The organism is Aeromicrobium sp. Root472D3, assembly GCF_001426485.1.
Taxonomy (GTDB): domain Bacteria; phylum Actinomycetota; class Actinomycetes; order Propionibacteriales; family Nocardioidaceae; genus Aeromicrobium.
Map to the genome: position 1 here is coordinate 2,715,525 of NZ_LMET01000001.1, position 55,722 is coordinate 2,771,246.

The window sequence follows — 55,722 nt, forward strand, 5'->3', positions numbered from 1 at the left end:
CCAGCACGCCCTCGAGCGCCAGGGTCAGCCCGCCGACCGCGGTCGAGGTGAGCGCCAGGACGACCCACCACCCGAGCCAGGCTCCCCCGACCCATGCCGTCGCGACGGTGGCGCCGATCGCGGCCGCCCCCGACGCCGTCCCGACCACGACGAGCACGCGGCGCGCCGACTCGGGCCGGGTGTCGGCGACGGGCCCTCGACGCCACGTCACGACGACCGCCAGCGCGAGGCCCAGCGCGACCGCGGCAGCGACCAGCACGCGCAGCGCCCACGACGCCCCCGGCACGTCCGCGGCGGGCACGACGTCGCGGGTCTCGACCGTCACGCCGAACGGACCCGCGATCGTCCGCACCGAGGAGGCGACCGCGCGGGTCATCTGCTCGCCCTGGGCCGACGCGACGTAGAGGGTCGCCCGGTCGCGGCGCAGGTCGATGTCGATCGCCGCGACCGCCGTGCCGCGCCGCACCTCCCCGCGCGCGGTCTCGGCCGAGGCGACCGCGTGGGCGTCGAGCGCGGTCCCCGTGCGCTGATCGGCCTGCTCGGCCATCGACTCGGCGATGATGATCGGACCGCTGATCGCGACCGGCACCTCGTGCGGCGTTCCCCCGGGCGGCAGCAGCACCACCAGCAGGCCCACGACGACCTGCACCACGACGACCGCGGCCGTCACGGCCGCCGGACGGCTGACGCGTCGCAGGCCGTCCATGCCGCAGACTGTACCCAGCATGAAGACCACGACCTCACTCGGCGAGCGCCTCCCCTGGCGGCTGCGCGTCGTGCTGCTGACGCTGCCGGTGACGGTGCTGGCCTTCGGCGCCGCTGCCGTCGCCCGCGATCCCGGACCCGCGGCTGCCCCCGACGCGCGGCCGGCGACCGAGACGTCCTGCCTGCCGTTCGAGAAGCTGCGCACCGCCCGGGACCTCGACCGCCTCGCCACCGGCATGCGGGGCGGTCAGGAGTTCCAGGGTGCCGACGTCGGCGCCGACACGCAGCTGCAGGACGGTCGGCGCCTGTGGGTCTTCGGCGACACCCTCCGCTCCGCCGACTTCGACGGCCAGCGATTCGTCCGCAACTCGATGCTGGTGTTCGACGACTCGTGCGCCAACGTCGTCCTGCCCGCCGACCACGGGGCCCTCGTGCCCGACCGCGACGACGGCGTCGGCTACTGGCCCATGTCGATCGCGACGATCGAGCGGACCGGGTACGACCTGGTCGGCGTCGGCCTGCAGCGCGTGCGGGGTGCCGCGGTGCCCGACGGGGCGCTGGCGTTCGAGAACCTCGGGCCCGCGATCGCGGTGTTCGCGGTCGTGCGCGGTCGCACGCCCCAGCTCGTCGAGGTCCAGGACATGGGCCCCGACAGCACCGATCCCCGTCGTCCCACGTGGGGCGCTGCGAGCGCGGTCCACGACGGCTGGGTCTACGTCTACGGCACGGCACGACCGGACGAGAAGCTCGTCTTCGGATTCTCGCTGCACGTCGCCCGCGTGCGCCCCGACGACCTGCTCGACGCGTCGAGGTGGCAGTACTGGGACGGCCGGCGGTGGCAGTCCGACGCAAACCGCGCGGCCGCCGTGATCGCCGCCGACGGCGGCGTCTCGCAGACCCTCAGCGTCTTCGAGCGTGACGGACGCTGGTACGCCGTGAGCAAGCGCGACGAGTTCCTCGGCACCGACCTGGTGATCTGGTCGTCGCCGGGGCCCACCGGGCCCTTCGTCGCCGGCGAGCCCGTCGCCCAGATCCCGTCCGACACCCGCGCGGGCACGCTGCGCTACATGCCGCTGGCCCACCCCGACCTGCTGCCCCGCAAGGACAGCGTCATCGTCTCGTACAGCCAGAACGACTCGGACCTGTCGAAGGTCGACGCCAATCCGTTCCTGTACCGCCCGCGCTTCCTGCGGGTGCCGCTGCCGGTCGACTGACGACGGGTCAGTGGCCCGCGTCGTGCCAGGTGCGGCCCACGCCGACCGACACGTCGAGCGCCACCGACAGATCGGCGGCCGAGGCCATCTGCTCGCGGACGAGCGCCTCGACCTGCTCGCGCTCGGCGTCGGTGACCTCGAGCACCAGCTCGTCGTGCACCTGCAGCAGCATGCGCGACGTCAGACCCGCCTCGTCGAGGGCGCGCTCGACGCCGAGCATCGCGACCTTGATGATGTCGGCGGCCGAGCCCTGGATCGGGGCGTTGAGCGCCATGCGCTCGGCCATCTCGCGGCGCTGGCGGTTGTCGCTCTGCAGATCGGGCAGGTAGCGACGCCGCCCCATGATGGTCTCGGTGTAGCCGGTCTGCCGGGCCTCGTCGACCAGTCCCCGCAGGTAGTCGCGCACGCCGCCGAACGTCTCGAAGTAGTCGTCCATCAAGCGCTGCGCCTCGCCCGTCGTGATGCTGAGCTGCTGGCTCAGCCCGTACGACGACAGCCCGTAGGCCAGCCCGTAGTTCATGGCCTTGATGCGGGCGCGCAGCCCGCCGTCGATGTCGGACGGATCGCGCTCGAAGACCTTGGCCGCCATGACGGTGTGGAAGTCGTGCCCCGAGCGGAACGCCTCGATGAGGTCGGCGTCCTCGGACAGGTGCGCCATGATGCGCATCTCGATCTGGCTGTAGTCGGCGGTCAGCAGGGTGTCGAACCCGTCGCGCACGCAGAACGCCTCGCGGATGCGGCGGCCCGACTCGGTGCGGATCGGGATGTTCTGCAGGTTCGGGTCGGCCGAGCTCAGCCGGCCGGTCGCCGCGATGGTCTGCGCGTACGTCGTGTGGATGCGGTCGTCGGCCTGCACGGTCTTCTGCAGCCCCTCGACGGTCTGCCGCAGCCGGGTGACGTCGCGGTGCGCCAGCAGCGAGGCCAGGAACGGGTGCTCGGTCTTGACGAACAGCTGCTGCAGGGCCTCGGCGTCGGTCGTCCAGCCCGTCTTGGTCTTCTTCGTCTTGGGCATCTCGAGCTGGTCGAACAGCACCTCCTGCAGCTGCTTCGGCGAGCCGAGGTTGACCTCGCGGCCGATCGCGTCGTACGCCCCCTGCGCCGCGGCGAGCATGCGCTCGGTGAACTCGGCGTGCAGGGACTCCAGGTGGGCCGTGTCGACGCCGATGCCGCGCGACTCCATGCGGGCCAGGACGTCGACCAGCGGCAGCTCGAGGTCGCGCAGCAGCGTCAGCGACGCCTGCTCCTCGAGCTCGGTCTCGAGCACGGCCCACAGGTCGAGCGTCGCCCGGGCACGCTGGGCGGCGGTCTCGGCCCCGGCCGAGTCGTCGTCGAACGCGAGCTGGCCGGAGTCGCCGCCGACGCCCAGCTCGCGCTTGAGGTAGCGCAGCGACAGGTCGGCCAGGTCGTACGACCGCTGGTCGGGCTTGACCAAGTAGGTGGCCAGCGCGGTGTCGGCCCGCACGCCCGCCAGCGCCCAGCCCTGCGCCTGCAGGGCGTGCATCTGGCCCTTGGCGTCGTGCAGCACCTTCGGCCGCGCCGCGTCGGCCAGCCAGGCGCCCAGTGCGGCGTCGTCGGCCGGCTCGAGCGTCGTGGAGTCGATCCACGCCGCGGCACCGTCGGACGTCGCGAGCGCCAGCGCGTCGGCCCGCGCGCCGACGGGGCGCAGCACGCCGGAGACGTCGAGGCCCACGGCGGCGGTCGGATCGGCCGCGTGCTCGTCGAGCCACGTCTGGACCTGGCCGCCGCCCAGCACGGAGACGTCGATCGCGACGGCGGCGTCGCCGGCGACGTGCTCGTCGCCGCCGCCGAGGTAGTCGAACAGGCGCGTGCGCAGCGCCGCGAACTCCAGCGCGTCGAAGACCGTGTGGATCGCGTCGCGGTCCCACTCGGTCGTGAAGGCGAGATCGGCCGGGCCCGCCGGCAGGTCGAGATCGCGGATCAGGGCGTTGATGCTGCGGTTGCGGATGACGTCGTCGAGGTGGGCGCGCATCGACTCGCCGGCCTTGCCGGGGATCTGGTCGACCTTGGCGACGATCTCGTCGAGCGAGCCGAACTGCCCGAGCCACTTGGCGGCGGTCTTGGGTCCGACCCCCGGCACGCCGGGCAGGTTGTCGCTGGTCTCGCCGACCATCGCCGCGATGTCGGGGTAGTTGGCCGGCGCGACACCGTACTTGTCGCGCACGGCGTCGGGCGTCATGCGGGCGAGGTCGGAGACACCCTTGCGCGGGTACAGCACCGTGGTGCGGTCGGTCACGAGCTGCAGGGCGTCGCGGTCGCCCGTGCAGATCAGCACCTCCATGCCCGCGGCCTCGGCCTGCGTCGCGAGCGTGCCGATGATGTCGTCGGCCTCGAAGCCGTCCTTCTCGAACGTCTGGATGTGCAGCGCGTCGAGCACCTGCTTGATCAGCGGGATCTGCCCCGTGAACTCCTGGGGCGACTTCGAGCGGTTGCCCTTGTAGTCGGGGTACTGCTCGAGACGGAAGGTCTGCCGCGAGACGTCGAAGGCCACGGCCACGTGCGTCGGGGTCTCGTCGCGCAGCACGTTGATCAGCATCGACGTGAAGCCGAAGACGGCATTGGTGTGCTGCCCGGTCGTCGTCGCGAAGTTGTCGACGGGCAGGGCGAAGAAGGCACGGTAGGCGACCGAATGGCCGTCGATCAGCAGGAGGCGGTCCACCCGCACGACTCTAGTCGTCGGTGCCGACAGCCGCCTCAGCCGCGGGGGCGGGTCGCGCGGGACTGGCCCTGGCGACGCCGCAGGGTGCGCCGGACCGCGATGAGCTTGCCGGTGTCGCGCGAGTTGGTGGCCTTGGTCGTCAGGCGCGACCGCAGCTTGCTCGACTGGATCGCGCGCAGCACGGCGATCTGGTTGAAGCCGATCTTGGTCAGGTAGCGGTGGGGCTCGCGCGAGTGGACGGGGATCGCCGCGACGACGATCTCGCAGTTGTGGTCCTCGCCGTGGCTCGCGGCGGCCGACAGCAGCGTCGAGGCGACCGACCGGCGCCGGAAGCGCGGCGAGACCTGGATCTCGGTCACCACGAGCACGCGCGTCAGGGTGATCGGCGTCAGCGTGGTGACGTCGCAGACCGTCGCGCCGATGATCTCGCCGTCGACGAGCGCCACGATGATGCGCTTGTCGGGGCGGCCCAGCGCCAGCTCGAGGGCGGACGCCGCCTCCGCGACGCCCGGCTCGCGCCACAGCGCCTGCTGGGTGAACGCCTCGGAGCCCTCGTCCTGGCTCGCACCGACGCACTCGGCCCAGAGCGCCACCAGGGCGCTCGCGTCCTCGCGGTCCGCGTCGCGCAGGACGATGTGGGGTCGAGCCGACATGCCGTTCTGCCTCTCGTCCTGGGCGCTCCCGTGACGGGGGCCGAGCTGGATGACACACTACGCGCTGAGCCGGGGCACCGCGTCCGGTTGAATGCTCAACCGGCAGGGAGACCATACATGTTCGTCGGGTTCGGGACCGTCACGAACGTCGCGACCGTCCTGGTCGGATCGGGCCTCGGGATGCTCGTGGGGCACCGGCTGGGCCCCCACGTGCGCACGACCGTCACCTCGGCCCTCGGACTGGTCACGCTGCTCATCGCGGCACAGTCGGCCCTCGCGGTCTCCGACCCCGTCCTGTCGGACGCCGTCGGCGACAGCGCCCCGACCCTGATCGTCCTCGGCGCCCTGGTCGTCGGCGGCATCGTCGGCGCCGCCCTGCGGCTGGAGGAGCGGCTCGAGGGTCTCGGCGGCTGGTTGCAGACCCGCCTGACGCGCGGCGGGACGGACGGCGAGGCCCGCGAGCGGTTCGTCGAGGGATTCGTCATCAGCTCGCTGGTCTTCTGCGTCGGGCCGTTGACGATCCTCGGCTCGCTCGACGAGGGCCTCGGCAACGGCGCCGACCAGCTGCTGCTGAAGTCGACGCTCGACGGCTTCGCGGCCCTGGCCTTCGCGGCCTCGTTCGGCATCGGCGTCATGGCGTCGGCGCTGTCGGTCGGGCTGATCCAGGGAACCCTGACGCTCGTCGGCGTCCTGCTCGGCTCGTTCCTGCCCGACGCCCACCTCGCGGCCCTGACCGCGACGGGCGGGCTGATCCTCGTCGGCGTCGCGATCCGGCTGCTCGACCTGCGCGCCTTCGCGGTGGCCGACCTGCTGCCGGCCCTCGTGGCGGCACCGATCCTGTGCCAGATCGTCATCGCGACCCGCTGATTCACGACCAGAACGACCGAAACCCAACTGTTACCTGATTCGGTTCGTTCGACCCACGAATGACTCCGACATGCGTCTATAGTCCGAAGTTCACTCAGCACCACCCCTTGAAAGCCGACAGGAGTACACGCGTGCGATTGCGACTCGCGGCCCTACTCGCAGCGGTGGCGGGAGTCCTCATGCTCCTCGCCCCCAGCCCTGCGCTCGCCCAGGCAACGCCCACCCCCACGGCCCCCGCCGGCTCCGCGCCGGCCGCGGACAACCCGATCGTCCCGGGTGCCAACATCACCGTCACGCTGCTCGACCTCAAGGGTGGCGAGGGCAAGCCCTCGCCCGTCCCCGGGGTCTCGCTCACGGTGCTGAAGGACAGTCGCTCGGGCGCCGAGGTGGGCACCCAGACCACCGACTCGAAGGGTCGCGTCAGCATCGGGATCGAGGGCAACGGCACGTACGTCGTCGAGCTCGACCCCAAGACGCTGCCCGAGGGCGTCGAGCTCAGCGGCTCGGGCGAGACGGTCAAGACCGTCCAGGTCAAGCTCGCCTCGTCCAACTTCGTGCAGTTCCAGATCGGCGCCGTCGTCGTCGAGGAGGCCTCGCTCGGCAGCAAGATCGTCGACGGCACCCGCTCGGGCATCATCGCTGGCCTGCTGATCGCGCTCGCCGCGCTCGGCCTGTCGCTGATCTTCGGCACGACCGGCCTGACGAACTTCGCGCACGGCGAGCTCATCACGTTCGGCGCCATCGCGACGTACGTCTTCAACCGCGGCTTCGGCCTGCCGGTGGTGGTCGCCGGCGTCCTGGCGGTGCTCGCCTCGGCCGCCTTCGGCTTCCTGCAGGACCGCGGCCTGTGGCGGCCGCTGCGCAACCGCGGCACGGGACTGATCGCCATGATGATCGTCTCGATCGGCCTCGCGCTGTTCATGCGCAGCATCTACCAGTACGGCTTCGGTGGCTCGACCCGCACGCTGTCGCAGTACGTCGTCCAGGGCCGTGACAGCTACGGCCCGATCGACCTGTCGCACAAGGAGATCGCGATCGTGCTGGTCTCGGTCGTGACGCTGCTGGTCACGTGCATCGCCCTGATGCGCACGCGCCTCGGCAAGGCCATGCGCGCGGTGTCCGACAACCCGGCCCTGTCGGCCTCGTCCGGCATGCGGGTCGACGGCGTCATCTCGGCCGTGTGGGTGCTCGGCACCGCGCTGACGGGCCTGGCGGGCGTCCTGCTCGCGGTCCAGCAGCAGGTCAACTTCCAGATGGGCTTCAACCTCCTCCTGCTCGTCTTCGCCGGCGTCACCCTCGGTGGCCTCGGGACGATCTGGGGAGCACTCATCGGCTCGCTGATCATCGGACTCATGGTCGAGCTCGGACCGGTGTTCGGCGTCCCCGCGTCGATCAAGGAGGTCGGCGCCCTCGTGGTGCTCATCCTGATCCTCCTCGTCAGGCCGCAAGGCATCCTCGGCAAAGCCCAGCGAATCGGATAGGGCGCGCATCATGGACTTCGGAACCATCATCGACGCCGCGTTCTCCGCGGCTCTCGGCCCCCAGGCCATCGTCTTCGCCCTCGCGGCGATCGGGCTCAACGTGCACTTCGGCTACACCGGACTGCTCAACTTCGGTCAGGCCGGCTTCATGTCGATCGCGGCCTTCGGCCTCGCCGTCACGGTCGTGACCTGGGACATGCCCTTCTGGCTCGGCATCGTCGTCGGCATGATCGCGGCGGTCGTGCTGGCCCTCGTGCTCGGCATCCCGACACTGCGCCTGCGCGCCGACTACCTCGCGATCGTCACGATCGCGACGTCGGAGATCCTGCGCCTGATCTTCGGCGCGGTCGAGTTCAAGGACACGTTCGGCGGCTCCAACGGGCTCAACGGCTTCGCCGGCACCTACCAGCGGCTCAACCCGTACGGCGACGGCGTCGACCTCGGCATCGTCTCGTTCAGCCGCAACGACCTCTGGTCGATCACGGTCGGGTGGACGCTCGTCGCGATCAGCTCGCTGCTCGTGTTCGCCCTGATGCGCAGCCCCTGGGGCCGCGTGCTCAAGTCGATCCGCGAGGACGAGGACGCCGTGCGGTCGCTCGGCAAGAACGTCTTCGCGTACAAGATGCAGGCGCTCGTGCTCGGTGGCGTGTTCGGTGGCATCGCCGGCATCTTCCACATCCTGAAGCAGGGCTCGGCGGTGCCGACCGACTTCAACACGACGTTCACGTTCTACGCCTACGCGGCGCTGCTGATCGGTGGTGCGGCGCGCGTCCTCGGACCCGTCGTCGGCTCGATGATCTTCTGGTTCCTCATCGCGGGGATCGGCTCGTTCTTCAGCCAGGCCACCAGCGGCGCCGACCCGCTGCTGCCCGAGTGGCTCATGACCAACACCCAGGCCAGCCTCATCCGGTTCATCCTTCTGGGACTGGGCCTCATGCTCCTGATGATCTTCCGCCCACAGGGGATCTTCGGAGACCGAAGGGAGATTGCAATCGATGGCCGTTGAACTCAGTGAGGCCCGCGCCGCTCTGGCGAACGTCTCGAACGAACCAGGTGCCGCCAAGCCCGACCCGATCGTCAAGGGCAGCAACATCACCCGCACGTTCGGCGGCCTGAAGGCCGTCGACGTCGAGCACATCGAGATCCAGCGCGGTGTCATCACCGCCCTGATCGGTCCCAACGGTGCCGGCAAGACGACCCTGTTCAACCTGCTGACGGGCTTCGACGAGCCCGACGAGGGCGACTGGGCCTTCAACGGCAAGTCGCTCGCGAAGGTGCCGGCCTACAAGGTCGCCCGTCGCGGCATGGTCCGCACGTTCCAGCTGACCAAGGTGCTCTCGAAGCTCACGGTCATCGAGAACATGCGGCTCGGCGCGACCGGCCAGCGGGGCGAGAAGTTCTTCTCCGCTGCGTTCAAGTCGCTGTGGAGCTCGCAGGAGGATGCCAACACCGTCCGTGCCGACGACCTCCTCGCCCGCTTCAAGCTCGACGCCAAGCGCGAGGACTTCGCCGGCTCCCTGTCGGGCGGTCAGCGCAAGCTGCTCGAGATGGCCCGCGCCCTCATGGTCGACCCCGAGCTGATCATGCTCGACGAGCCCATGGCCGGCGTGAACCCGGCGCTCAAGCAGTCGCTGCTCGGGCACGTGAAGTCGCTGCGCGACGAGGGCCGCACGGTCCTGTTCGTCGAGCACGACATGGACATGGTCCGCGACATCTCCGACTGGGTCATCGTGATGGCCCAGGGCCAGATCGTGGCCGAGGGGACGCCGCAGTCCGTCATGGCCGACCAGCGCGTGATCGACGCCTACCTCGGCGCCCACCACGACACCGACATCACCGAGATCGACGTCGCGGACCTCGAGGCCGAGGCGGACGCCGAGCTCGACGCCGAGGCGGAGGAGAACAAGTCATGACCGAGACACCCACCCCGACGTCGGAGCGCGACAAGCACGTCGCGCACGCCGACGGAGCCGTCCTGCGGGCCGACAACCTGATCGCGGGCTACCTGCCGGGCGTCAACATCCTGAACGGTGCCGACCTGTACTGCCAGCCCGGCGAGCTCGTCGGCATCATCGGCCCCAACGGCGCCGGCAAGTCGACGCTGCTGAAGGCGCTGTTCGGCCTGGTCAAGATCCACGAGGGCACCGTGACCCTCAAGGACGGCGACATCACCAACCAGCGCGCCGACCAGCTCGTCACCAAGGGCATCGGCTTCGTGCCGCAGACCGAGAACGTGTTCCCGAGCCTGACGATCGAGGAGAACCTCGAGATGGGCTGCTACCAGGAGCCCAAGAAGTTCCAGGAGCGGTTCGACTTCGTGACCGACCTGTTCCCGCGGCTCGGCGAGCGTCGCAAGCAGCGCGCGGGGCAGCTGTCGGGCGGTGAGCGCCAGATGGTCGCGATGGGCCGCGCGCTCATGATGGACCCCTCGGTGCTGCTGCTCGACGAGCCGTCCGCCGGCCTCTCCCCCGTCCTGCAGGACGAGGTCTTCGTCCAGACGCGCAACATCAACAAGGCCGGCGTCTCGGTCATCATGGTCGAGCAGAACGCCCGCCGCTGCCTGCAGATCTGCGACCGCGGCTACGTCCTCGACCACGGCACGACGGCGTACTCCGGCACCGGCAAGTCGCTGTCGAACGACCCCCGCGTCATCGAGCTCTACCTCGGCACCCTGGGCCAGGACAAGGACTGACGCCGACGAGTCACTGACGCCCGGTGGCGAGTCGCCGGGCTCCGGTGGCGAGTCACCGGCGCCCGGTGGCGAGTCACCGGCGCCCGATGGCGAGTCACTCACCACCACCGGGCGATCGGCGTCATCCCGAGCAGGGCGCCGACCTCGTCCTCGAACGAGGTGTCGGAGCCGAATACCTCCTCGCGCCGGGTGACGACGACGCGATACCCGACCGCGCGGATCAGCTCACGCCGGTCGGCGTCGTGGTCGAGGTCGGCCTCGGCCGTGTGGAACTCGCGCCCGTCGAACTCGACGCCGATCCTGCGGCGCCGGTAGGCCAGGTCGAGGAACCGCGTCACGCCCGACGCGTCGACCACCTCGAGCTGCGCCGTCGGCTGGGGGAACCCGGCGTCCAGGAGACGGAGCCGGGTCCACGACTCCCCCGGGCTCGCCGACCGCGGCTCGATGTGGCGGGCGAGCACGCGCGCCTGCCGGATGCCGCGATAGCCCTTGAGCCCGGCGAGGTACTGCCGGACGTCCATGGGTCGCACGAGACCCGCGGCCGCCATCGCGTCGGCCGAGGAGAGGGCGTACGGCCTCCACTGCGTGCGCAGCAGGTCGGACGTCGTGCGCACGGGCGTCGTCAGCCGCAGTCCGCCGAGATCGGTGACGTCGTCGTCGTCCAGCAGTGCCTGGCGGCAGTCGACACCCGTGAGCCGTGTCCGGCCCCGTCCGTGCGGCACGACCCAGCGCGGCGTGAAGCGGTGGCGGTCACCGGGACGATGGGCGTCGACGCCCCACAGCCAGGCGGCGGTCTCGTCGCACACGACCGCATGCTCCGGGACGACGAGGCGGGTGGCCTGCACGCGCAGCTCACGGGAGTCGTCGGCCCGGGCGTCGGCGTAGACGCCGCCGACGAGCCGCACGAGGTCGCCCGCGCCCAGACGAGCCCGGAACTCGGCCCGCGACAGGCCCAGCTCGACGTGGTCGCGGTGCAGGAAGGGCTGCCCGCCGTGGAACATCTCGACGTCCGACATGGCGACATCGCAGCGCGTGCGGCGCCGGGCCGTCCACCCGCTCGTCCACAGGTGGCTCGCCAGCGGGCGTGGGTGACTCGTCACCGGGCGTCGGTGACTCGTCGCCTGGCGTGGGTGACTCGTCGGCGGACGGGGACGCGGAAGGGCCCCGGTGCCGAAGCACCGGGGCCCTGGTGACCCTGCTGATCAGATCAGCGTGATCGATCGATCAGATGTTGCCGGCGATGTACTTGACCGGGCTGATCTTGTTCTTCGCGTCGTACTCGTAGATGCCGATCGAGGCGGCCGTCGGGCTGCCCGTCTCGCCGAGCTCGATCGGACCCGAGACACCGTCGTAGTCGATGTCGGTCTTCGGGTCGTCCTTGAGCAGCGCGGCGCACTCCTCGAACGTCGTGCACTTCTCGCCACCCTCGGTGACGCCCGGCAGCTCCTTGGCGATGGCCTCGCCCGAGTCGCTGTCGGCCACGATGGCGGCCAGCGCCGACGTGATCACGGCGTCGTAGGACTCGGCCGAGTAGGAGTAGTCCTTCAGGTCGGGGTTGACCGTGGCCAGACGATCCTTGAAGTCCGAGGTCGCCTCGGCACCGGGGATGGTGCCCTTGGTGCCCTCGAGCGTGCCGTCAGGCAGCGACGCCGCGTCACCCTCGCCGTAGTTGGCCGTGTTGCCGTCGACGAAGTACGTCGGGACGTCCTGCGGGCCGGCTCCGGCCTGGATCAGCTTCGGGATGATCGTGGTGGTCTCCTCGAACGCGACCAGCACGACGGCGTCGGCCTTGGCGTCCGCGATCTCGGTGATCTGGCTGTCGCCCGGACCGGTCTTCTCGCTGTAGAGGACGTTGGCGGCGACGGTCGAGCCGGCGGCCTCGAGGTTCTTCGAGATCTCCTTGGCCAGCGTCTCGCCGTACGCGTCCTGGCGAGCCAGGATCGCGACGTTCTGGCGTCCGTCCTCGATCAGCAGGTTGGCGAGAACGGCACCCTGGAGGATGTCGGACGGCGCCGTGCGGAAGTACAGGTCGGGCTTGGAGTAGTCACCCTCGTCGAACGACGTCGACGTGTTGGCGGGCGAGTACTCGATGACGCCGGCCGACATGATCTTGTCGATGACGGTCAGCGACACGCCGGACGAGGCGGCACCGACGATGACGTCGGACTTGGCCTTGAGCAGCTTGTCGGTCTCGGCCGGGGCGATGCCCGAGTCGGTGTCGCCGGAGTCGGCCTTGACGCCCACGACGTCCTTGCCGAGCACGCCGCCGGCGGCGTTGATGTCGTTGATGGCCAGGTCGACGCCCGCGAACTCCGGGGGGCCGAGGAAGGCGAGGCTGCCGGTCTGCGGAAGGAGCGAGCCGATCGTCAGGGTGCCGTCGCCCTTGGCGGCGGGAGCAGCGGCCGACGAGTCGTCCGAGCCACCATCACTGTCGCTGCCGCCACCGCAGGCTGCGAGCACGAGAGCGCTGGCAGCTGCCACAGCAGCGAGGCGAATCGTTGTGGTACTGCGTTTCATCAATCCTCCGGATGGGTAGAAAGCCCGTGGCCGCGCCAGGGAGCCTGTGATAACCCTGAACCTAGTTCTTCCCGGGGTCATTTGGGTCAAGGTTGTGTGAGCCGGCGGTTAAGTAGCCAATTTGTAACCCGCGCCGTGCCACGGCGGCCGGACGACGCTCAGTCGGACGGTCCCGCCAGCGACGGGCCGTGGTCGATGACGCCCTGGGCGACCTGGAGCATCGTCAGGCGCAGGTCCATCGCGGTGCGCTGGATCCAGCGGAACGCCTCCGGCTCGCTGATGTCGAGGGACGCCTGCAGCAGGCCCTTCGCGCGCTCGACGGTCTTGCGGGTCTCGAGCTGCTCGGCGAGGTCGCCGACCTCCCGCTCGAGCGCCGCGATCTCGGCGAAGCGGCTGCGTGCCATCTCGATCGCGGGGACGAGGTCGGACTTCGTGAACGGCTTGACGAGGTACGCCATGGCGCCGGACTGACGGGCGCGCTCGACCAGGTCGCGCTGGCTGAACGCCGTCAGCATGACGACCGGCGCGATGCGCTCCTGCGCGATGAGGGCCGCGGCGGCGATGCCGTCGAGCTTGGGCATCTTGACGTCCATCACGACCAGGTCGGGGCGCAGCTGCGTGACCAGGGCGACGGCCTGCTCGCCGTCACCGGCCTGGCCGACGACGTCGTAGCCCTCCTCGGCGAGCATCTCGGCCAGGTCGAGCCGGATCAGCGCCTCGTCCTCGGCGATCACGACACGCGGGGCGGGTGACGTCTGCGCGGCCGGTGCCGATGGCTCGTGGTGGTCGTTCACATGAGAAGGTTATACGGCCTCGAACGGGGCGAGCCGAGTTGGCGGAATGGTAGACGCGACGGTCTCAAAAACCGTTGTCCGAGAGGGCGTGCGGGTTCGAGTCCCGCACTCGGCACCCGTGGCGTCGGGGCCTGCGCGCCCTGCGCGCCGCGACACATGGGTCGCTTGCCTGGCGCCGGGCGCCGACGTCCCGCACACTCGTGGTGGGTGGGAGACCCAAGGGGTCACATGGCAGCCGGACGCAGGTCCCGTCGACGCACGCGCTACTTCGTCCTGCGGACCGACGGCAACCCCACCGAGGTGGCCCGCATCTCGCGGCACGGCTCGCCGTCGTTCTTCGACGCCGCCTCCGGCATGTGGGTGCACGACCCGCTCCTGGGGGCCGAGATCCGGCAGTCGGACGACTGGGAGCCGGTCGCGGAGGCCGATCTGCCCGCCGGCATCGTGGGCATCGCGTCCACGACGGCCGGGACCCGCCGTGGTCGTGCGCCGAAGGGGCGGCACGTCCAGGCGGGTCCGGGGTGAGCGGGGATCAGGCCTCGCGCTGCGGCTCGGTGTAGGCCGGCACGACGCCGTTGATCGCGTCGCCCATGTTGTGGATGCGCAGCGCGTTGGTCGAGCCGGGGATGCCCGGGGGGCTCCCGGCGACGATGACGACCTGCTGGCCCTCGGTGCAGCGCTCGATCTCGAGCAGCGCGCGGTCGACCTGGAGCACCATGTCGTCGGTGTGCTTGACCTCGGGCACCGTGAACGTCTCGATGCCCCAGCTCAGCGCCAGCTGGTTGCGCACGAGCGGGTCGGGCGTGAACGCGACGACCGGCACGCGTGAGCGGTAGCGCGTCATGCGCCGGGCGGAGTCGCCGCTGGTCGTGAAGGCGACGACGTAGCGTGCGTCGACCGACTCGGCGACCTCGGACGCGGCGCGGCAGATGATGCCGCTCTTGGTGCGCGCCTTCCACGTGAACGCGGCCATGCGCGGCAGGCCGTGGTCCTCGGTGGACTCCACGATGCGGGCCATCGTGTGGACCGTGTGGATCGGGTACTCCCCCACGCTGGTCTCGCCCGACAGCATGACGGCGTCGGCGCCGTCGAGCACGGCGTTCGCGACGTCGGAGGCCTCGGCGCGGGTGGGCCGCGGCGCCGAGATCATCGACTCCAGCATCTGCGTCGCGACGATGACGGGCTTGGCGTTGCGGCGGGCCTTCTCGACGATGAGCTTCTGGACGATCGGGACGTCCTCGAGGGGCAGCTCGACGCCGAGGTCGCCGCGCGCGACCATGACGCCGTCGAAGGCGTCCATGATGCCGTCGAGGTTCTCGACGGCCTGCGGCTTCTCGATCTTGGCGATGACGGGACGGACGATGCCCTCCTCGTCCATGATCTTGCGGACGTCGTCGTAGTCGTCGGCCGAGCGGACGAACGACAGGGCGATGAAGTCGACGCCGAGGTGCAGCGCGAAGCGCAGGTCGTCGATGTCCTTCTCGCTCATGGCGGGGACGCTGACCATGACGCCGGGCAGGTTGATGCCCTTGTTGTTGCTGATCGTGCCGGTCGTCTCGACCAGGCACGTCACGTCGGTCGAGGTGACCTCGGTCGCCCGGAAGCGCATGCGACCGTCGTCGATCAGGATCTCGTCACCGGGGCTGACGTCGCCCGGCAGACCCTTGTACGTCGTGGAGCAGCGGTGCTGGTTGCCCTGGATGTCGTCGATCGTGATGGTGAAGGTCGCACCGGCCTCGAGGTGGACGGGACCCTCGGCGAAGCGTCCGAGACGGATCTTGGGACCCTGCAGGTCGGCCAGCGTGGCGATGGCCTTGCCCGTCGTGTCGGCGGCCTCGCGGACCCACGCGTAGTTCTGCTCGTGGTCGGACTGGTCGCCGTGGCTCATGTTGAGGCGGGCGACGTCCATGCCGGCCTCGGCGAGCTTGAGGATCTTGTAGGCGCTTCCGACGGCGGGACCCAGGGTGCAGACGATCTTGGCTCTTCTCACGTCCCCCACAGTAGTCAGCGGGAGCGGTTACCCGCGAGTCATTTTTGTCGTTTCACACAACAAATTCAGGTGAACGTCTTCCACCGCGGTCCCGGGGTCGACCGCGTCCGCCCGCGGGACGTCTCCCGTGGGCGGACGCAGGTCTCCGGGGCCGCGATGAACCACGGCCGGAGGTGCCTCAGACGGTGAGCGGACGTGCCGTCGGCGCGATCGGCCGGGGCAGCGTGGTCGATCCCGTCAGGTAGGCGTCGACACCGGCCGCGGCGGAGCGGCCCTCGGCGATCGCCCACACGATGAGCGACTGACCACGACCCGCGTCTCCTGCGACGAACACGCCGTCGACGCTCGACATGTACGCCTTGTCGCGCTTGACGTTGCCGCGCTCGTCGAGCTCGACGCCCAGCTGCTCGACGAGGCCCTCGGTCTGCGGCCCCGTGAAGCCCATCGCGAACAGCACGAGCTGAGCCGGCAGGTCCTTCTCGGTGCCGGGCACCTCGGTCAGCTTGCCGTCGACGAACTCGACCTCGACCAGGCGGAGCGCCGAGACGTGACCGTCGTCGTCGCCCACGAACTCCTTGGTCGAGACCGAGTAGACGCGGTCGCCGGCCTCCTCGTGCGCCGACGACACGCGGTACGTCATGGGGTACGTGGGCCACGGCTGGTGGCCGGGACGCTCGGTGCCCGGGTTGGGCATGATCTCGAGCTGCGTGATCGAGCGCGCGCCCTGACGCACCGAGGTGCCGAGGCAGTCGGCACCCGTGTCACCGCCGCCGATGATGACGACGTCCTTGTCGGTGGCCAGGATCTGCCACTCGACCTCTTCGCCGAGCGCGGCGCGGTTGGCCTGCGGCAGGAACTCCATGGCCTGGTGGATGCCGGACAGCTCGCGTCCCGGCGCGGGCAGGTCGCGGCGCACCGTCGAGCCGACGGCGAGGACCACCGCGTCGTAGCGGTCGCGCAGCTGCGAGCCCGTCAGCGTGTCGCCGACCTGGACGCCCGTGCGGAACACCGTGCCCTCGCGCTCCATCTGGTCGATGCGACGCTCGACCTGGATCTTCTCCATCTTGAACTCGGGGATGCCGTAGCGCAGCAGGCCACCCGGCTTGTCGTCACGCTCGTACACCGCGACGGTGTGACCGGCACGCGTCAGCTGCTGGGCCGCCGCGAGACCGGCCGGTCCCGATCCGACGACCGCGACGGTCTTGCCGGTCAGCCACTCGGGCGGCTCGGGACGGACCCGACGGTCGTCCCACGCCTTGTCGATGATCGAGACCTCGACGTTCTTGATCGTCACGGCGTCGCGGTTGATGCCGACGACGCACGCCGTCTCGCAGGGGGCCGGGCACAGGCGACCCGTGAACTCCGGGAAGTTGTTGGTCGCGTGCAGGCGGTCGAGCGCCTCGTCCCAGTCGTCGCGCCAGACCAGGTCGTTCCACTCGGGGATCAGGTTGCCCAGCGGGCAGCCGTTGTGGCAGAACGGGATGCCGCAGTCCATGCAGCGTCCGGCCTGCTCGGTGATGATCGGCAGCAACGCGCGGCCGGGCCCACCGGGGTAGACCTCGTTCCAGTCGTTGACGCGCTCCTCGACGGGACGCCGCTCGGCGACCTGGCGGGGGGTGTTGATGAAACCTCTGGGATCAGCCACGAGCGGCCACCTCCATCATGCGAGCTGTGGTGTCTTCTTCGGACAGGCCTTCGGCCTCTGCGGCGTCACGCGCCTCGAGGACCAGCCGGTAGTTGACCGGCATGATCTCGGTGAACCGGGCGAGCGACTGCTCCCAGTGGGCGAGCAGCTGCTCGGCCACGACGGAGCCGGTCTCCTCGTGGTGCTGACGGACCAGCGAGCGGAGCTCGTCGGCCGTCTGCTCGGGGACGGGTCGCAGCTCGACCATGTCGAGGTTGACCAGCGACTCGTCCAGGTCGAGGACGTAGGCCGATCCGCCGCTCATGCCAGCGGCGACGTTGCGACCCGTGGGGCCGAGGATCACGACCCGGCCTCCCGTCATGTACTCGAGCGCGTGGTCGCCCACGCCCTCGACGACCGCGCTGGCGCCGGAGTTGCGGACGCAGAAGCGCTCGCCGACCCGTCCGCGCAGGAAGATCTGGCCCGTCGTCGCGCCGAAGCCGATGACGTTGCCGGCCACGATCTGCGCCTCGGCCGTGAACTGGGCGTCGCGCGGCGGCCGGACGACGATGCGCCCGCCCGACAGGCCCTTGCCGACGTAGTCGTTGCCGTCGCCCTCGAGGCGCAGCGTGATGCCCTTCGGCACGAAGGCGCCGAACGACTGACCGGCCGAGCCCAGGAACGTCAGGTCGATCGTGTTCTCGGGCAGGCCCTCGCCGCGGTAGCGCTTGGTCACCTCGTGGCCCAGCATCGTGCCGACCGTGCGGTTGACGTTGCGGATCTCGACCTGCGCGCGCACCGGGTCGCCGTTGCTCAGGGCGTCGGCGCTGAGCGCGATGAGCTCGTTGTCGAGGGCCCGGTCGAGGCTGTGGTCCTGCGTCGTCGTGTTGTGCAGCGAGGCGCCCTCGGGCAGCTCGGGGACGTGCAGGATCGGCGACAGGTCGAGCCCGTCGGCCTTCCAATGGTCGACGGCCTTGGCGGGGTCGATGACCTCGGCGTGGCCGACGGCCTCCTCGATCGAGCGGAAGCCCAGGCTCGCGAGGTACTCGCGCACCTCCTCGGCGATGTACGTGAAGAAGTTGACGACGTACTCGGCCTTGCCGGAGTACTTCTCGCGCAGCGTCTTGTTCTGGGTCGCGACGCCCACGGGGCACGTGTCGAGGTGGCACACGCGCATCATGATGCAGCCGCTGACGACCAGGGGCGCCGTCGCGAAGCCGAACTCCTCGGCACCGAGCAGCGCCGCGATGATGACGTCGCGCCCGGTCTTGAGCTGTCCGTCGGCCTGGACGACGATCCGGTCGCGCAGGCCGTTGAGCAGCAGCGTCTGCTGGGTCTCGGCCAGGCCCAGCTCCCACGGTCCGCCGGCGTGCTTGAGCGACGTCAGCGGCGAGGCACCGGTGCCGCCGTCGTGGCCCGAGATCAGGACGACGTCGGCCTTGGCCTTCGAGACACCGGCCGCGACCGTGCCGACGCCGACCTCCGACACGAGCTTGACGTGCACGCGCGCGGACGGGTTGGCGTTCTTGAGGTCGTGGATCAGCTGCTTGAGGTCCTCGATCGAGTAGATGTCGTGGTGCGGCGGCGGGCTGATGAGTCCCACGCCCGGCGTCGAGTGCCGGGTCTTGGCGACCCACGGGTACACCTTCGGGCCGGGCAGCTGCCCACCCTCGCCGGGCTTGGCGCCCTGCGCCATCTTGATCTGGATGTCGTCGGCGTTGGTGAGGTACTCCGACGTCACGCCGAAGCGTCCCGACGCGACCTGCTTGATCGCCGAGCGACGCTCGGGGTCGTACAGGCGCTCGGGGTCCTCGCCGCCCTCGCCGGTGTTCGACTTGCCGCCGAGGCGGTTCATCGCGATCGCGAGGGTCTCGTGGGCCTCCTGGCTGATCGAGCCGTACGACATCGCGCCGGTGCTGAAGCGCTTGACGATCTCGGAGACCGGCTCGACCTCGTCGATCGAGATGGCCGGGCGCAGACCCTCCTTGAGGCCGAACAGCCCGCGCAGCGTCATGAGGCGCTCGGACTGGTCGTCGATGCGCGACGTGTACTGCTTGAAGATCTCGTACGAGCCCGTGCGGGTCGAGTGCTGCAGGCGGAACACCGTCTCGGGGTCGAACAGGTGCTCGGGGCCCTCGCGGCGCCACTGGTATTCGCCGCCGACCTCGAGGTGACGGCGCGGGCCCGCGATGCCGCTCGACGGGTACGCGCGCAGGTGCCGCGAGCGGACCTCCTCGGCGAGCACGTCGAGACCGACGCCGCCCAGCTTGGACGACGTGCCGGTGAAGTAGGCGTCGACGACGTCGTGCGACAGGCCGACGGCCTCGAAGATCTGGGCCCCGGTGTACGACGCGACGGTCGAGACACCGATCTTGCTCATGACCTTCAGGACGCCCTTGCCGAGGCCGTACCGGACGTTGCGCAGCGCCTGCGCGGGCCGGACGCCCTCGACGAACACCTTCTCGCGGGCGAGGTCCTCGGCCGACTCGAGCACGAGGTACGGGTTGACCGCGGTGGCGCCGTAGCCGATCAGCAGGGCCACGTGGTGCACCTCGCGGACGTCACCGGCCTCGATGATGAGCCCGGCCTGGCTGCGCAGCTTCTCGCGCACCATGTGGTGGTGCACGGCGCCGGTCAGCAGCAGCGACGGGATCGGGGCGAGGTCGGAGTTGGAGTGACGGTCCGACAGCACGATGATGCGGGCACCGTCGGCGATCGCCCGCGACACCTCGGCGCAGATCTCGTCGAGCTTGGCGCGCAGCGCCTCTCCCCCGCCGTCGACCTCGTAGAGGCCGCGGACGACGTGCACCGAGAAGCCCGGCATGTCGCCGTCCTTGTTCATGTGCCGGATCTTGGCGAGCTCGTCGTTGTCGAGCACGGGGAACGGCAGCTGCAGCATGCGGCACGAGGCCGGGCTCGGGGCGAGCAGGTTGCGCTCGGGGCCGATCGTGCCGGCCAGCGACGTCACGACCTCCTCGCGGATCGCGTCGAGCGGCGGGTTGGTGACCTGCGCGAACAGCTGGGAGAAGTAGTCGAACAGCTGGCGCGGGCGCTCCGACAGCGCCGCGATGGGCGTGTCGGTGCCCATCGAGCCGATCGCCTCGGCACCCGAGCGTGCCATGGGGGCGATCAGGATGCGCAGCTCCTCCTCGGTGTAGCCGAAGACCTGCTGACGACGTGTGACCGACGCGTGCGTGTGGACGATGTGCTCGAGGTCGGGAAGGTCCTCGAACCGCACGAGGCCCGAGTAGAGCCACTCGTCGTAGGGCTGCTCGGACGCCAGCGCGTTCTTGATCTCGTGGTCCTCGACGATGCGGTGCTCGTCGAGGTCGAGCAGGAACATCTTGCCGGGCTCGACGCGACCCTTGCGGACGATCGTCTGCGGGTCGAGGTCGAGCACGCCGGACTCGGACGCGAGGACGACCAGTCCGTCGTCGGTGACCCAGTAGCGTCCGGGGCGCAGGCCGTTGCGGTCGAGGACCGCGCCGATCTGGGTGCCGTCGGTGAAGCACACCGCGGCGGGCCCGTCCCACGGCTCCATGACCGAGGAGTGGAACTCGTAGAACGCCCGGCGGGCGGGGTCCATGTCGGCGTTGTTCTCCCACGCCTCGGGGATCATCATCATGACGGCGTGCGGCAGCGAGCGTCCGCCCAGGTGCAGCAGCTCGAGGACCTCGTCGAACGAGGCGGTGTCGCTGCCGTGGGGGTCGCAGATCGGGAACAGCCGCTGCAGGTCGCCCGGGATCAGGTCGCTCTCGAGCAGCGACTCGCGGGCGCGCATCCAGTTGCGGTTGCCGCGCGCGGTGTTGATCTCGCCGTTGTGCGCGACGAAGCGGAACGGGTGGGCCAGGGGCCAGCTCGGGAACGTGTTGGTCGAGAAGCGGCTGTGGACGATCGCGAGCGCCGACTCCATGCGCTCGTCGCTCAGGTCGGGGAAGAAGCCCTCGAGCTGGTCGGTCGTCAGCATGCCCTTGTAGACCAGGGTGCGGCTCGACAGCGACGGGAAGTACACCTCGAGCTCGTGCTCGGCACGCTTGCGCAGGGCGAAGGCGACGCGGTCGAGCTCGATGCCGGTGCGCGAGCCGTCCGCGGCGGCGACGAACATCAGCGCGAACGACGGCATCGCGCCGCGCGACATCGACCCGAGGATCTCGGGGTTGACCGGCACGTCGCGCCAGCCGAGGACCGTCAGGCCCTCCTCGACGGCCATGGCCTCGACCGAGGCGCGCGCCTCGGTGGCCGCGTCGGCGTCGACCGGCAGGAACGCCATGCCGCACGCGTACGCGCCGGCGTCGGGCAGGTCGATCCCGGCGACTCCCCGCAGGAAGCGGTCGGGCGTCTGCATCAGGATGCCGGCGCCGTCGCCCGTGTCGGGCTCTCCGCCGACAGCGCCGCGGTGGTCGAGGTTGCGCAGCGCCGTGAGGCCCTTGACCACGATGTCGTTGGTGGGGACGCCCGTGAGCGTCGCCACGAACGCGACACCGCAGGCGTCGTGCTCGTTGGCCGGGTCGTACAGACCTTGGGCGGCGGGAACTGATGAGAACGGCTGAGCACGCATGCTGGAGCCCCTTCTGCGTCATCGGTGGTCACGAAATTCTCGCACCGGGGACGACGTTGGCCTCGGACAGCGGTCCAAGGCTACACGCCCCGCGCGGCTCGCGGGGCGGGGCCGGTCTCAGACGGTCTTGACGATGTACACGTCGCACGGCGCGTGCTGCGCGACGTCGCTGGCGACGCTGCCCAGGATGCGCCCGATGCCCTGCACGCGGCGGTTGCCCACGACGATCAGGTCGGCCCCGAGGCGCTTGGCCTCCTCGACGAGCGCCTCGGCAGGCTTGCCCTGGATGGGGCTGCTCTCGACGTGCGGCACGACCGTGCCGAGCGAGCCGGCGACCTCGGCGGCGATCGCCTCGGCGGCCTCGCCGGGCGTCAGGGAGCGGGTGTCGTCGAAGGGGCGCCCGGGCTCGGCCTGCGACCCGTGGCTGCGGGGGTCGACGGCCGTGAGGACGTGCAGCGCGGCGCCCGTACTGGAGGCCAGCTGGGCCGCGACGGTGGCGGCCTTGCGGGAGCTGTCGCTCCCGTCGACTCCGACGAGAATGATCTTGGGCATGTGGTTCTCCTGACGGTCGACCCTCAGCGTAGCGAGATCGACGGCCGGGCGGAGCGCGCCGCCGTGGTCAGACGGTCTTGACGATGTAGACGTCGCACGGAGCGTGCTGCGCGACGTCGCTGGCCACGCTGCCGAGCAGCCGGCCGATGCCCTGCACCCGGCGGTTGCCGACGACGATCAGGTCGGCGCCGATGTCGGTCGCCACCTGCACGAGGGCGTCGGCCGGCTTGCCGTGCGCCGGGCTCGCCTGCACGTTCGGCGCGGTGCCCTCGAGGGCGTCGGCGATCTCGGTCGCGATCGCCTCGGCCCGCGACTGGATGCGCACGTCGCCGACGTACTGCCCCTCGGCGGGCCGGTCGCGGTCCTCGGCGGCCATCATGACGTGCAGCGTCGCGCCGGTCGATGCGGCCAGCGAGGCGGCGGTCTCGGCGGCCCGGCGCGAGCTGTCGCTGCCGTCGACGCCGACCAGGATGATCTGGGGCATGGGTTCTCCGTTCCGTCGAGACACAGAGTAACTGCCGGTTACGTTTTCGTCACCGTCGTCTGCGTCACCGTGCGGACGCCCGTCAGCCGAGCGACGAGCCGACGGCCTCGCCCACCAAATACGTCAGACCCGCGGCGGCGCCGCCCAGCACGAGCTGTCGGACGCCGCCGAACCACCAGCTGCGGGACGTCACGCGCGTCACGACGGCGCCGCACGCGAACAGGCCGATCAACGACAGGACGATCGCGGGCGACGGGGTCTCGACGCCCACGAGGTACGAGAGCAGCGGGATCACCGCACCGAGGGCGAAGGCGAAGAACGACGACACCGCCGCGAGCATCGGCGAGGCGAGGTCGTCGGGGTCGACGTTGAACTCCTCGCGGGCGTGGACCCGGACGGCCTGCTCGGGATCGACGTGGATCTCGCGCGCCATCTCGCGGGCCGTCGACTCGTCGATGCCCTTGGCGACGAACATCGCCGCGAGCTCGGCCTCCTCGGCCGGCTCGTTCGTCAGGATCTCGTGACGCTCGACGTCGACCTGCCGGAGGGCGAACTCGCGCTGGCTGGCGACCGACGTGTACTCCCCCGCCGCCATCGAGAACGCGCCGGCGGCGAGGCCCGCGAGGCCCGCCAGCACGACCGGTCCGGTGTCGGAGGCCTGGCTGCCACCGACGACGCCCATCATCAGGGCGAAGTTCGACACCAGGCCGTCCATGGCACCGAAGACGGCGGGCCGCAGCCAGCCGCCCGTGACGTCGGGGTGCTCGTGGTCGATCCCGGCCGGGTCGGGCAGCGGTTCCTGGACGTCGGTCATACCGCGAAGGTACGACGGTCCGGCCGATCCGTCACGCGAGGTGAGGCTGGCCGAGGGCCCCACGGCCGTGGTGTCAGGGTGGGGTCGTGACGATCGACGAGCAGGCCCGCGGATTCGCCAGCGACAACTACGCGGGGGCGCACCCCGAGGTGCTGGCGGCGATCGCCGCCGCCAACGTCGGCCACCAGGTCGCCTACGGCGAGGACGCCTGGACCGCACGGCTCCTCGAGACGATGCGCGACCTGTTCGGCGGGCAGACCGAGGTCTTCCCGGTCTTCAACGGCACGGGCGCCAACGTCACGGCGCTGACGAGCGTCATGCCGCGGTGGGGCGCCGTCGTCGCCGCGTCGACCGCGCACATCAACACCGACGAGGGCGGGGCGCCCGAGCGCGTCAGCGGGCTGAAGCTGCTGACCGTCGAGACCCCGGACGGCAAGCTCACGCCCGGCCTCGTCGACCGGGAGGCGTGGGGCTGGGGCAACGAGCACCGTGCCCAGCCGCTGGCCGTCAGCATCACGCAGACGACCGAGCTCGGCACCCTCTACACGGTCGACGAGATCCGGGCCATCGCCGATCACGCGCACGCCCGCGGCATGACGCTGCACATGGACGGGGCGCGCATCGCGAACGCCGCGGCGGCGCTCGGCGTCCCGCTGCGCGACTTCACGGTCGACGCGGGTGTCGACATCCTGAGCTTCGGCGCGACCAAGAACGGTGCGCTGTACGGCGAGGCCGTCGTCGTCCTCGACCCGTCCGTCGCCGAGGGGCTGCCGTACCTGCGCAAGCTGTCGATGCAGCTCGCGTCGAAGATGCGGTTCGTCAGCGCCCAGCTCCTGGCCCTGCTCGACGACGACCTGTACCTGCGCTCGGCGGGGCACGCCAACGCGATGGCGGCCCGCCTGCGCGCCGCGCTCGAGTCGGCGGTCGCCGGCGGCGTCGACGGGCTGACGTTCAGCCAGCCGACGCAGGCCAACGCCGTGTTCGCGGTGCTCGACAACGCCGTCGCCGACCGCATCCGCGAGCGCGTGCGGTTCTACGACTGGGACCGCGCCGCCGGGGAGGTCCGGTGGATGACGGCGTTCGACACGACCGTGGACGACGTCGACGCCTTCGCGGCGATCATCGTCGAGGAGCTCACCCGCTGATCGGTGGGCGTCGGTCGCCGTCGGTGCGGACGGCGTCCCCGTCGGCGTCGGCGTCGGCGTCGGTCGGCTCGGCGTCGTCGACCGCGTCCACGTCGTCGCGGTGCCGCGTGGGGTCCACACCGTCGGCGTCGGACGTCACCGCGTCGGGGTCGTGGGGCACGCGGTTGCGGGTCGCCACGAAGTACGCGAGTGCCAGCAGGAACACGATGATCGAGGTCCACACGTTCAGCCGGAACGGTCCGATGTGGTTGACGGTGTCGATGCGCAGCGACTCGATCCATCCGCGGCCGGCGGTGTAGAACATCGCGTACAGCGCGAACGCGCGCCCACCCGTGAGGCGGACCTTGCGGTCGATCGCGATGATCAGCGCCGCGGCGGCGAGGTTCCAGACGAGCTCGTACAGGAACGTCGGGTGGAAGGTCTCGAACTGCGTGTAGCCGGGCGGGCGGTTCTCGGGCGAGATCTCCAGGCCCCACGGCAGATCGGTGGGCTTGCCGAACAGCTCCTGGTTGAAGTAGTTGCCGAGACGGCCGATCGCCTGGGCGACGAGCAGGCCCGGTGCGAGGGCGTCGGCGACCTTCGAGAACGACGCACCGTAGCGCCGGCACCCGATGTACGCGCCCAGCGCGCCGCCGAGCACGGCTCCCCAGATGCCGAGACCGCCCTTCCAGATGAACAGGACGTCGATGACCTGGCGCCCCTCGCCGAAGTACAGCTCGGGATCGGTCACGACGTGGTAGATCCGGGCCCCGACGATGCCGAACGGGATCGCCCAGATCGCGATGTCGCCGATCAGGCCGGCCCGGCCGCCTCGCGCCTGGTAGCGGCGCTCGCCGATCCAGATCGCGACGAGCGCGCCGATGATGATGCCGAGGGCGTAGGCCCGCAGCGGCAGCGGGCCCAGGTGCCACACGCCCTGCGACGGGCTCGGGATGTACTCGAGCATGGTCAGCTCCTCTCGACGCCTGCGCGCAGATCGGCTGCCAGCGCGCGGACGGCTTCGATCCCGGCATCCTCGTCGGGTGCGTCCAGCAGACAGCGTACGAGGGCCGACCCCACGATGACGGCGTCGGCGTACGCGGCGATCTCGTGCGCCTGCGTGCCGTTCGACACACCCAGGCCGACGCCGACGGGCTTGTCGCTGACCGACCGCACCCGCGCCACGAGGGCCTCGCCCAGCGAGCTGGTCTGCTCGCGGGCGCCGGTGACGCCCATGACGGCCGTCGCGTAGACGAAACCGCTGGCGGCCTCGACGGTCATCGACAGCCGCTCGTCGGTCGACGACGGGGCGACCAGGAAGATGCGGTCGAGCTCGTGCGACCGCGAGGCGTCGACCCACTCGCCGGCCTCGTCGGGGATCAGGTCGGGGGTGATGAGACCCGCGCCGCCCGCCGCCGCGAGATCGGCGGAGAACCGCTCGACGCCGTAGCGCTCGACGGGGTTCCAGTACGTCATGACGACGGTCGGCACGCCGGTCGCGGCGGTCGCCGCGACGACGTCGAAGACGTCGGACGTCCGCGCGCCGGCCGCGAGCGCCTGCTCGGCCGCGGCCTGGATGACCGGTCCGTCCATGACGGGATCGCTGTAGGGCAGACCGATCTCGACGAGGTCGACCCCACCCTCGACCATCGCCTGGATCGCCCGGATCGACAGCTCCTTGGTCGGGAACCCGGCCGGCAGGTAGCCGACCAGTGCGGCGCGATTCTCGGCGCGGGTGCGCTCGAACAGCTCGTCGATCGCGGACCCGCTCACTCCTCGACCCCCTGCTCGAGCACCACGGGCTCGTCGATGAGGCCGAAGTACTCCGCCGCCGTGTGGACGTCCTTGTCGCCGCGGCCCGACAGGTTGACCAGGATCGTCGAGTCGGGCCCGAGCTCCTCGGCCAGTCGCAGCGCACCGGCCAGCGCGTGGGCCGACTCGATGGCCGGGATGATGCCCTCGGTCTTGCACAGCAGGTCGAAGGCCGACATCGCCTCGGCATCGGTCGCCGGGACGTACGACGCACGCCCCGTGTCGGCCAGGAACGAGTGCTCCGGCCCCACGCCCGGGTAGTCGAGACCGGCCGAGATCGAGTGCGACTCGAGGGTCTGCCCGTCGTCGTCCTGCAGCAGGAACGACCGGGCACCGTGCAGCACGCCGACGTCGCCGCCCGTGATCGTCGCGGCATGGCGACCCGACTGCACGCCGTCGCCGCCGGCCTCGATGCCGACCAGCCGGACGTCCGCGTCGTCGATGAACGCCGTGAACAGGCCGATCGCGTTGGAGCCGCCGCCGACGCACGCGACGGCCGCGTCGGGCAGCCGGCCGTCGAGCGTCAGGCACTGCGCCCGCGCCTCGTCGCCGATGCCGCGCGTCAGGTCGCGGACCATCGACGGGAACGGGTGCGGCCCGGCCGCCGTGCCGAACAGGTACGACGTCGTGTCGACGCTCGCGACCCAGTCGCGCAGCGCCTCGTTGATCGCGTCCTTCAGGGTGCGGCTGCCGCTCGTGACCGACACGACCTCGGCGCCCAGCATCTTCATGCGGGCGACGTTGAGCGCCTGGCGCTCGGTGTCGACCTCGCCCATGTAGACGGTGCACTCGAGGTCGAGGTACGCGCACGCCGTCGCGGACGCGACGCCGTGCTGACCAGCGCCCGTCTCGGCGATCGCACGCGGCTTGCCGATGCGCTTGGCCAGCAGGGCCTGGCCGATGACGTTGCGGATCTTGTGGGCGCCGGTGTGGTTGAGGTCCTCCCGCTTGAGCAGGATGCGCGCGCCGGCGGCCTCCGAGAAACGGTGCGCCTCGTACAGGGGGCTCGGGACGTTGGCGTACTCGCGCAGCATGCGGTCGAGCTCGGCGGTGAAGGCCGGATCGGCCTTGGCCTCGGTCCAGGCGCGGTCGAGCTCGTCGAGGGGTGCGATCAGCGCCTCGGGCATGAACCGGCCGCCGAAGCGGCCGAAGTGTCCCGAGCCGTCGGGCTGCGAGTAGGCGGGTCGTGCGGGGGCGGGCTGTACGTCGGTCATGGCTTCTCTCATCGATCAGATCGGTGGCCCCGGAGGGCAGGAGTGCAGGCGAGGGCGCGCCACCGCGTGAGCGGTGGCGCCACTACCACCGATGCTGCAGAGCGGGGTGAGCACCGGCGGCGACCAGGTCGGCCACCGAGGCGCGGGGGTCGTCGCCGCGCACGAGCGTCTCGCCGACGAGGACGACGTGGGCGCCGGCCTTGGCGTAGTCGATGACGTCGCGGGGTCCGCGGACGCCGGAGGCCGCGACCTTGACGGCGGTGCCGGGGATCAGCGGCGACAGGCGCTCGAAGGTCGTGCGGTCGACCTCGAGGGTCTTGAGGTTGCGGGCGTTGACGCCGATCAGGTCGGCGCCCGCGTCGGCGGCCCGGGCGACCTCCTCGGCGTCGTTGACCTCGACCAACGGCGTCAGCCCGATCGACCGGGCCCGCTCGATGAGGCTCTCGAGCGCGATCTGCTCGAGGGCCGCGACGATCAGCAGCGCCATGTCGGCGCCCGCGGCCCGGGCCTCCCAGAGCTGGTACGAGGTCGTGATGAAGTCCTTGCGGAGCAGGGGCACGTCGACCGTGCCGCGCACGGCCCGCAGGTCGGCCAGGGTGCCGCCGAAGCGACGCTCCTCGGTCAGGACGCTGATCGCGGCGGCACCGCCGGCGGCGTAGTCGGCGGCCAGGGCCGCGGGATCCTTGATCGAGGCGAGTCGGCCCTCGCTGGGGCTCGACCGCTTGACCTCGGCGATGACCGAGACGCCGTCGGACCGGAAGGCGGGCATGGGGTCGAGCGCCGGGTGCTGGCGGGAGGCGCGCTCCTTGAGGTCGTCGAGGGACGTCGTGGCCATGCGGGCCTCGAGGTCCTCGGCCACGCCGACGAGGATGTCGTCGAGTACGGACATGGCTCCTCCTCTGCAGTGGTGACGCGCCTGTCGTCCTAGGGTATCCCGCGCACGGCGCCGTGTTTCCCGGGGTTACCCCATGGCGCCCTCACTATGCTCGGCGCATGTCAGGTCCCTCCGAGCAGACGGTGCTCAACCGCAAGGCCGTGTACAGCGTCCTGTGCGGGCTCCTCGCGTTCGCGCTGATCTACCTGTCCCCGTTCGTGGGGCTGCTGGTCGGGCTGCCGGCCGTGACCAGCGCGATCCACGCCCGCCGGGAGATCGCCGCCTCGAAGGGGTACGAGACCGGCGACACCGTCGCGTTCACGGGTCTGCTCGTCGGCGGGGGCGCGATCGTCACGGTCGTGCTGTCGTGGGCCATGCCGCTGGTGCGGTGATCCCCGCGCCCCTCACGGAGCGAGCCACGACCCCCAGGGCGTCACGCGCAGCACGCCGAAGACGACCAGCCCCGCGAGTACCGCGAGGCCTCCTCGCGTGCCGACCGCGACGAGCTGCGCGGCGTGGTCGCCCCGCACGCGGCGCACGACCCACACGCACCACAGCACGACGGCCGCCGCGACCATCACGACCGCGACGGCGTTGCTGCCGAGGGCACCCACCACGTCGCCGCGCGTCAGGTCGTTGACGGCGCGCAGGCCGCCGCACCCGGGGCACGGCAGGCCGGTCAGCCGCTGGAACGGGCAGAAGCCGTACGTGCCCGAGTCGTGCGGGTCGCGCAGGTGCAGCACGGCGGCCGCAGCCAGTCCGAGGCCCGCCGCCAGGGCGGGTGCCCGCAGCGCGCGGGCCGTCGACGTCGCGAGGACGTCGGGGTGGGTCACGAGACCGACACGGCCACGACCAGCACGATGACGGCGGCCCAGATCACGGTGCCGATGATGCCGGTCGCCAGACCGGCGATCGCCATGCCGCGACCCTCGATGGCACCGTGCGGGGCGGCGTCGATCTCCTTGCGCGCCATGACCGACAGGACGATGGCGGCGGGCCCGATCAGCACGCCGAGGTAGCAGAACATGATCGAGACGATGCCGAAGACCAGGCCCAGGACGGCCTTGGTGGAGTTCTGCGGACGCGGCGGGTAGCCGTAGCCCTGCTGGGGGTAGCCGTAGCCCTGCTGCTGCGGCGGCGGACCGAAACCGTGCTCGGGCGTCTGGCCGTACGCGGGCGGTGCCTGGCCGTAGGACGGCGGCGGAGGCGGAGCCTGACCGTAGGCGGGCGGCGGCGGTGCCTGGCCCCAGCCCTGCGTCGGTCCCGGGGCCGGCTCGGTCGGCCGCTCGCCGGAGGGCTCGGGGTCCTCACCCGGGTAGCGCGGGTACTGCGGCTGGTCGCTCACCCCGGTGCCGGCTCAGTGCTCGCTGGCGCGCTCGGCACCCATGCCGGCGGCCGACATGATGCGGGCGACGACGCCGGCTGCGAGCGCGATGACGGTGCCGATCGTGAACAGGACCCAGTTGGGATCGGGGATCAGCGCGATGCCACCGATCGTGATGCCGACGAGGCACATGATTACTCCGGTCCAGGCGGCGGGCGACGATCCGTGCATGGGTGAGACTCTCCTCGTGGTGGCTGGAACTGAGCCCAGACTACTGGGTGACGGCGGTGCCGGCTCACGCACCCGGCGCCGGCCGGGCCGGTGTCGCGCCCCGGTCAGACGGCCTCGGTCGCGATGACCTCGTCGGCCTCCGCCACGACCGTGACCAGCGTGCGACGGCTGGAGCGCGAACGACGGTCGATCAGGTCGAGGACGCCCTGGTACGTGTAGGCCTTCTTGATGCCGATGACGATCATGACCGTCGCGAACAGGATCGAGACGTCGAGCCAGATCGAGTACCGGCGGACGCAGGCACGGCAGTAGGCGCCCTCGAGGGTCAGTCGCTCCAGGTCGGTCAGCGCCGACCGTCCGACGAGCTGGGCCGGGCCCGTCAGTCCCGACTTGGTCAGGAACCGGTCACTCGCCGTCGGGTACTCGTCGCGCAGCGCCGAGACCACGTTCTCGGGCAGCGGGCGGTTGCCCACGATGCTCATCTCGCCGCGCAGCACGTGCACGAGCTGCGGGATCTCGGTGATGCCGCAGCGCTCCAGCAGACGGCCGATGCCGGTGTACAGCGGCGAGTCGGGCGCGATGTTCAGGAAGCGCACGTCGTTCTGGATCGGGACGGTCGATCGGTTGACGAGGGCCTCGGCGTTCTTGACCATCGTGCGGAACTTGACGATGCGCAGGACGTCGTCGTTCGAGACGCGACGCATGGAGCGGTAGAGCACGGGCCGGCCGCTGAGCACCAGGACGGCCAGTGCCGCGAGGGTCAGGACGGGGACCCAGATCACCGCGGCGAGGCCGGTGATCACGATGTCGAGAGCGCGCTTCTTGGTCATGGGAGGGAGTTCCTATCGTCAGCGGACAGGTGAAGCTCGAGCGACGGATCGGGAGTGGACGCTCGCGGTGGTCGAACCGTGGTGAGGAGGAGTCGTGCGCCGTGCATGACCAGCCACAGACGAGCATCGATGCCGCTGATGCGCGTCCGCGAGGACCGGCCAAGAATGTCGACCGCGGCGGCGAGGCCGCGGTAGGTGGTGTGCAGCCCCGGCACGCGTCGGCGCGCGGGGCCGTCCACGAGACGCCCCGGGTACACGACCGAGAACGTCGCGCGCGGCGACGTGCGGGCCACGACGGAGGCGAGTCGCTGCTCGACCAGGCACTTCCAGCCGCCGTAGTGACGGCGGTCGGGCCCCGGGGCCAACGCGATGACCGACGACACGAGCACGACGCCCACGGGTCGGCCGGACGTCGCGACGAGCAGGCGCTCGATCGCGTCGAGGTCGCGGCGGACGTGCGCGGACAGCTCGGCGTCGTCGTGAGCGTCGTCCGGGTGGACCGGGCCGAGCGCGCACACCACGAGGCGGACGGGCCCGTCGCCGGCCCCCAGCAGGTCGACGTCCTGGTCGACGCGCAGCACGGTCACGTCACCACCCGAGAGAGCGGCGTGGTCGTCGGCGTGCCGGGCCAGGACGTGCACGGAGTCGCCGTTGGCCAGCGCGCGCTCGACGACGGCGGCGCCCGCCCGCGTGCGGGGACCTGTCACGATCGTCGTCGCACCGCTCATCGGGCACCCTCCACGGTCAACCGCAGCACCCGCTCGAACCGGTCGGCACAGACCTGCATCGCGAACTCGCCCTCGGCGAGCTCGCGGGCGGCCTCGCCGACCTGGTCGCGACGGGCGGGGTCGCCGAGGAGCTCCGCGGCCCAGGCGCCGGCGGCCGGGATGTCGAGCTCGGACGGCGCGAACACGCCGCCGCCCGTGCGGTTGACGAGGTCGGCGGCGACGTTCTCGCACGGCATGAGCCCCAGCACGGGCCGACCCGCGCACAGGTACGACAGGGTCTTGGACGGCACCGAGAACGCGCCCGCCTGCTGGTCGAGCAGGACGACCAGGACGTCGCCGGTGGCGAGCACCTCGGACAGGCGCTCGTACGGCTGGAACGGCAGCAGCGTGATCGGCACGGCGCGGCGCTCGGCCTCGGCGCGCAGCAGGCCGACGGCGGGGCCCTCGTTGACGACGACCAGCCGCACGTCGCGTCCGGCGCGGCGCACCTCGGCGGCCAGCGACACCAGCAGCGCCGGGTCGTGCTTGAGGCCCAGCGTGCCCGAGTAGAGCAGGGTCAGGGTGTCGTCGAGCTCGTTCTCGACGGCCCAGTCGTTCTTGCGGTCGAGCGGGACGATCTCGTCCAGGGGTGCCCAGTTGGGGATCACGGTGACCTTGTCGGCGGTGCCCCAGCGCCGGTGCACCGGCACGAACGACTCGGCGATCACGACGACCGCCGCCGCGCGGTGCGAGCACCAGCGCTCGGCGACCTCGAACGCGCGGGCCACGAGGCCGAACGACCGCGAGAGCTTGCCGCCGGCGAACGACCGGATCGCGACGGAGTAGACGTCCTGGTGCCACAGCACCCAAGGCGTGCGGGTCAGCATCATGGCGGCGGCGAACACGACCAGCGTCGGCACCTGGACGTTCGACATGAGGGCGACGTCGGGCCGGACCGTGCGCACGTGGCGGACGAGCTCGACGCCGAGACGGAGCTCCTGGAACAGCCGCCGCACGAAGCTGGACTTGTCGAAGACGATGTCGTCGCCGACCGTCTGGAACGTCAGCGTCTCGCCGGGCCCGGCGGTCAGGCGTCCCTTGCCCGAGACGTACGCGCCGCAGGAGGAGTACACGACGTCCTCGCCGCGGCGGGAGAGCTCCCGGCTGAGCTGCACCTGGAAGGGGTGGCCGCTGAAGTCGTGCACGAGGATCTTCATGCCACGGTTCCCTTCTCCACGGTGTGGTGCGTCACACCTAGGAGAACGAGCGTCGTGCGGGTCTGTTACGCCCGCGCACGGCGTCTAGGCCGTCGGATCGTCCCCGCGGTCCATGGCCTTCCACATGTCGCCGTCGCTGGCGCCCCGCTCCGGACGGCGCGCGGACGGCGCGTCGTAGCGGCTGCTCATGGTGGGCCAGCGCCCGGCGAAGCGCACCATCGCGACGCCCAGCACGACCGCGACCGCGAAGGCGGCGATCGCCACCAGGTACCACGGGCCGTACGAGATGTCGCCGAGCGACGACGGGCCCGTGTACGCGGGCGACTTCTCGGCCGCCGACCGCACCGCGTCGTCGAGCGTCGAGCTGCCCGCCCGGGGCACCAGGGCGATCGCCCCGGCCGACACGACGACCGTCAGCGCGCCCACGACCCGGCGCATGCGGGGCCCCGCGGCCAGGATCGCCAGGCCCGCGGTGACGACGACGACCGCGAGCGCCGAGACGAGCGGCTGCGCGTCGGTGCCGCTGACCGCGACGTCCGCCGAGGCGAGCCCCTCGGCCCTGACCTGCGCCTCGGCCCACGTGCGTCCGGCGGCGTAGAACGCCAGGCCACCGACGGCGAGCGTCGCGAGCACGACGGGCGCGTACAGCCGGCGCGGACTCACAGCAGCCGGTCCGCGTCGAAGCACGTCGTGTCGCCGGTGTGGCACGCGCCGCCGGTCTGGTCGACCTTCACGAGCAGCGTGTCGCCGTCGCAGTCGAGGCGCACCTCGCGGACGTGCTGCACGTGGCCCGACGTCTCGCCCTTGACCCAGTACTCCTGGCGGCTGCGGCTCCAGTAGGTGCCGCGGCCCGTCGTGAGGGTGCGGTGCAGCGCCTCGTCGTCCATCCAGCCGACCATCAGGACGTCGTGCGTCGTCGCGTCCTGCACGACGGCCGGGACGAGGCCGTCCGCATCGCGCTTGAGCCGTGCGGCGACGGCGGGATCGAGGGAGGTCACGCCTCCCAGTGTCTCAGGCGTCGTCATGCCGGCCCGCCCGCCCGGGTCGTGAGCGAGGCCTGGGCGACCCAGCTGGCGTGCAGCCGCTCGTAGACGCCGCCCCCGTCGACCAGCTGCGCGTGGTCGCCGTCCTCGACGAGGCGGCCCGCGTCGAACACGAGGATGCGGTCGGCGTTCTCGGCCGTCGACAACCGGTGCGCGATCGTGACGCTCGAGCGCCCCAGCAGCAGCTTGTCGAGCGCGCGGGTGGCGCGCAGCTCGGTCTGCGGGTCGACCGCGCTGGTCGCCTCGTCGAGCACGATCAGGTCGGGATCGGCCAGCGCCGAGCGCACCAGCGCCACGAGCTGCCGCTCCCCCGCCGACAGCGACTCGCCGCGCTGGCCGACCTGGGAGTCGAGCCCCCGCGGCAGGCTCGCGAACCAGTCGTCGAGCTCGAGGTCGGACACCACCGCGAGCAGCTGCTCGTCGGTCGCGTCGTGCCGGCCGTACAGCAGGTTGTCGCGCAGCGTCGCGTCGAACAGGAAGCCCTCCTGCGGCACCATCAGCACGTGTCGCCGCAGGTCGGCGAACGAGACCGTCGCGATGTCGGCGGCTGCCTGCGGGTCGGTGCCGAGGCGGACGGCGCCCTCGGTCGGGTCCATCAGCCGCGTCAGCAGCTTGGCGAACGTCGTCTTGCCCGACCCCGTCTCGCCCACGACGGCGATGCGCTGGCGCGGTGCCAGCACGACGTCGACGTCGCTGAGCACCGGCGGGCCGCCCGGGTACGCGAACGTCACGCCGTCGAAGCGTGCGCCGAGCGACCCCTCCGGCAGCGAGACCCCCGCGGCACCCGGGTCGACGACGTCGGCGGGCGTGTCGAGCAGGTCGATGACCCGGCGCCACGACGCGATGGCGTTCTGGGCGTCGGTCAGCACCTGCGTGGCCGTCTGCACCGGGCCCACGAACAGCCCGACCAGGAAGGCGAAGGCGATGACGGTGCCCATCGACAGGTCGCCGGCGACCCCCAGCACGACGCCGAACGCCAGCACGGCACCGTTGGCCAGTCCCCCGGCGACGCCGGACGACGCGAACGTCACGGCGACGAGCTTCTGCGCCGACACGTTCGCGTCGAGGTTGCCCTTGATGCCCTCGTCGACCCGCTGCTGCGTGCGCCCCTCGATCGCGTAGGCACGCACGACCGACGCGCCGACGACGGGCTCGGCGATCACGGCGATCATCTCGCCGACGGTGCGGCGGACGATGTCGTACGCGTCGCTCAGGCGGCTCGCGAACCACTTGAGGCTGATCGCCAGCGGCAGGAAGCACACGATCACGACGATCGTCAGCTGCCACGAGTAGTAGGCCATGATGACCGTCGCGACGACGATCTGCCCCAGGCTCACCACGATCTGGATGCCCGTGAACTGCAGGAACTGCGAGACCTGGTCGATGTCGGACGTCACCCGCGAGACCAGCACGCCCCGACGCTCGGAGTTCTGCGTCAGCATCGACAGGTCGTGGACGTGACGGAACGCGTCGACCCGCATCTGGGCCAGCCCCGTCTCGCTGGCCTTGAACAGGCGGATGCGCATCCAGTACGCGACGCCGGCCGTCAGCAGGATCAGCACCGAGGCGATCACGAGGAACGTGCCGATGTCGCTCAGCCGCGTGTCGCCGCCGTCGCCGAGGCCCGCGTCGACGGTGCGCTGGATCAGGACCGGCACGACCGAGCCGCCGACCGTGCTGAGCACCGCCAGCAGGATCGTGAACCCGAGGCCCTCCTTGATCGCCGGCGACAGGGCGAGGCCGCGCCGGATGATCTGCGTGCCGGTCTGCCGGCTCGGCGTGATCTCGGGGAGGTCGTTCTCGACTGCCTGAGTCATGACATCTCCTCCCGTGCCTGGTCGTACGCGTTGACGAGGTTGCGGTAGTCGGCGGACGCCTCGACCAGCTCGTCGTGGGTCCCGCGGGCCGCGATGGCTCCCTCGTCGAGGAAGACGACCTCGTCGGCCAGCGCGATCGTGGCCTTGCGGTAGGCGACGACCAGGACCGTCGGGCCCTCCCCGTCGGCCGTGCTGGCCGCCAAGGCCTTGAGGATGCGCTGCTCGACCTCGGGGTCGACGGCGCTCGTGGCGTCGTCCATCACGAGCAGGCGCGGTCGCCGCACCAGCGCACGCGCCAGCGACAGGCGCTGCCGCTGCCCGCCCGACAGCGTCGTGCCGCGCTCGCCGAGCTCGGAGTCGAGCCCCCGCGGCAGCGACGCGACGAAGTCGGCGGCCTGCACCGTGCGCAACGCCTCCCAGACCTCGTCGTCGGAGTGGTCGCCGCCGAGCGTCACGTTGGCGCGGACGCTGTCGTCGAACAGGAACGTGCCCTGCGGGACGACCGCGATCGCCGAGGCCAGCTCGTCGTGCGTGAGATCGCGGATGTCGACGCCGTCCACGCCGATCGTGCCGCCCTGCGGGTCGACCAGACGCGTGAGCAGCGACGTCAGCGTGCTCTTGCCGCTGCCCGTCGCGCCGACGACGGCCACGACACGGCCCGGCTCGACGTCGAGGTCGATGTGCCGCAGGACGTCCTGGTCCGCGTCGTCGAAGCGGAACGTCACGTCGCGCACGGCCAGCGCCACCGCGCCGCGTCCGGGCAGCGTCTGCGGGCCGTAGGGCATCGAGCCGCGCTCGGCGAGCACCGACTCGACCCGCTCCCAGCTGACGACGCTGCGCGGCAGCTCGCCCAGCACCCAGCCGATCGCGCGCACGGGGAACGCGACGACCGTGAACAGGTACGCGACGGACACGACGTCGCCGGGATCAGCCGCGCCGCTCGCGACCCGCCCCACGCCCAGCACGACGACCGCGAGGATGCCGATGTTCGGGAGCGCCTCGAGCAGCGGGTCGAAGATGCTGCGGATGCGTCCGACCGCGATGTTGGCGTCGCGCAGCTCGTGCGAGACGTCGCGGAAGCGATCGGTCTCGTCGGTCTCGCGGCCCAGCGACTTGATGACGAGGGCGCCGTCGAACGACTCGTGCGCCACTGCGCTGACCGATCCGCGCAGCGACTGGGCGTGCGCGACCTTGGGCGACAGCCAGCGCTGGTAGAACACGTTGATCACGAACAGCGCCGGGAACACGACGAGCCCGACGAGCGTCAGCACGAGGTCGGCGCGCACCATCTCGACGATCGCCGCGACCAGCATCGCGATGACGCCGATCGCCATCGGCAGCGGCATGAAGACCGCCCAGGCGCCCTCGACGTCGGCGTTGGCGTTCGACAGCAGCTGCCCCGTGGGGTGCTTGTGGTGCCACGACATCGGCAGGGTCAGGTACTGGCGCGTCACGCGGCGCCGGTACTCCGCGACGAGGCGGTAGTAGACGATGCCACCGATCAGTCGTCGCGCGACGATGCCCAGGGCCCGCAGGATCGCGACGGCCATGAACAGGGCGATCGCGGTGACCAGGGCGCCCTCGGTGACGTCGCCGGCCTCGAACGACGGCCGGATGACGTGGTCGGTGGCCCAGCCCAGCACGCGGGCGTCCGCGACGGTCATGAAGCCGAACAGCACGCTGCCGACGACCGACACCCAGAACAGGAAACGCTGCTCCTTGATGCCTCGTCCGAGCAGGCTGAAGCCCCGCCTCGTGATGCGGTCGGTGCGGGCGTCGCCCAGGTCAGCGGACACGATGTCCAGAAGCTCGCAAGGTCTCTTTCACCTGTCCGATGGTCATGTCGCCGAAGTGGAAGACACTCGCGGCGAGCACTGCGTCGGCGCCGGCATCGACGGCCTGAGCGAAGTGCTCGAGCCGTCCGGCGCCACCGCTCGCGATGAGCGGCACCTGTGTAACGTCACGGACCGCCCGAATCATTTCCAGGTCGAATCCGTCGCGGGTGCCGTCGGCGTCCATCGAGTTGAGCAGGATCTCGCCGGCACCCAGCTCGGTGGCCCGTCGGGCCCACTCGACGGCGTCGATCCCGGCCGACTGGCGCCCCCCGTGCGTCGTGACCTCGAAGCCGCTGGGCTGGTCGGCCGCGCGTCGGGCATCGACGCTCAGCACCAGCACCTGGCTGCCGAAGCGGTGGGCGATCTCGGCGATGACGTCGGGGCGGGTGATGGCGGCGGTGTTGATGCCGACCTTGTCGGCGCCCGCGCGCAGCAGCCGGTCGACGTCCTCGGGCGTGCGCACCCCTCCCCCGACCGTCAGGGGGATGAAGACCTGGTCGGCGGTGCGCCCGACGACGTCGAACGTCGTGCCGCGACTGTCGGACGAGGCCGTGATGTCGAGGAACGTCAGCTCGTCGGCACCCTCGGCGTCGTAGACCGTGGCCATCTCGACGGGGTCGCCCGCATCGCGCAGGTCGACGAAGTTGACGCCCTTGACGACGCGACCGTTGTCGACGTCCAGGCACGGGATGACACGGACGGCGAGGCTCACCGGACGAGCCTACCGGCCTGCCCCCGCGGTGCCCGCCCCTGCTCTAGTAGTCGCGGTGCCGGCGCTCGCGGACCTCGCGAGCCTCCCGCTCGCGGACGAGCTTCTCCTCGATCTGCTCGATCTGCTGATCGCGGCGGAGCCACGTCGAGAAGTACCCGATGCCGATCCCGAGCGACGGGAAGACCGGCCAGAAGAAGGACGGGCCACCGCCCGCGACGCTCGTCGCGCCCCAGATCGCGACGCACAGGGTCGTGACGAAGATCCATCCGTTGCGCGCGTCGCGCAGGTCGCGCCGGTACTGCTGCACGGCGTCCCGGGCGAGGTCGGACGTGCCGACGGGTGAGGGGGCGGTGCGGCGGACCGCCCGACCCGACGTGGGCACGAGGTCGCGCATCGGCGGCACCAGGTCGCCCACGGTGCGCGCCTGCAGCACGGCATCGCGACGGGTGTCGAACTCGTCGCGGGTCAGCCGGCCGTCGACGAACGCGTCTCGCACGACGTCGACAGCACGGTCACGGTCCGCGTCGGACGCCCGGAGGTGCGCGACGGTCGGGTCGCGCGGATCGGCGGAGAACGAGCCCCACACGTCCGCGCCAGGCACGGTCAGGCCTCGGCGACGGCCGACAGCGCCTCGGGCAGCGTGAAGGCGCCCGCGTACAGGGCCTTCCCGACGATCGCGCCCTCGACGCCGACCGACGTCAGGGTCGCGATGTCGCGCAGGTCCTGCAGGCTCGAGACCCCGCCGGACGCGACGACGGGCTTGTCGGTCTGCTCGCACACGCGCCGCAGCAGGTCGAGGTTCGGGCCCGTGAGGGTGCCGTCCTTCGTGACGTCGGTGACGACGTACCGCGCGCAGCCGTCGCGCTCCAGGCGGGCCAGGACGTCGAACAGGTCGCCGCCCTCCTCGGTCCAGCCGCGCGCCGCGAGCGTCGTGCCGCGCACGTCCAGCCCGACGGCGATCTGGTCGCCGTGCTGGCCGACGACCTTGGCGCACCACTCGGGGTTCTCGAGCGCCGCCGTGCCGAGGTTGACGCGCGTGCACCCGGTGGCCAGCGCGGCCTCGAGGGAGGCGTCGTCGCGGATGCCGCCCGACAGCTCGACCTTGACGTCGAGCCGTCCGACGACCTCGGCGAGGAGCTCGCGGTTCGAGCCCTTGCCGAAGGCCGCGTCGAGGTCGACGAGGTGGATCCACTCGGCACCGTCGGTCTGCCACTGCAGGGCCGCGTCGAGGGGGGAACCGTAGGACGTCTCGCTGCCGAGGGCGCCTTGGACGAGGCGCACGGCCTGTCCGTCGGCGACGTCGACGGCGGGGAGGAGTTCGAGGGTCACGCCGCGATGCTATCGGCCGTCGGCACCCGCCACGGCGACCGGTGGGAGACAAGGTGTCGATTCGGTGAAGCGAGCCGTGGGCGGCGACTCGGCGGGATACCGTTCGGTGCCATCTCACGACCCTCCCGAGGAGAGCTCCCATGCGCACCAGCGCCCGCGTCGCCGCGACGCTCCTGACCACCACCGTCGTCATCGGCGGGACCGCCACGTCGGCCTTCGCCCAGGCCGCGACGGTCAAGGACCGGTCCGCCGACGTCATCTCGTACGCCGACCTGAACGACGAGCAGGGCACCGTGCTCGGCAAGGCCGACAGCGTCGCCTCGGGCGCCGACATCCGCAGCCTCAAGGTCGACCACGGCAAGAAGAAGGTCACCGTGACCCTCAAGTTCGCCGACCTCAAGAGCACGACCGCGATCTCGGTCGGCTTCCGGCCCAACAGCAAGAGCCGACCCGACCGCGTCCTGGTCAACACGGGTCGCAAGTCCGGCGAGGTCTACAGCATCAACGGCAAGGTCCGCTGCGCCGCCCCGCTCAAGACCAAGCTCGGCAAGGGCGGCTACGTCAAGGCCACGATCAAGCGCTCGTGCCTCGGCACCCCCAAGAAGCTCAAGGTCACGGCGTTCGCCGTCCGCTACACCGACGGCGGCGTGGCCCTCGTCGACTCGCTGTCCAAGGGCGACCCGCGCGGCACGACCTACACGAAGTCGCTGAAGGCCTCGTGATGCGCGCCGTCACGCGTCTCGTCGCGTCCACCGCGGTCGCGGCCGGACTCGTCCTGTCGGCCGGCGCCACGGCGCACGCCGACGTCACCAACGTCAAGGACAAGGCCAGCGACGTCGGGTTCGTCCCGGACGTCAGCGGTGACGCCTACGACGTCCTCGGCTACCAGGCCAGCATCGACTCCGGCGTCGACCTGCGCGGCATGCGCGTCAACCACGGCGACAAGACCGTCACGCTGCGTCTGAAGTTCGCCCAGCTCGGTCCCGACACGAACATCTCGATGCAGTTCCGCAGCAACGGACGGCGCGAGGTCACGCACTACCTGTTCAGCGTGTCGAAGCGGCGCGCCATCGTGCTCGACCCCGAGGCGTCCGACACCTGCTCGGTCCCCCTCAAGACCCGCACGGGCCGCAAGGGGGTCCTGAGCGCCACGATCAAGCGTTCGTGCCTCGGCAACCCCGAGCGCATCAAGGTCTCGGGCGGAGCCTTCGCGGGCGATCTGGCCTCCGAGCACGGATCGGTCCACGCCGACCCGATCTCGAACACCAAGGTCCAGGGGCCGTCCTGGACGAAGTGGCTGAAGTCGGGCTGACCACCGCCCCCACCTCGAGGAGGTGGATTCGCAACCTCATTCGACCTCGGACGGTTGCGGATCCACCTCCCCGTGCGTCGTACGACTAGAGGGTCGCGAGCCAGTTCTGCAGCAGCAGCATGCCGGCGTCGCCCGACTTCTCGGGGTGGAACTGCGTCGCCCACAGCGGACCGTCCTCGACCGCCGCGACGAACCGGTCGCCGCCGTACTCGGTCCAGGTCACCCGGGCCTCCGGCATGGCCGGCGGACGCGACAGCACCCAGTCGCGCAGACCGTACGAGTGCACGAAGTAGAACCGCTCGTCCGCGATGCCCGCGAACATCCGCGACCCGTCGCCGGGTGCGACGGTGTTCCAGCCCATGTGCGGCACGATCGGCGCCTGGAGCCGCTCGATCACGCCGGGCCACTCCGAGCAGCCCTCGGTGCGCACGCCGTGCTCGATGCCCTCGGCGAACAGGATCTGCATGCCGACGCAGATGCCCAGCACCGGGCGTCCCGCGATGAGGCGACGCTCGATGATGCGCACGCCGTCGACCTCGCGCAGCCCGCGCATGCACGCCTCGAACGCACCGACCCCGGGCACCAGCAGGCCGTCGGCCTCGGCCGCGACCGCCGGATCACTGGTCAGGACGGCCTCGGCACCCGCCCGCTCGACCGCGCGCACGGCCGATCGGAGGTTGCCCGAGCCGTAGTCGAGCACCGCGACGCTGGGCAGCGTCACAGAGCGCCCTTGGTGCTCGGGATGCCCGTCTCGCGGGGATCGAGCGCGATCGCCTGCCGGAGCGCGCGCGCCACGGCCTTGAACTGCGCCTCGGCGATGTGGTGCGGGTCGCGACCGTCGATCAGGCGCACGTGCATCGTCATCGCGGCGTGGTGCGCGATCGACTCGAGCACGTGGGCCGTCAGCGAGCCGGAGTACTGGCCGCCGATGATCGCGGTGATCTGCCGGTCGGGCTCGCCCGAGTGCACGAAGTACGGACGACCGGAGACGTCGACGACGGCCTGGGCGATCGACTCGTCGAGCGGGACGATCGCGTCGCCGTACCGGGTGATGCCGACCTTGTCGCCGAGGGCCTCGCGCAGCGCCTGGCCCAGGCAGATCGCGGTGTCCTCGACCGTGTGGTGCGCGTCGATGTGCAGGTCGCCCTCGGTGCGCACCGTCAGGTCGATCAGCGAGTGCCGCGAGAACGCCGTCAGCATGTGGTCGTAGAAGCCGACGCCGGTGGAGATGTCGTGGGCGCCCGAGCCGTCGAGGTCGACCTCGACGACGACGTGCGACTCGGAGGTGCGGCGCTCGATGCGGGACGTGCGGCTCATCGGGTGGCCTCCTGGAGGGCGGATCGGAACGCGAGCATCTCGTCGGGCGTGCCGATCGAGACGCGCAGCCATCCTAGGGGGCCGACCTCGCGGATCAGGACGCCCCGGTCGAGGACGCCCTGCCACACCGCGTGCCGGTCGTCGAAGCGCCCGAACAGCACGAAGTTGGCGTCGGACTCGGCGACCTCGAAGCCCTGCTCGCGCAGCCACGCGGACGTCTCGTCGCGGGTCGCGCGCAGGGCGTCGACCTGCGCCAGCAGCTCGGGCTCGTGGCGCAGGGCGGCCGTCGCGGCGGCCTGGCTGACCGCCGACAGGTGGTACGGCAGGCGGACGATGCGCAGGGCGTCGACGATCGCGGCATCGGCGGCGACGTAGCCGAGCCGCCCGCCGGCCAGCGCGAACGCCTTGCTCATGGTGCGGGTGACCAGCAGCCGCGGGAACTCGTCGAGCAGCTCGAGGGCGCTGGGGGTGCCGTCGCGACGGAACTCGGCGTACGCCTCGTCGACCACCACGACGCCGGGCGCGGCCTCGAGGATCGCACGGGTGTGCGCCGGGTCGAGGGCCGTGCCGGTGGGGTTGTTGGGCGACGTCAGGATCACGACGTCGGGGCGCTCGCTCGCGATCAGCGCCAGCGCGGCGTCGAGGTCGAGGCCGAAGTCGTCGCGTCGACGGCCCGCCACCCAGCGCGTGTGCGTGTTGCGGGCGTACTCGGGGTACATCGAGTACGTCGGCGCGAACGACACCGCGGTGCGTCCCGGACCGCCGAAGGCCTGCAGCACCTGCTGCATGATCTCGTTCGAGCCGTTCGCCGCCCACACCCTGCCGGCCGTCAGCCCGTGGCCGAGGTAGCCCGCCAACGACGTGCGCAGCTCGAGGGCCTCGCGGTCCGGGTAGCGGTTGAGGGTCAGCGCGGCCCGGTGCACCGAGTCGGCGATGTCGCGCGCCGTCTCCTCGCTGGGGCCGTACGGGTTCTCGTTGGTGTTGAGCTGCACCGGGACGTCGAGCTGCGGGGCTCCGTAGGGCTCCTCGTCGCGCAGCTCGTCGCGGATCGGCACCCAGTCGGGCACGGGCATCAGCGTGACGTCCTGACCGACACCGCGGCACCGTGCGACGGGAGGTTCTCGGCCTCGGCGAGGGTCACGACGTGGTCGCCGACCTCGCGCAGGGCCTGCTCGGAGTACGTCACGACGTGCATGTTCTTGCAGAACGCCCGCACCGACAGACCGGACGAGTGGCACGCGCAGCCGGCCGTGGGCAGCACGTGGTTGGAGCCGGCCGCGTAGTCGCCGAGGGACACCGGGGTGAACGACCCGACGAAGATCGCGCCGGCGTTGACGATGCGCGCCGCGACCGCCGAGGAGTCGGCCGTCTGCACCTCGAGGTGCTCGGCGGCGTAGCCGTTCGCCACGTCGACGGCCTGGTCCACGTCGCGCACCAGCACCGTCGCGGACTGGGGGCCGTCGAGCGCCGTGCGCACCCGATCGGCGTGCCGGGTCGTGCCGAGCTGGGTCGCGAGCTCGGCGTCGACGGCGTCGGCCAGCGACTCGCTGTCGGTGATCAGCACGCTGGCGGCCATGGGGTCGTGCTCGGCCTGGCTGATCAGGTCGGCCGCCACGAACGCCGGGTCGGCCGTGGCGTCGGCGATCACGGCGATCTCGGTCGGACCGGCCTCGGAGTCGATGCTGACGGTCCCCTGCAGGTGACGCTTGGCCGCCGCGACGTAGATGTTGCCCGGGCCCGTGATCAGGTTCACCGGGCGGCAGTCGACCGTGCCGTCCTCGGAGGCCGCGCCGTACGCGAACATCGCGAGGGCCTGGGCGCCGCCGGCGGCGTACACCTCGTCGATGCCCAGCAGCGCGCACGCCGCGAGGATCGACGGGTGCGGCAGGCCGCCGAACTCGGCCTGCGGCGGGCTCGCGAGCGCGATGCCGGGCACCCCCGCGACCTGGGCCGGCACGGCGTTCATCACGACGGTGCTGAGCAGCGGTGCGAGGCCGCCGGGAACGTACAGGCCGACGCGCTGCATCGGCACGATCCGCCGCTCGACCGTCGCGCCGGGGGCGACGTCGGACGTCAGGCTGTGCTCGAGCTCGGCCTGCGACGTCTGGCGCAGACGGCGGACGGACTCCTCGAGCGCCGCCCTGATGGCGGGGTCGAGGGTGGCCAGGGCGTCGGCGAGCGCCGCCGCCGGGACCCGCAGCTGCGCGGGGCGCACGCCGTCGAACTTCTCCCCCGCGTCGAGCACCGCGACCGACCCGCGCGCCCGCACGTCGTCGCAGATCGGACGGACGGCGGCCAGGGCGTGCTCGACGTCGACCGCGGCACGCGGCACGGCAGCGGTGTAGACCACGGCGGCCTCGTCGGGCGCGGGGGCGAGCGAACGAAGATCGAGACGTCTCATCACACCGGCAAGTCTACGGACGCACTACGGTGGTGCCGTGGCAGCCAACCCCAAGCCCACCGACTCGACCCCCGCGTTCGTCGCACTGCACCGCGCCGGCGTGCCGTTCACGTCGCACTCGTACGTGCACGACCCGCGGGCCGACTCGTTCGGCATGGAGGCCGCCGCAGCGCTCGACGCCGATCCGGGGCGCGTCTTCAAGACGCTCATGGCGGTCGTCGACGGCGAGCTGTGCGTCGGGGTCGTCCCCGTCATGGGATCGCTCGACCTCAAGTCGCTCGCGGACGCCCTGGGCGGCAAGCGCGCCCAGATGGCCGATGCCGGGCAGGCCCAGCGGGCCACCGGCTACGTCATCGGCGGCATCTCGCCGATCGGTCAGAAGAAGGCGCACCGCACGGTCGTCGACCGCAGCGCGGCGCAGTGGCCGACGATCTTCGTGTCGGGCGGACGCCGGGGGCTCGAGGCCGAGATCGCGCCCGACGACCTGGTGCGCGTCACCCGTGCTGTCGTGGCTCGAATCGCTCGCTGACCTCGGCTCCTGCCCCGCGACCGCCCGGGCGCGCGTCGCGACGGCCGTCCGACCACGTCGCGCCGATGACGCCCACGAGGCCGAAGATCGGCCACACCAGGAACGGTGCGACGTTGTCGACCGCCAACCGGGCCGGCACGCGGTCGCCGTCGGCCACCCCGGCGACCGTGGAGGGATCGGGCGGGCCGAGCTCGACCCCGACGCGCCACGCGACGACCGCGGCGACGGCGCTGAGCACCGCGACGAGCGGCACCGCGAGCCACCCCAGGTCGGGCAGCAGGCGGGCGGTGACCCATCCGGACACCACCGACGCGATGACACCGACCAGGACGAACACAACGACTACCGAGAACTGGCCGCGGGCCGCGGCCTCGGTCAGCACGAGGCCTCCGTCGCGTCCCTCCCACTCGGCCGGCTGCGCGAGCCACAGCCACACCAGCCCGCCGACCAGACCCGTCAGCAGCGTGCCCAGCAGGACGATCGCGAGGCGGCGGACGGGGACCGTGGAGCGGGTGTCGGACGTCGTGGGGGTGGCGCTCAGGTCAGGCAATGGGGTCCCAGCAGCTCTTTGAGATCGGCGATGAGTGAGGACGACTGTGCCACACGCAGGCTGTCGTCGAGGCGCATGACCTTGGTGGTGCCGTTGCCGATGAGGCGCAGGTGCACCTCGGACATGCCCGGGTGCGCCGACAGCACCTGCTTGAAGGTGCCGATCGTGTCGCTCGTGCAGCGGGCGACCGGCAGGCTGACGACCATGGGGCGGTCGGGTCCGCCCGATCCCATCGCGGGCATCGTGACCTCGAGCGCGTTGAGCTCGACACCGTCGTCCTTGCGCCGCACGCGCCCCTTGACCACGACGATCGTGTCGGGGACCAGCACCGGCATGGCCAGCTGGTAGGCCCCCGGGAACACCATGACCTCGATGCCGCCCTCGAGGTCCTCGATCGTCACCGAGGCCCAGCTGTCGCCCTTCTTGCTCATGCGTCGCTGGACGCCCGTGATGAGACCGCAGATGCGCACCGTGCTGCCGTCGGGCAGGTCGGTGTTGGTCAGCAGCTCGCCGACCGTGCAGTCGCTGCTGGCCCGCAGCACGTGCTCGAGGCCCTGCAGCGGGTGGTCGGACACGTAGAGGCCCAGCATGTCGCGCTCGAAGGCCAGCAGCTGGGTCTTCTCCCACTCGGGCATGTGCTCGGGCACCTCGACGCGCCCGCCCGTGAAGACGTCGTCGCCGAGGCCGCCGAACAGCGAGTCCTGGCCGATCGCGGCCTGGCGCTTGAGGTCGATGTAGAGGTCGACCCCCTCCTCGGCGACGGTCGTCAGTGCCCGGCGGCGGTGACCCATCGAGTCGAAGGCGCCGGCCTTGATCAGCGAGTCGAGGACGCGCTTGTTGCACACCAGCGTCGGGACCTTGTCGAGGAAGTCGTTGAAGTCGGCGTACGGTCCCCCGGCCCGGCCCTCGACGATGCCCGCGACGACGTTCTCGCCGATGTTGCGGATGGCCCCGAGGCCGAAGCGGATGTCGGCGCCGACCGACGCGAAGTTCGAGACCGACTCGTTGACGTCGGGCGGCAGCACCTTGATGCCCATGCGCCGGCACTCGTTGAGGTAGATCGCGGACTTGTCCTTGTCGACGCGCGTGCTGGTGAGCAGCGCCGCCATGTACTCGGCCGGGTAGTTGGCCTTGAGGTACGCCGTCCAGTACGAGATGACGCCGTACGCCGCCGAGTGCGCCTTGTTGAATGCGTAGTCCGAGAACGGCAGCAGGATGTCCCACAGCGTCGTGATGGCCTTCTGCGAGTAGCCGCGGTCGAGCATGCCCTGCTGGAAGCCCGCGTACTGCTTGTCGAGCTCGGACTTCTTCTTCTTGCCCATCGCGCGCCGCAGGTTGTCGGCCTGTCCGAGGGAGAAGCCCGCCAGCACCTGGGCGATCTCCATGACCTGCTCCTGGTACACGATCAGGCCGTACGTCTCGCCCAGGACGGTCTCGAGCGGCTTCTCGAGCTCGGGGTGGATCGGGTCGATCGGCTCGCGGCCGTTCTTGCGGCGCGCGTACTTGTTGTGCGAGTCGGCGCCCATCGGGCCCGGACGGTACAGCGCGCCGACGGCCGAGATGTCCTCGAACTTGTCGGGCTTCATGCTGCGCAGCAGGGCGCGCATGGGGCCGCCGTCGAGCTGGAACACGCCGAGGGTGTCGCCGCGCGCCAGCAGGTCGTAGGTCGCCTGGTCCTCGAAATCGAGGTCCTCCAGCACGAGGTCGATGTCGCGGTTGCGCTTGATGTTGACCAGCGCGTCGTCGAGGACCGTCAGGTTGCGCAGGCCCAGGAAGTCCATCTTGACCAGCCCGAGCGCCTCGCACATCGGGTAGTCGAACTGCGTGATGATCGCGCCGTCCTGCTCGCGCTTCATGATCGGCACGATGTCGATCAGCGGATCGCTCGACATGATGACGCCGGCGGCGTGCACGCCCCACTGGCGGATCTGCCCCTCGAGGCCCAGCGCGGTCTGGTAGATCTTGCGGACGTCGGCGTCGTCGTCGTGCAGCTTGCGGAAGTCGCCGCCGTCGCCGTACCGCTTGTCGTCCTTGTCGAACAGGCCCTTGAGCGTGACGCCCTTGCCCATGATGTCGGCGGGCAGCGCCTTGGTGATGCGCTCGCCGTGCGAGAACGGGTAGTCCATGACGCGGGCGGCGTCCTTGATCGCGGCCTTGGACTTGAGCCGTCCGAACGTCGCGATCATCGCGACGCGCTCCTCGCCGTACTTGTTGCTGACGTAGCGGATGACCTCGCTGCGACGACGCTCGTCGAAGTCGATGTCGAAGTCGGGCATCGACGGGCGCTCGGGGTTGAGGAAGCGCTCGAAGATCAGGCCGTGCGTCAGGGGGCACAGGTCGGTGATGCGCAGCGCGTAGGCCGCGATCGAGCCGGCACCCGAGCCGCGGCCGGGGCCGACGCGGATGCCGTTGTCCTTGGCCCAGTTGATGAAGTCGGCGACCACGAGGTAGTAGCCGCAGTAGCCCTTGGTGCGGACGACGTCGAGCTCCATCTCGGTGCGGGCGCGCACCTCGTCGGTGATGCCGGCGGGATAGCGGCTCTCGATGCCCTTCCAGACCTCCTTGGTGAACCAGGAGTCCTCGGTCTCGCCCTCGGGGACGTCGAAGCGCGCCATGTAGCCACCGTTGGACTCGGTGAACTCGACGTTGCAGCGCTCGGCAATCAGCAGCGTGTTGTCGCACGCCTCCTTGAGGTCGAAGCGGTCCTCCCACAGGTCGCGCATCTCGGCGGCCGACTTGATGTAGAAGTCGTTGGAGTCGAACTTGAACCGGTTGGGATCGGTCAGGGTGCTGCCCGACTGGACGCACAGCAGCGCCGAGTGGGCCTCGGCGTCCTCGGGGCTGGTGTAGTGCGAGTCGTTGGTGGCGATCGCCGGCAGCCCGAGATCGGCCTTGAGGCGCAGCAGCCCGTCGCGCACGACCCGCTCGATCTCGAGGCCGTGGTCCATCAGCTCGAGGAAGAAGTTCTCCTTGCCGAAGATGTCCTGGAACTCGGCGGCCGAGGCACGGGCCTTCTCGTAGTTGCCGATGCGCAGCCACGTCTGGATCTCGCCGGACGGGCAGCCCGTCGTCGCGATGAGCCCCTTGCCGTAGCGCTGCAGCAGGTCGCGGTCGGCGCGCGGCTTGCGGTACTGGCCCTCGAGGCTCGCGTACGAGCCGATGCGGAACAGGTTGTGCATGCCCTCGGTCGTCTCGGAGAGCAGCGTCATGTGCGTGTACGCACCGCGCCCCGCGACGTCGGCGTCCTTGGCGCCCTTGTTCCACTGCACGGCCTTCTTCTCCGTGCGCGGGATGTTGGGCGTCAGGTAGGCCTCCATGCCGATGATCGGCTTGACACCGTGGGCCTTGGCCTTGCTGTAGAAGTCGTAGGCGCCGTGCAGGTTGCCGTGGTCGGTCATCGCGATGGCCGGCATCTCGAGCTCGGCGGTGCGCTCGAACAGTCCGTCGAGCAGGGCCGCCCCGTCGAGCATCGAGTACTCCGTGTGCACGTGCAGGTGCACGAATGACGAGTCGCTCGACATCGAGAGATGGCCTCCGGGGCTGAGATCTGACCAGACGGACGTGCGGTCTGGGACGGGTCGGGGGAAGGTCTCCAGAGTAGTCGAGGGCCCTGACGAGAATCCGCACCCCGCCGCTTCCGTCCCGCCCTCCGAACGAAAAGTTGTCGGCACCCATACTGGGGTCATGACTGGGCACCCCGACCGCGAGAAGCAGACGTACGCGAGCGTCGACGACTACCTGGCCGCCGCGACGTACGACGTCGAGCCGCGGCTGGCCGAGATGCGCCGCGTCATCACCGAGACGCTGCCGGACGCCGAGGAGACGATCGGCCACAACATGCCGACGTACCGGCAGCACGGGCTCGTCGTGGTGCAGTTCGCCGGGCAGGCCGAGCACACGTCGCTCAACTTCTTCCCGACCGCCGGGGCGTTCGCCCGCTTCGAGGCCGAGCTCGAGCCGTACTCGACCTCGAAGTCGGCGATCAGGTTCTCGCTCGACGAGCCGCTGCCGCTCGAGCTGATCGCCGACGTGACGGCCTTCCGCCTCGCCGAGGCCGCCGAGTTCGCGGCACGCAAGCGCTCGGGCGGCTGATCGGCGCCGTCAGCGGCTGCTGGCGATGCGGTACTGGCGCACCGACAGGGGCACGAAGACCACGAGGATGATCGCGACCCAGATGACGGTGTAGACGGCGGGGTGCTGCATGGCCCACGCGTCGGACTGCGGCGGCCGGCCGCCCGTGTTGCCGAACAGCTCGCGCGAGGCCTGGGTGACGGTCGAGACCGGGTTCCACTCGGCGAACGTCCGGACCACGCCCGGCAGCGTGTCGAGCGGCACGAAGGCGTTGGACACGAACGTCAGCGGGAAGATCACGATGAACGAGGCGTTGTTGATGACCTCGACGCTCGGGACCAGCAGGCCGACCCACGCCATGATCCAGCTGATCGCGTAGGCGAACAGCAGCAGGAGCAGGAAGCCCGCGAGCGCGTCGACGACGCCCTCGCGCATGCGCCAGCCGACCAGCAGGCCCGTCAGCGCCATGATGATCAGCGACAGGACGTTGTAGACGATGTCGGACGTCGTGCGACCCACCAGGACCGCCGAGCGCGACATCGGCAGCGACCGGAACCGGTCGATGATGCCCTTCTGCATGTCCTCGGCCAGCCCCGCGCCGGTGAACGTCGCGCCGAACACGACGGTCTGGGCGAAGATGCCGCCGATCAGGAACTCGCGGTAGTTGACGCCGTCGCCGGGGTCGATCGCGCCGCCGAACACGTACGCGAACAGCAGCACGAACATGATCGGCGAGATCAGCACGAACACGAGGATCTCGGGGACGCGGACGATCTTGATGAGGTTGCGCTTGGCCACGACCCATCCGTCGGTCGCGTGGCGGGTCAGGGTCGTCATGCCGGCACCTCCGTGCCCTCGTCGGTGGATGTGTCGTCGGGCGCGGTCTCGGCCGCCCGCCCGGTGAGGCTCAGGAACACGTCGTCGAGCGTCGGGCGTCGCAGGCCGACGTCGAGGACGTCGATGCGCTGGGCGTCGAGCTCGTCGAGCACGGCGCGCAGCTGGGGCACTCCCCCGTCCACGGCCGCCGTCAGCTCGCGCTCGTTGTCGCCGGTCTGCACCTCGCCGATCGCGACGCGGGCCAGGATGCGGGAGGCGGCGTCGCGCTGCCTCCCGTCGGTCAGCACGATCTCGATGCGCTCGCCGCCGGTCTGCGACTTGAGCTCGTCGGCCGTGCCGCGCGCGATCGCGCGCCCGTGGTCGATCACGACGATGTCGTCGGCCAGCAGATCGGCCTCCTCGAGGTACTGCGTCGTCAGCAGCAGCGTCGAGCCCGATGCGACGAGGTCGCGGATGACGCCCCACATCTGCTGGCGGCTGCGGACGTCGAGGCCCGTCGTGGGCTCGTCGAGGATCAGCACGGGCGGCTCGGCGACCAGCGCGCCGGCCAGGTCGAGGCGGCGGCGCATGCCGCCGGAGTACGTCTTGGACGGACGGTCACCCGCGTCGTCGAGACCGAAGCGCTCGAGCAGGTCGCGGGCGCGCTGGGACGCCGCGGCCTTGGGCATACCGTAGAGGCGGCCGACCATCTGCAGGTTCTCGAACCCCGTCAGGTGCTCGTCGACGGCCGCGTACTGGCCCGACAGGCCGATGCGCGCCCGGACGCCGTCGGGATCCTTGGCGACGTCGATGCCGGCGACCTCGGCGGTGCCGGACGTCGCCTTGAGCAGCGTCGCGAGGATGCGCACCGCGGTGGTCTTGCCGGCACCGTTGGGGCCCAGCAGGCCCATCACCGTGCCCTCGGGCACGGTCAGGTCGAGGCCCGACAGCGCCTCGACGTCCTTGTACGTCTTCACCAGTCCGGTCGCCCGGATCATGTCGGTCATCTCTCGAAGCCTCTCCGTATTCCTATCAGGAACATCAGGGGACATCATGCCGCATCACGCGGACAGAAACCCAGCCTTTCGACCGGACGAACCCGTTCCCGCCCTTCGTTCGCCAGGGAGCGAAGCTGGGGGTACCTCCCGCGAGCGCAGCGAGTGGGGGCCCGTGAGGGCGAAGCCCGAGGCGAAGCACCCGATCGGGCTTGCGTGAGCCGCCTCGCTTCGCTCACGGTCGGCCGCAGGCGGCCTCCCTGGCGACCGAGTGGTTCCGTTCGCCAAGGAGCGCAGCGCGCCGTGACCACCCCCTCGTTCGCCAGGGAGCGCAGCGACCGTGAGGGCGGAGCCCGAGGCGAACCACAGCGTGAGGGCTTGCGTCGGCCGCCTCGCTTCGCTCACGGTCGGCCGCAGGCGGCCTTCCTGGCGACCGAGTGGTTCCGTTCGCCAGGGAGCGCAGCGACCGTGAGGGCGAAGCCCGAGGCGAACCACAGCGTGAGGGCTTGCGTGAGCCGCCTCGCTTCGCTCACGGTCGGCCGCAGGCGGCCTCCCTGGCGACCGGTCGCCAGGGAGGGGGGCCGTGGGCCCTCGAGGGCGGGTCAGACCTGGCGGTAGCTGCTCAAGAAGTTGCCCAGACGCTGGATCGCCTCGGCGAGGTCGCGCGCCCACGGCAGCGTCACGATGCGCAGGTGGTCGGGATCGGGCCAGTTGAAGCCCGTCCCCTGCGTCAGCAGGATCTTCTCCTGCAGCAGCAGGTCGAGCACGAGCTGCTGGTCGTCCTTGATGGGGTACACCTCGGGGTCGAGCCGCGGGAAGGTGTACAGCGCGCCGCGCGGCGCGACGACGCTGACGCCGGGGATCTTGCGCAGCTCGGCGACCGCCGTGTCGCGCTGCTCGAGCAGCCGTCCGCCCGGCAGGATCAGCTCCTTGATCGACTGGTACCCGCCGAGTGCGACCTGGATCGCGTTCTGCGCCGGCACGTTGGGGCACAGCCGCATCGACGCGAGCAGAGTGATGCCCTCGAGGTAGTCCTGCGCGCGCTGCAGAGGCCCCGTCACGACGAGCCAGCCGGCCCGGTAGCCGCACACCCGGTACGCCTTCGACAGGCCGTTGAACGTCAGCGTCAGGACGTCGGGGGCCACGCTCGCCATCGGGATGTGCACGGCGTCGTCGTACAGGATCTTGTCGTAGATCTCGTCGGCCATCAGCACGAGGTCGTGCCGGCGCGCGAGATCGGCAATGCCCGCCAGCGTCTCGCGCGAGTAGACCGCGCCGGTCGGGTTGTTGGGGTTGATGACGACGATGACCTTGGTGCGGTCGGTGATCTTCGACTCGAGGTCGGCCAGGTCGGGGTTCCAGTCGTTGTCCTCGTCGCAGCGGTAGTGCACCGGCACACCGCCCGCGAGGTTCGTCACGGCCGTCCACAGCGGGTAGTCGGGGACGGGGATCAGCACCTCGTCGCCGTTGTCGAGCAGCGCCTGCAGGGCGATCGAGATCAGCTCGGAGACACCGTTGCCGATCCAGACGTCGTCGACGTCGATCTCGGGGAAGCCGTCCTGCAGCTGGTAGTTGTGCACCACGGCGCGGCGCGCCGACTGGATGCCGCGCGAGTCGGAGTAGCCCGCCGAGTCGGGCAGCGCCGCGATGACGTCCTGCAGGATCTCGGCCGGGGCGTCGAAGCCGAACGGCTGGGGGTTGCCGATGTTGAGCTTGAGGATGCGGTGTCCCTCGGCCTCGAGGGCTGCAGCTCGCGCGCTGACGGGTCCGCGGATGTCGTACAGGACATCCCTGAGCTTCTCGGACTGGCGCACGACGGAGGACATGCGCCCATCATTCCACCCGGCGGCCCGCTGCCCCGCGAGTGGTGCATCCCCGTCCCCTGGGGGCACCTCCCGCGAGCGCAGCGAGTGGGGGCCCGGTGCGGTGTGGTCGGACACGCCGTCCCGAAAAGTCCACTCCGCACCTCTCGCGGACGAGGTGGGCGCGGGGGTGGGTCAGCGCGGGAGCGGGTTGTCGTCGATCGTGCGGACGATCTCGAGCGCGTGCACCAGGTCGTCCGGGTACTGCGACTCGAACTCGACGTACTCGCCCGTGCGCGGGTGGACGAAGCCCAGCTTGTGCGCGTGCAGCCACTGCCGGTCGAGGTCGACGCGCTTGGCCAGCGTCGGGTCGGCGCCGTACATCAGGTCGCCGACGCACGGGTGGTGGATCGCGCTCATGTGGACGCGGATCTGGTGGGTGCGCCCCGTCTCGAGCTTGATCGTCAGCAGGCTCGCGAAGCGGTGCGCCTCGAGCGTGTCGTAGTGCGTGATGCTGTCGCGGCCGCCGTCCTTGACCGTGAACTTGAAGTCGTGCTTGGGGTGACGGGCGATCGGGGCGTCGATCGTGCCGGTGTGCGGATCGGGGTGGCCCTGCACGAGCGCGTGGTAGGTCTTGTCGACCGAGCGGTCGCGGAACGCCTGCTTGAGCACGGTGTAGGCGTGCTCGGACTTGGCGACCGCCATGAGCCCGCTCGTGCCGACGTCGAGACGGTGGACGATGCCCTGGCGCTCGGGCGCCCCCGACGTCGAGATGCGGATGCCGACGCCCGCGAGGTGGTCGAGCACGGTCGGCCCCGACCAGCCGACGCTGGGGTGCGCCGCGACGCCGACGGGCTTGTCGACGACCACGATGTCGTCGTCCTGGAACACCAGGCGCATGCCCTCGACCTCGGTCGCCACGACGACCGCGCGGCGCGGCGCCGGGATCGAGGCCTCGAGCACCGAGCCGGCCGACACGCGGTCGGACTTGGCGGGCGCCTGGCCGTCGAGCGACACGTGGCCCTCGGCGACGAGCTCGCTGGCACGGGTGCGCGACAGGCCCAGCAGGCGTGCGAGGGCGCTGTCGACCCGCTCGCCCTCGAGCCCCTCCGGCACCTGGATGACCCGGTGCTCGAGATCGACCTGCTCGAGGTCGGTGTGCGTGCCGTTGTCGGCGGTCATGACTTCTCCTCGCGGGTGCCGTCGATGCGCACGCCCCGCCACGCGCGCCAGACGATGATGATGGCCGCGAACGTCAGCGCGATGTCGGCGACGTTGCCCACGAAGACCCCGTAGTCGATGAAGTCGACGACGTGGCCCTTGAGCGGCGACGGCTCGCGGAAGATGCGGTCCATGAGGTTGCCGAGCGCCCCCGAGAGCAGCAGCCCCAGGCCGACGGCCCAGCCGCGGTCGCGCAGCCGGGGCGCGACGCGGACGACGCCGATGCACACCGCGATCGCGATGATGCTGAGCACCAGCGTGAACCCGGCTCCCGTGCTGAGCGCGGCGCCGGGGTTGCGCAGGAACGTCAGCGACAGGACGCCCGGGATGATCTCGATCGACTCACGGCCCTGCAGCCTCTCGACGGCCACGACCTTGGTGACCTGGTCGAGGACGAGCGACACGACGGCGACGACGGCGAACAGCCGTACGTACGTCCTCGTGGTCGCGCCGTGGTCGTCGCCAGGGCTCAGCGACGCTCCTCGCGCTGCTTGCATGTCATCCGAAGAGGAGTCACTCATGCGCGGCACCCCATTCGCTCGACATATCGCATCCATAGTCCCACGAGGTAGTCATACGCAATCCGGTCGGTCCGCCAGACAGCCCGACCATCGGGCCCATGCGGATCAACTGCCCGTTGCTACACCCCGAAGGCCGATCCGCAGAGTAGGCAGTGCAGCCGAGCCGGATGGTCCGCGGGGATCTTGACTGGTTCGAAACTGTGGCAGGGCGAAGCGACGATCATCATGTCGTTCGGCTCGACCAGGGGCTCGGACTCGTCCGGCAGAATATCGTTGCCACGCTCGTATGTCATGCCCTTGACGCCCCGGAACATGGACTCAAGCCCGTCCTCGACGATGCCCATGACGTGAGGCATCGCCATCTGCTGCGCTACTTCGAGTTGTTCCGTGGTGTACCAAGAGTCCAGGCCTGCTGGTTCGCCGCACAGCGGGCAGTAGTACGTCTCGGCCGCGCCGAAGTTCTCAGCAACTTCGTTCGCAGGGCCGTCATGCCACT

54 protein-coding genes and 1 tRNA gene (2 of these 55 running past the window's edge) are annotated in these 55,722 nt (G+C 70.9%); 14 read left to right on the forward strand and 41 right to left on the reverse strand.

Going from position 1 to position 55,722, the window contains the following annotated elements:
* Window positions 1-706 carry the 5' portion of a hypothetical protein gene (locus tag ASD10_RS13355; protein WP_056609202.1) on the reverse strand. The gene continues 308 nt to the left of window position 1, outside the view, so 706 of the gene's 1,014 nt are visible here — the first part of the coding sequence; it begins with the start codon at window positions 704-706; its stop codon lies off the left edge, out of view.
* A gap of 19 nt (window positions 707-725) precedes the next feature.
* Between ASD10_RS13355 and ASD10_RS13360 the strand changes: the two genes are divergently transcribed.
* The gene (locus ASD10_RS13360) at window positions 726-1,919 is read left to right on the forward strand and encodes a DUF4185 domain-containing protein (protein WP_056609205.1); all 1,194 of its coding nucleotides are present in this window, start codon (window positions 726-728) and stop codon (window positions 1,917-1,919) included.
* A 7-nt stretch (window positions 1,920-1,926) separates the two neighbouring features.
* Here the strand turns inward: ASD10_RS13360 and polA are convergent, their stop codons facing one another.
* Window positions 1,927-4,596 (reverse strand): DNA polymerase I, encoded by a 2,670-nt coding sequence (gene polA / locus ASD10_RS13365; RefSeq protein WP_056609208.1) that lies wholly within the window; start codon window positions 4,594-4,596, stop codon window positions 1,927-1,929.
* Between the two features lie 35 nt (window positions 4,597-4,631).
* Window positions 4,632-5,249, reverse strand: a complete 618-nt coding sequence (locus tag ASD10_RS13370) for a GNAT family N-acetyltransferase (protein ID WP_056609210.1) — start codon at window positions 5,247-5,249, stop codon at window positions 4,632-4,634.
* 117 nt (window positions 5,250-5,366) lie between these two features.
* On the opposite strand from ASD10_RS13370, the gene ASD10_RS13375 reads away from it, so the two are divergent.
* From ASD10_RS13375 to ASD10_RS13395, 5 genes are all read left to right on the forward strand, one after another.
* Window positions 5,367-6,116 (forward strand): DUF554 domain-containing protein, encoded by a 750-nt coding sequence (locus tag ASD10_RS13375; RefSeq protein ID WP_056609212.1) that lies wholly within the window; start codon window positions 5,367-5,369, stop codon window positions 6,114-6,116.
* Between the two features lie 179 nt (window positions 6,117-6,295).
* The gene (locus ASD10_RS13380) at window positions 6,296-7,597 is read left to right on the forward strand and encodes a branched-chain amino acid ABC transporter permease (protein ID WP_056609214.1); all 1,302 of its coding nucleotides are present in this window, start codon (window positions 6,296-6,298) and stop codon (window positions 7,595-7,597) included.
* 10 nt (window positions 7,598-7,607) lie between these two features.
* Complete coding sequence (locus tag ASD10_RS13385; protein WP_056609215.1) at window positions 7,608-8,603, forward strand: branched-chain amino acid ABC transporter permease; 996 nt, start codon at window positions 7,608-7,610, stop codon at window positions 8,601-8,603.
* Window positions 8,593-9,510, forward strand: a complete 918-nt coding sequence (locus tag ASD10_RS13390) for an ABC transporter ATP-binding protein (RefSeq protein ID WP_056609217.1) — start codon at window positions 8,593-8,595, stop codon at window positions 9,508-9,510. The genes ASD10_RS13385 and ASD10_RS13390 overlap by 11 nt, the downstream gene beginning before the upstream one ends.
* Entirely contained in the window at window positions 9,507-10,289 is a 783-nt protein-coding gene (locus tag ASD10_RS13395; protein WP_056609219.1) for an ABC transporter ATP-binding protein, read from the forward strand. Before ASD10_RS13390 ends, ASD10_RS13395 begins: the two co-directional genes overlap by 4 nt.
* Window positions 10,290-10,387: 98 nt before the next feature.
* Here the strand turns inward: ASD10_RS13395 and ASD10_RS13400 are convergent, their stop codons facing one another.
* The 3 genes from ASD10_RS13400 to ASD10_RS13410 form a co-directional block, all read right to left on the reverse strand.
* Entirely contained in the window at window positions 10,388-11,305 is a 918-nt protein-coding gene (locus ASD10_RS13400) for a hypothetical protein (protein ID WP_056609221.1), read from the reverse strand.
* 208 nt (window positions 11,306-11,513) lie between these two features.
* A complete protein-coding gene (locus tag ASD10_RS13405; protein ID WP_235501875.1) occupies window positions 11,514-12,770 on the reverse strand; it encodes an ABC transporter substrate-binding protein in 1,257 nt (418 codons plus the stop codon).
* Between the two features lie 194 nt (window positions 12,771-12,964).
* The gene (locus tag ASD10_RS13410) at window positions 12,965-13,600 is read right to left on the reverse strand and encodes an ANTAR domain-containing response regulator (RefSeq protein WP_056609224.1); all 636 of its coding nucleotides are present in this window, start codon (window positions 13,598-13,600) and stop codon (window positions 12,965-12,967) included.
* A gap of 32 nt (window positions 13,601-13,632) precedes the next feature.
* On the opposite strand from ASD10_RS13410, the gene ASD10_RS13415 reads away from it, so the two are divergent.
* Window positions 13,633-13,715: transfer RNA gene (locus ASD10_RS13415), tRNA-Leu, on the forward strand.
* Window positions 13,716-13,828: 113 nt separating this feature from the next.
* Window positions 13,829-14,125: a hypothetical protein gene (locus ASD10_RS13420; RefSeq protein ID WP_056609226.1), complete on the forward strand. Its 297-nt coding sequence runs from the start codon at window positions 13,829-13,831 to the stop codon at window positions 14,123-14,125.
* 7 nt (window positions 14,126-14,132) lie between these two features.
* Here ASD10_RS13420 and pyk read toward each other — a convergent pair whose 3' ends face one another.
* The 6 genes from pyk to ASD10_RS13450 form a co-directional block, all read right to left on the reverse strand.
* Window positions 14,133-15,590 (reverse strand): pyruvate kinase, encoded by a 1,458-nt coding sequence (gene pyk, locus ASD10_RS13425; RefSeq protein ID WP_056610553.1) that lies wholly within the window; start codon window positions 15,588-15,590, stop codon window positions 14,133-14,135.
* Window positions 15,591-15,768: 178 nt separating this feature from the next.
* Window positions 15,769-17,235: a glutamate synthase subunit beta gene (locus tag ASD10_RS13430; protein ID WP_056609228.1), complete on the reverse strand. Its 1,467-nt coding sequence runs from the start codon at window positions 17,233-17,235 to the stop codon at window positions 15,769-15,771.
* Complete coding sequence (gltB, locus tag ASD10_RS13435) at window positions 17,228-21,772, reverse strand: glutamate synthase large subunit (RefSeq protein ID WP_082556204.1); 4,545 nt, start codon at window positions 21,770-21,772, stop codon at window positions 17,228-17,230. Before gltB ends, ASD10_RS13430 begins: the two co-directional genes overlap by 8 nt.
* Before the next feature lie 117 nt (window positions 21,773-21,889).
* Entirely contained in the window at window positions 21,890-22,324 is a 435-nt protein-coding gene (locus ASD10_RS13440) for a universal stress protein (RefSeq protein WP_056609230.1), read from the reverse strand.
* 67 nt (window positions 22,325-22,391) lie between these two features.
* A complete protein-coding gene (locus ASD10_RS13445; RefSeq protein WP_056609232.1) occupies window positions 22,392-22,808 on the reverse strand; it encodes a universal stress protein in 417 nt (138 codons plus the stop codon).
* A gap of 82 nt (window positions 22,809-22,890) precedes the next feature.
* Window positions 22,891-23,622, reverse strand: coding sequence for a VIT1/CCC1 transporter family protein (locus ASD10_RS13450; RefSeq protein WP_056609234.1), 732 nt, complete (start codon window positions 23,620-23,622; stop codon window positions 22,891-22,893).
* 86 nt (window positions 23,623-23,708) lie between these two features.
* Here ASD10_RS13450 and ASD10_RS13455 point away from each other — a divergent pair, with 86 nt between their 5' ends.
* Window positions 23,709-24,767 (forward strand): low specificity L-threonine aldolase, encoded by a 1,059-nt coding sequence (locus ASD10_RS13455; protein WP_056609236.1) that lies wholly within the window; start codon window positions 23,709-23,711, stop codon window positions 24,765-24,767.
* Here ASD10_RS13455 and lgt read toward each other — a convergent pair.
* The 4 genes from lgt to trpC form a co-directional block, all read right to left on the reverse strand.
* Window positions 24,757-25,713: a prolipoprotein diacylglyceryl transferase gene (gene lgt, locus ASD10_RS13460; RefSeq protein ID WP_082556205.1), complete on the reverse strand. Its 957-nt coding sequence runs from the start codon at window positions 25,711-25,713 to the stop codon at window positions 24,757-24,759. The genes ASD10_RS13455 and lgt overlap by 11 nt on opposite strands.
* A 2-nt stretch (window positions 25,714-25,715) precedes the next feature.
* On the reverse strand, window positions 25,716-26,519 hold the full coding sequence (gene trpA / locus ASD10_RS13465) for a tryptophan synthase subunit alpha (protein ID WP_200938271.1): 804 nt from the start codon (window positions 26,517-26,519) through the stop codon (window positions 25,716-25,718).
* Window positions 26,516-27,772 (reverse strand): tryptophan synthase subunit beta, encoded by a 1,257-nt coding sequence (gene trpB, locus ASD10_RS13470; RefSeq protein WP_056609239.1) that lies wholly within the window; start codon window positions 27,770-27,772, stop codon window positions 26,516-26,518. Before trpB ends, trpA begins: the two co-directional genes overlap by 4 nt.
* 82 nt (window positions 27,773-27,854) lie before the next feature.
* Window positions 27,855-28,661, reverse strand: coding sequence for an indole-3-glycerol phosphate synthase TrpC (trpC, locus tag ASD10_RS13475; RefSeq protein ID WP_056609241.1), 807 nt, complete (start codon window positions 28,659-28,661; stop codon window positions 27,855-27,857).
* 104 nt (window positions 28,662-28,765) lie between these two features.
* On the opposite strand from trpC, the gene ASD10_RS13480 reads away from it, so the two are divergent.
* Window positions 28,766-29,038 (forward strand): hypothetical protein, encoded by a 273-nt coding sequence (locus ASD10_RS13480; protein ID WP_157432602.1) that lies wholly within the window; start codon window positions 28,766-28,768, stop codon window positions 29,036-29,038.
* 12 nt (window positions 29,039-29,050) lie between these two features.
* Here the strand turns inward: ASD10_RS13480 and ASD10_RS13485 are convergent, their stop codons facing one another.
* From ASD10_RS13485 to priA, 13 genes are all read right to left on the reverse strand, one after another.
* Window positions 29,051-29,479, reverse strand: coding sequence for a DUF2752 domain-containing protein (locus ASD10_RS13485; protein ID WP_056609245.1), 429 nt, complete (start codon window positions 29,477-29,479; stop codon window positions 29,051-29,053).
* Window positions 29,476-29,991 carry a DUF4190 domain-containing protein gene (locus ASD10_RS13490; RefSeq protein WP_056609247.1) on the reverse strand — a complete coding sequence of 172 codons (516 nt, stop codon included), beginning with the start codon at window positions 29,989-29,991 and terminating at the stop codon, window positions 29,476-29,478. Before ASD10_RS13490 ends, ASD10_RS13485 begins: the two co-directional genes overlap by 4 nt.
* A 12-nt stretch (window positions 29,992-30,003) precedes the next feature.
* Window positions 30,004-30,201, reverse strand: coding sequence for an HGxxPAAW family protein (locus ASD10_RS13495; protein WP_056609249.1), 198 nt, complete (start codon window positions 30,199-30,201; stop codon window positions 30,004-30,006).
* A gap of 104 nt (window positions 30,202-30,305) precedes the next feature.
* Entirely contained in the window at window positions 30,306-31,031 is a 726-nt protein-coding gene (locus ASD10_RS13500) for a sugar transferase (RefSeq protein ID WP_056609251.1), read from the reverse strand.
* Complete coding sequence (locus tag ASD10_RS13505) at window positions 31,028-31,759, reverse strand: hypothetical protein (protein WP_056609254.1); 732 nt, start codon at window positions 31,757-31,759, stop codon at window positions 31,028-31,030. Before ASD10_RS13505 ends, ASD10_RS13500 begins: the two co-directional genes overlap by 4 nt.
* Window positions 31,756-32,955 carry a glycosyltransferase family 4 protein gene (locus tag ASD10_RS13510; protein ID WP_056609256.1) on the reverse strand — a complete coding sequence of 400 codons (1,200 nt, stop codon included), beginning with the start codon at window positions 32,953-32,955 and terminating at the stop codon, window positions 31,756-31,758. The genes ASD10_RS13505 and ASD10_RS13510 overlap by 4 nt, the downstream gene beginning before the upstream one ends.
* 84 nt (window positions 32,956-33,039) lie before the next feature.
* A complete protein-coding gene (locus ASD10_RS13515; RefSeq protein ID WP_056609259.1) occupies window positions 33,040-33,618 on the reverse strand; it encodes a Trp biosynthesis-associated membrane protein in 579 nt (192 codons plus the stop codon).
* On the reverse strand, window positions 33,615-33,980 hold the full coding sequence (hisI, locus tag ASD10_RS13520) for a phosphoribosyl-AMP cyclohydrolase (RefSeq protein WP_056609261.1): 366 nt from the start codon (window positions 33,978-33,980) through the stop codon (window positions 33,615-33,617). The genes ASD10_RS13515 and hisI overlap by 4 nt, the downstream gene beginning before the upstream one ends.
* On the reverse strand, window positions 33,977-35,815 hold the full coding sequence (locus tag ASD10_RS13525) for an ABC transporter ATP-binding protein (RefSeq protein WP_056609263.1): 1,839 nt from the start codon (window positions 35,813-35,815) through the stop codon (window positions 33,977-33,979). Before ASD10_RS13525 ends, hisI begins: the two co-directional genes overlap by 4 nt.
* Complete coding sequence (locus ASD10_RS13530; RefSeq protein WP_235501877.1) at window positions 35,812-37,611, reverse strand: ABC transporter ATP-binding protein; 1,800 nt, start codon at window positions 37,609-37,611, stop codon at window positions 35,812-35,814. Before ASD10_RS13530 ends, ASD10_RS13525 begins: the two co-directional genes overlap by 4 nt.
* Window positions 37,601-38,362 (reverse strand): imidazole glycerol phosphate synthase subunit HisF, encoded by a 762-nt coding sequence (gene hisF / locus ASD10_RS13535; RefSeq protein WP_056609265.1) that lies wholly within the window; start codon window positions 38,360-38,362, stop codon window positions 37,601-37,603. Before hisF ends, ASD10_RS13530 begins: the two co-directional genes overlap by 11 nt.
* A gap of 43 nt (window positions 38,363-38,405) precedes the next feature.
* A complete protein-coding gene (locus ASD10_RS13540) occupies window positions 38,406-38,963 on the reverse strand; it encodes a DUF1707 domain-containing protein (RefSeq protein WP_082556207.1) in 558 nt (185 codons plus the stop codon).
* 2 nt (window positions 38,964-38,965) lie between these two features.
* A complete protein-coding gene (gene priA / locus ASD10_RS13545; RefSeq protein WP_056609268.1) occupies window positions 38,966-39,691 on the reverse strand; it encodes a bifunctional 1-(5-phosphoribosyl)-5-((5-phosphoribosylamino)methylideneamino)imidazole-4-carboxamide isomerase/phosphoribosylanthranilate isomerase PriA in 726 nt (241 codons plus the stop codon).
* 140 nt (window positions 39,692-39,831) lie between these two features.
* On the opposite strand from priA, the gene ASD10_RS13550 reads away from it, so the two are divergent.
* Together ASD10_RS13550 and ASD10_RS13555 are read left to right on the forward strand one after the other, a co-directional pair.
* Window positions 39,832-40,413, forward strand: a complete 582-nt coding sequence (locus ASD10_RS13550) for a hypothetical protein (protein ID WP_056609270.1) — start codon at window positions 39,832-39,834, stop codon at window positions 40,411-40,413.
* Complete coding sequence (locus ASD10_RS13555; RefSeq protein ID WP_157432604.1) at window positions 40,413-41,003, forward strand: hypothetical protein; 591 nt, start codon at window positions 40,413-40,415, stop codon at window positions 41,001-41,003. Before ASD10_RS13550 ends, ASD10_RS13555 begins: the two co-directional genes overlap by 1 nt.
* A gap of 85 nt (window positions 41,004-41,088) precedes the next feature.
* Here ASD10_RS13555 and hisH read toward each other — a convergent pair whose 3' ends face one another.
* Genes hisH through hisD form a run of 4 tightly spaced genes read right to left on the reverse strand, consistent with a single transcriptional unit; the run spans window position 41,089 to window position 44,724 of the window.
* Window positions 41,089-41,724 (reverse strand): imidazole glycerol phosphate synthase subunit HisH, encoded by a 636-nt coding sequence (gene hisH, locus ASD10_RS13560; protein WP_056609273.1) that lies wholly within the window; start codon window positions 41,722-41,724, stop codon window positions 41,089-41,091.
* A complete protein-coding gene (gene hisB / locus ASD10_RS13565; protein ID WP_056609276.1) occupies window positions 41,721-42,320 on the reverse strand; it encodes an imidazoleglycerol-phosphate dehydratase HisB in 600 nt (199 codons plus the stop codon). The genes hisH and hisB overlap by 4 nt, the downstream gene beginning before the upstream one ends.
* The gene (locus ASD10_RS13570) at window positions 42,317-43,393 is read right to left on the reverse strand and encodes a histidinol-phosphate transaminase (RefSeq protein WP_056609278.1); all 1,077 of its coding nucleotides are present in this window, start codon (window positions 43,391-43,393) and stop codon (window positions 42,317-42,319) included. The genes hisB and ASD10_RS13570 overlap by 4 nt, the downstream gene beginning before the upstream one ends.
* The gene (gene hisD / locus ASD10_RS13575) at window positions 43,393-44,724 is read right to left on the reverse strand and encodes a histidinol dehydrogenase (protein ID WP_056609280.1); all 1,332 of its coding nucleotides are present in this window, start codon (window positions 44,722-44,724) and stop codon (window positions 43,393-43,395) included. The genes ASD10_RS13570 and hisD overlap by 1 nt, the downstream gene beginning before the upstream one ends.
* Before the next feature lie 34 nt (window positions 44,725-44,758).
* Here hisD and ybaK point away from each other — a divergent pair, with 34 nt between their 5' ends.
* Window positions 44,759-45,250, forward strand: a complete 492-nt coding sequence (gene ybaK, locus ASD10_RS13580) for a Cys-tRNA(Pro) deacylase (RefSeq protein ID WP_056609283.1) — start codon at window positions 44,759-44,761, stop codon at window positions 45,248-45,250.
* Here ybaK and ASD10_RS13585 read toward each other — a convergent pair.
* On the reverse strand, window positions 45,216-45,800 hold the full coding sequence (locus ASD10_RS13585; RefSeq protein ID WP_056609285.1) for a hypothetical protein: 585 nt from the start codon (window positions 45,798-45,800) through the stop codon (window positions 45,216-45,218). The two genes, ybaK and ASD10_RS13585, sit on opposite strands and share 35 nt — an antisense overlap.
* Window positions 45,788-49,321 (reverse strand): DNA polymerase III subunit alpha, encoded by a 3,534-nt coding sequence (gene dnaE, locus ASD10_RS13590; RefSeq protein ID WP_056609287.1) that lies wholly within the window; start codon window positions 49,319-49,321, stop codon window positions 45,788-45,790. Before dnaE ends, ASD10_RS13585 begins: the two co-directional genes overlap by 13 nt.
* 163 nt (window positions 49,322-49,484) lie before the next feature.
* Here dnaE and ASD10_RS19080 point away from each other — a divergent pair, with 163 nt between their 5' ends.
* Complete coding sequence (locus ASD10_RS19080) at window positions 49,485-49,892, forward strand: iron chaperone (RefSeq protein ID WP_056609289.1); 408 nt, start codon at window positions 49,485-49,487, stop codon at window positions 49,890-49,892.
* 9 nt (window positions 49,893-49,901) lie between these two features.
* Here ASD10_RS19080 and ASD10_RS13600 read toward each other — a convergent pair whose 3' ends face one another.
* The 6 genes from ASD10_RS13600 to ASD10_RS13625 form a co-directional block, all read right to left on the reverse strand.
* Entirely contained in the window at window positions 49,902-50,708 is an 807-nt protein-coding gene (locus tag ASD10_RS13600) for an ABC transporter permease (RefSeq protein WP_056609291.1), read from the reverse strand.
* On the reverse strand, window positions 50,705-51,694 hold the full coding sequence (locus ASD10_RS13605) for an ATP-binding cassette domain-containing protein (RefSeq protein ID WP_056609294.1): 990 nt from the start codon (window positions 51,692-51,694) through the stop codon (window positions 50,705-50,707). The genes ASD10_RS13600 and ASD10_RS13605 overlap by 4 nt, the downstream gene beginning before the upstream one ends.
* A gap of 590 nt (window positions 51,695-52,284) precedes the next feature.
* Window positions 52,285-53,508 carry a pyridoxal phosphate-dependent aminotransferase gene (locus ASD10_RS13610; protein ID WP_056609296.1) on the reverse strand — a complete coding sequence of 408 codons (1,224 nt, stop codon included), beginning with the start codon at window positions 53,506-53,508 and terminating at the stop codon, window positions 52,285-52,287.
* A 171-nt stretch (window positions 53,509-53,679) separates the two neighbouring features.
* Entirely contained in the window at window positions 53,680-54,666 is a 987-nt protein-coding gene (locus ASD10_RS13615) for an RluA family pseudouridine synthase (protein ID WP_056609298.1), read from the reverse strand.
* Window positions 54,663-55,202: a signal peptidase II gene (gene lspA / locus ASD10_RS13620; protein ID WP_235501878.1), complete on the reverse strand. Its 540-nt coding sequence runs from the start codon at window positions 55,200-55,202 to the stop codon at window positions 54,663-54,665. The genes ASD10_RS13615 and lspA overlap by 4 nt, the downstream gene beginning before the upstream one ends.
* Window positions 55,203-55,345: 143 nt before the next feature.
* A protein-coding gene (locus tag ASD10_RS13625) for a hypothetical protein (protein WP_200938273.1) crosses the window boundary here: on the reverse strand, window positions 55,346-55,722 show its 3' portion. The gene runs 97 nt beyond the window's last position; 377 of the gene's 474 nt are visible here — the last part of the coding sequence; the start codon falls outside the window, past its right edge — the gene reads right to left on this strand; its stop codon occupies window positions 55,346-55,348.

What these genes read in the sequence shown, in the direction of transcription:
- ASD10_RS13360 (WP_056609205.1), top strand. Translation starts at nt 726, where the DNA reads ATGAAGACCACGACCTCACTCGGCGAGCGCCTCCCCTGGCGGCTGCGC.
- ASD10_RS13370 (WP_056609210.1), bottom strand. Translation starts at nt 5,249, where the DNA reads ATGTCGGCTCGACCCCACATCGTCCTGCGCGACGCGGACCGCGAGGAC.
- ASD10_RS13375 (WP_056609212.1), top strand. Translation starts at nt 5,367, where the DNA reads ATGTTCGTCGGGTTCGGGACCGTCACGAACGTCGCGACCGTCCTGGTC.
- ASD10_RS13380 (WP_056609214.1), top strand. Translation starts at nt 6,296, where the DNA reads ATGCTCCTCGCCCCCAGCCCTGCGCTCGCCCAGGCAACGCCCACCCCC.
- ASD10_RS13385 (WP_056609215.1), top strand. Translation starts at nt 7,608, where the DNA reads ATGGACTTCGGAACCATCATCGACGCCGCGTTCTCCGCGGCTCTCGGC.
- ASD10_RS13390 (WP_056609217.1), top strand. Translation starts at nt 8,593, where the DNA reads ATGGCCGTTGAACTCAGTGAGGCCCGCGCCGCTCTGGCGAACGTCTCG.
- ASD10_RS13395 (WP_056609219.1), top strand. Translation starts at nt 9,507, where the DNA reads ATGACCGAGACACCCACCCCGACGTCGGAGCGCGACAAGCACGTCGCG.
- ASD10_RS13400 (WP_056609221.1), bottom strand. Translation starts at nt 11,305, where the DNA reads ATGTCGGACGTCGAGATGTTCCACGGCGGGCAGCCCTTCCTGCACCGC.
- ASD10_RS13420 (WP_056609226.1), top strand. Translation starts at nt 13,829, where the DNA reads ATGGCAGCCGGACGCAGGTCCCGTCGACGCACGCGCTACTTCGTCCTG.
- gltB (WP_082556204.1), bottom strand. Translation starts at nt 21,772, where the DNA reads ATGCGTGCTCAGCCGTTCTCATCAGTTCCCGCCGCCCAAGGTCTGTAC.
- ASD10_RS13440 (WP_056609230.1), bottom strand. Translation starts at nt 22,324, where the DNA reads ATGCCCAAGATCATTCTCGTCGGAGTCGACGGGAGCGACAGCTCCCGC.
- ASD10_RS13445 (WP_056609232.1), bottom strand. Translation starts at nt 22,808, where the DNA reads ATGCCCCAGATCATCCTGGTCGGCGTCGACGGCAGCGACAGCTCGCGC.
- ASD10_RS13450 (WP_056609234.1), bottom strand. Translation starts at nt 23,622, where the DNA reads ATGACCGACGTCCAGGAACCGCTGCCCGACCCGGCCGGGATCGACCAC.
- lgt (WP_082556205.1), bottom strand. Translation starts at nt 25,713, where the DNA reads ATGCTCGAGTACATCCCGAGCCCGTCGCAGGGCGTGTGGCACCTGGGC.
- trpB (WP_056609239.1), bottom strand. Translation starts at nt 27,772, where the DNA reads ATGACCGACGTACAGCCCGCCCCCGCACGACCCGCCTACTCGCAGCCC.
- trpC (WP_056609241.1), bottom strand. Translation starts at nt 28,661, where the DNA reads ATGTCCGTACTCGACGACATCCTCGTCGGCGTGGCCGAGGACCTCGAG.
- ASD10_RS13480 (WP_157432602.1), top strand. Translation starts at nt 28,766, where the DNA reads ATGTCAGGTCCCTCCGAGCAGACGGTGCTCAACCGCAAGGCCGTGTAC.
- ASD10_RS13495 (WP_056609249.1), bottom strand. Translation starts at nt 30,201, where the DNA reads ATGCACGGATCGTCGCCCGCCGCCTGGACCGGAGTAATCATGTGCCTC.
- ASD10_RS13500 (WP_056609251.1), bottom strand. Translation starts at nt 31,031, where the DNA reads ATGACCAAGAAGCGCGCTCTCGACATCGTGATCACCGGCCTCGCCGCG.
- ASD10_RS13505 (WP_056609254.1), bottom strand. Translation starts at nt 31,759, where the DNA reads ATGAGCGGTGCGACGACGATCGTGACAGGTCCCCGCACGCGGGCGGGC.
- ASD10_RS13510 (WP_056609256.1), bottom strand. Translation starts at nt 32,955, where the DNA reads ATGAAGATCCTCGTGCACGACTTCAGCGGCCACCCCTTCCAGGTGCAG.
- hisI (WP_056609261.1), bottom strand. Translation starts at nt 33,980, where the DNA reads ATGACGACGCCTGAGACACTGGGAGGCGTGACCTCCCTCGATCCCGCC.
- ASD10_RS13525 (WP_056609263.1), bottom strand. Translation starts at nt 35,815, where the DNA reads ATGACTCAGGCAGTCGAGAACGACCTCCCCGAGATCACGCCGAGCCGG.
- ASD10_RS13550 (WP_056609270.1), top strand. Translation starts at nt 39,832, where the DNA reads ATGCGCACCAGCGCCCGCGTCGCCGCGACGCTCCTGACCACCACCGTC.
- ASD10_RS13555 (WP_157432604.1), top strand. Translation starts at nt 40,413, where the DNA reads ATGCGCGCCGTCACGCGTCTCGTCGCGTCCACCGCGGTCGCGGCCGGA.
- hisB (WP_056609276.1), bottom strand. Translation starts at nt 42,320, where the DNA reads ATGAGCCGCACGTCCCGCATCGAGCGCCGCACCTCCGAGTCGCACGTC.
- ASD10_RS13570 (WP_056609278.1), bottom strand. Translation starts at nt 43,393, where the DNA reads ATGCCCGTGCCCGACTGGGTGCCGATCCGCGACGAGCTGCGCGACGAG.
- dnaE (WP_056609287.1), bottom strand. Translation starts at nt 49,321, where the DNA reads ATGTCGAGCGACTCGTCATTCGTGCACCTGCACGTGCACACGGAGTAC.
- ASD10_RS19080 (WP_056609289.1), top strand. Translation starts at nt 49,485, where the DNA reads ATGACTGGGCACCCCGACCGCGAGAAGCAGACGTACGCGAGCGTCGAC.
- ASD10_RS13600 (WP_056609291.1), bottom strand. Translation starts at nt 50,708, where the DNA reads ATGACGACCCTGACCCGCCACGCGACCGACGGATGGGTCGTGGCCAAG.
- ASD10_RS13605 (WP_056609294.1), bottom strand. Translation starts at nt 51,694, where the DNA reads ATGACCGACATGATCCGGGCGACCGGACTGGTGAAGACGTACAAGGAC.
- ASD10_RS13610 (WP_056609296.1), bottom strand. Translation starts at nt 53,508, where the DNA reads ATGTCCTCCGTCGTGCGCCAGTCCGAGAAGCTCAGGGATGTCCTGTAC.
- ASD10_RS13615 (WP_056609298.1), bottom strand. Translation starts at nt 54,666, where the DNA reads ATGACCGCCGACAACGGCACGCACACCGACCTCGAGCAGGTCGATCTC.
- lspA (WP_235501878.1), bottom strand. Translation starts at nt 55,202, where the DNA reads ATGCAAGCAGCGCGAGGAGCGTCGCTGAGCCCTGGCGACGACCACGGC.